The sequence below is a fragment of the Pseudomonas sp. GD04158 genome, from assembly GCF_029834875.1.
In the GTDB taxonomy this organism is placed as follows: Bacteria; Pseudomonadota; Gammaproteobacteria; order Pseudomonadales; family Pseudomonadaceae; genus Aquipseudomonas; species Aquipseudomonas hydrolytica.
This window is the reverse complement of sequence record NZ_JAODYT010000040.1, coordinates 1-42,247: the sequence shown is the minus strand read 5'-3', so window position 1 is coordinate 42,247 and position 42,247 is coordinate 1. Positions and strand designations below refer to the sequence as shown.

At 64.6% G+C, this 42,247-nt stretch carries 45 protein-coding genes and 1 pseudogene; 20 read left to right on the top strand and 26 right to left on the bottom strand.

All coding sequences use genetic code 11. From position 1 onward, the window contains the following. Both N7333_RS15620 and N7333_RS15615 read right to left on the bottom strand, forming a co-directional pair. Positions 1-1,382, bottom strand: a 1,382-nt coding sequence (locus N7333_RS15620) for a glycerol-3-phosphate dehydrogenase/oxidase (RefSeq protein WP_279859060.1), incomplete at its 3' end; no start/stop codon positions are given. A gap of 2 nt (positions 1,383-1,384) precedes the next feature. After that, entirely contained in the window at positions 1,385-2,980 is a 1,596-nt protein-coding gene (locus N7333_RS15615; RefSeq protein ID WP_129481464.1) for an FAD-binding oxidoreductase, read from the bottom strand. Positions 2,981-3,105: 125 nt separating this feature from the next. Here N7333_RS15615 and N7333_RS15610 point away from each other — a divergent pair, with 125 nt between their 5' ends. Then, positions 3,106-4,140, top strand: a complete 1,035-nt coding sequence (locus tag N7333_RS15610; RefSeq protein ID WP_129481465.1) for an AraC family transcriptional regulator — start codon at positions 3,106-3,108, stop codon at positions 4,138-4,140. 187 nt (positions 4,141-4,327) lie between these two features. Here the strand turns inward: N7333_RS15610 and N7333_RS15605 are convergent, their stop codons facing one another. The 4 genes from N7333_RS15605 to N7333_RS15590 are packed head-to-tail and all read right to left on the bottom strand — an operon-like array spanning position 4,328 to position 6,796. Then, positions 4,328-4,927, bottom strand: coding sequence for a DoxX family protein (locus N7333_RS15605; RefSeq protein WP_279859059.1), 600 nt, complete (start codon positions 4,925-4,927; stop codon positions 4,328-4,330). A gap of 5 nt (positions 4,928-4,932) precedes the next feature. Beyond that, positions 4,933-5,643, bottom strand: a complete 711-nt coding sequence (locus N7333_RS15600; RefSeq protein WP_129481467.1) for a putative DNA-binding domain-containing protein — start codon at positions 5,641-5,643, stop codon at positions 4,933-4,935. Continuing rightward, positions 5,640-6,482 carry a DUF692 domain-containing protein gene (locus N7333_RS15595; RefSeq protein ID WP_129481468.1) on the bottom strand — a complete coding sequence of 281 codons (843 nt, stop codon included), beginning with the start codon at positions 6,480-6,482 and terminating at the stop codon, positions 5,640-5,642. The genes N7333_RS15600 and N7333_RS15595 overlap by 4 nt, the downstream gene beginning before the upstream one ends. Positions 6,483-6,502: 20 nt before the next feature. Further along, on the bottom strand, positions 6,503-6,796 hold the full coding sequence (locus tag N7333_RS15590) for a hypothetical protein (RefSeq protein ID WP_129481469.1): 294 nt from the start codon (positions 6,794-6,796) through the stop codon (positions 6,503-6,505). Positions 6,797-7,403: 607 nt separating this feature from the next. Between N7333_RS15590 and N7333_RS15585 the strand changes: the two genes are divergently transcribed. Beyond that, positions 7,404-8,204: a hypothetical protein gene (locus tag N7333_RS15585; protein ID WP_279859058.1), complete on the top strand. Its 801-nt coding sequence runs from the start codon at positions 7,404-7,406 to the stop codon at positions 8,202-8,204. A gap of 657 nt (positions 8,205-8,861) precedes the next feature. On the opposite strand, the gene N7333_RS15580 is transcribed toward N7333_RS15585, so the two are convergent. From N7333_RS15580 to N7333_RS15570, 3 genes are all read right to left on the bottom strand, one after another. Continuing rightward, positions 8,862-9,095, bottom strand: coding sequence for a zf-HC2 domain-containing protein (locus N7333_RS15580; protein ID WP_279859057.1), 234 nt, complete (start codon positions 9,093-9,095; stop codon positions 8,862-8,864). Then, positions 9,089-9,691: an RNA polymerase sigma factor gene (locus tag N7333_RS15575; RefSeq protein WP_129481473.1), complete on the bottom strand. Its 603-nt coding sequence runs from the start codon at positions 9,689-9,691 to the stop codon at positions 9,089-9,091. The genes N7333_RS15580 and N7333_RS15575 overlap by 7 nt, the downstream gene beginning before the upstream one ends. A gap of 71 nt (positions 9,692-9,762) precedes the next feature. After that, positions 9,763-10,884: a beta-ketoacyl-ACP synthase III gene (locus tag N7333_RS15570; protein WP_129481474.1), complete on the bottom strand. Its 1,122-nt coding sequence runs from the start codon at positions 10,882-10,884 to the stop codon at positions 9,763-9,765. Positions 10,885-11,120: 236 nt separating this feature from the next. On the opposite strand from N7333_RS15570, the gene N7333_RS15565 reads away from it, so the two are divergent. After that, complete coding sequence (locus tag N7333_RS15565; protein ID WP_129481475.1) at positions 11,121-12,731, top strand: FMN-binding glutamate synthase family protein; 1,611 nt, start codon at positions 11,121-11,123, stop codon at positions 12,729-12,731. Further along, positions 12,731-13,468 carry a transporter substrate-binding domain-containing protein gene (locus N7333_RS15560; protein ID WP_012018099.1) on the top strand — a complete coding sequence of 246 codons (738 nt, stop codon included), beginning with the start codon at positions 12,731-12,733 and terminating at the stop codon, positions 13,466-13,468. Before N7333_RS15565 ends, N7333_RS15560 begins: the two co-directional genes overlap by 1 nt. Before the next feature lie 9 nt (positions 13,469-13,477). Here the strand turns inward: N7333_RS15560 and N7333_RS15555 are convergent, their stop codons facing one another. Both N7333_RS15555 and pnuC read right to left on the bottom strand, forming a co-directional pair. Then, a complete protein-coding gene (locus N7333_RS15555; protein WP_129481477.1) occupies positions 13,478-14,518 on the bottom strand; it encodes an AAA family ATPase in 1,041 nt (346 codons plus the stop codon). Between the two features lies 1 nt (position 14,519). Beyond that, positions 14,520-15,086, bottom strand: coding sequence for a nicotinamide riboside transporter PnuC (gene pnuC / locus N7333_RS15550; RefSeq protein ID WP_129481478.1), 567 nt, complete (start codon positions 15,084-15,086; stop codon positions 14,520-14,522). Positions 15,087-15,228: 142 nt separating this feature from the next. Between pnuC and N7333_RS15545 the strand changes: the two genes are divergently transcribed. The 6 genes from N7333_RS15545 to N7333_RS15515 all read left to right on the top strand — a co-directional run bounded on the left by N7333_RS15545 (position 15,229) and on the right by N7333_RS15515 (position 19,144). Continuing rightward, the gene (locus N7333_RS15545) at positions 15,229-15,981 is read left to right on the top strand and encodes a tetratricopeptide repeat protein (RefSeq protein WP_003245337.1); all 753 of its coding nucleotides are present in this window, start codon (positions 15,229-15,231) and stop codon (positions 15,979-15,981) included. Between the two features lie 150 nt (positions 15,982-16,131). Continuing rightward, entirely contained in the window at positions 16,132-16,482 is a 351-nt protein-coding gene (locus N7333_RS15540) for a hypothetical protein (RefSeq protein ID WP_252576675.1), read from the top strand. A gap of 34 nt (positions 16,483-16,516) precedes the next feature. Next, complete coding sequence (locus tag N7333_RS15535; protein ID WP_252576677.1) at positions 16,517-16,972, top strand: hypothetical protein; 456 nt, start codon at positions 16,517-16,519, stop codon at positions 16,970-16,972. A gap of 520 nt (positions 16,973-17,492) precedes the next feature. Then, the gene (locus N7333_RS15525) at positions 17,493-17,945 is read left to right on the top strand and encodes a hypothetical protein (protein ID WP_003245341.1); all 453 of its coding nucleotides are present in this window, start codon (positions 17,493-17,495) and stop codon (positions 17,943-17,945) included. A 192-nt stretch (positions 17,946-18,137) separates the two neighbouring features. Then, positions 18,138-18,611 carry a hypothetical protein gene (locus tag N7333_RS15520; protein WP_129481479.1) on the top strand — a complete coding sequence of 158 codons (474 nt, stop codon included), beginning with the start codon at positions 18,138-18,140 and terminating at the stop codon, positions 18,609-18,611. A gap of 53 nt (positions 18,612-18,664) precedes the next feature. Beyond that, entirely contained in the window at positions 18,665-19,144 is a 480-nt protein-coding gene (locus N7333_RS15515) for a DUF2247 family protein (protein WP_129481480.1), read from the top strand. 1 nt (position 19,145) lies between these two features. Here N7333_RS15515 and N7333_RS15510 read toward each other — a convergent pair whose 3' ends face one another. Beyond that, the gene (locus N7333_RS15510) at positions 19,146-20,390 is read right to left on the bottom strand and encodes an NAD(P)/FAD-dependent oxidoreductase (protein WP_252576678.1); all 1,245 of its coding nucleotides are present in this window, start codon (positions 20,388-20,390) and stop codon (positions 19,146-19,148) included. Positions 20,391-20,494: 104 nt separating this feature from the next. Further along, positions 20,495-20,920 carry a hypothetical protein gene (locus tag N7333_RS15505; protein ID WP_003245349.1) on the bottom strand — a complete coding sequence of 142 codons (426 nt, stop codon included), beginning with the start codon at positions 20,918-20,920 and terminating at the stop codon, positions 20,495-20,497. Positions 20,921-21,104: 184 nt separating this feature from the next. Here N7333_RS15505 and N7333_RS15500 point away from each other — a divergent pair, with 184 nt between their 5' ends. After that, positions 21,105-21,371, top strand: coding sequence for a DUF2790 domain-containing protein (locus N7333_RS15500; protein ID WP_003245351.1), 267 nt, complete (start codon positions 21,105-21,107; stop codon positions 21,369-21,371). Between the two features lie 53 nt (positions 21,372-21,424). Here N7333_RS15500 and N7333_RS15495 read toward each other — a convergent pair whose 3' ends face one another. Then, positions 21,425-21,862: an HIT family protein gene (locus tag N7333_RS15495; RefSeq protein ID WP_003245352.1), complete on the bottom strand. Its 438-nt coding sequence runs from the start codon at positions 21,860-21,862 to the stop codon at positions 21,425-21,427. 175 nt (positions 21,863-22,037) lie between these two features. On the opposite strand from N7333_RS15495, the gene N7333_RS15490 reads away from it, so the two are divergent. Continuing rightward, a complete protein-coding gene (locus N7333_RS15490; RefSeq protein WP_012018088.1) occupies positions 22,038-22,739 on the top strand; it encodes a glutathione S-transferase N-terminal domain-containing protein in 702 nt (233 codons plus the stop codon). A gap of 56 nt (positions 22,740-22,795) precedes the next feature. Here N7333_RS15490 and N7333_RS15485 read toward each other — a convergent pair whose 3' ends face one another. Next, positions 22,796-24,112 carry an MFS transporter gene (locus tag N7333_RS15485; RefSeq protein ID WP_129481482.1) on the bottom strand — a complete coding sequence of 439 codons (1,317 nt, stop codon included), beginning with the start codon at positions 24,110-24,112 and terminating at the stop codon, positions 22,796-22,798. 46 nt (positions 24,113-24,158) lie between these two features. Next, positions 24,159-25,208 (bottom strand): SDR family oxidoreductase, encoded by a 1,050-nt coding sequence (locus N7333_RS15480; protein ID WP_129481483.1) that lies wholly within the window; start codon positions 25,206-25,208, stop codon positions 24,159-24,161. Between the two features lie 287 nt (positions 25,209-25,495). Here N7333_RS15480 and N7333_RS15475 point away from each other — a divergent pair, with 287 nt between their 5' ends. The 4 genes from N7333_RS15475 (at position 25,496) to N7333_RS15460 (ending at position 28,996) form a co-directional block, all read left to right on the top strand. Next, a complete protein-coding gene (locus N7333_RS15475) occupies positions 25,496-26,419 on the top strand; it encodes a LysR family transcriptional regulator (protein WP_129481817.1) in 924 nt (307 codons plus the stop codon). Positions 26,420-26,494: 75 nt separating this feature from the next. Beyond that, positions 26,495-27,694, top strand: a complete 1,200-nt coding sequence (locus N7333_RS15470) for an MFS transporter (RefSeq protein WP_096826069.1) — start codon at positions 26,495-26,497, stop codon at positions 27,692-27,694. Positions 27,695-27,759: 65 nt separating this feature from the next. Further along, positions 27,760-28,317 (top strand): hypothetical protein, encoded by a 558-nt coding sequence (locus N7333_RS15465; protein WP_129481484.1) that lies wholly within the window; start codon positions 27,760-27,762, stop codon positions 28,315-28,317. Positions 28,318-28,537: 220 nt separating this feature from the next. Then, entirely contained in the window at positions 28,538-28,996 is a 459-nt protein-coding gene (locus N7333_RS15460; RefSeq protein ID WP_129481485.1) for a DUF2846 domain-containing protein, read from the top strand. Between the two features lie 109 nt (positions 28,997-29,105). On the opposite strand, the gene N7333_RS15455 is transcribed toward N7333_RS15460, so the two are convergent. The 7 genes from N7333_RS15455 to N7333_RS15425 form a co-directional block, all read right to left on the bottom strand. After that, positions 29,106-30,416, bottom strand: a complete 1,311-nt coding sequence (locus N7333_RS15455; RefSeq protein WP_003245367.1) for a citrate:proton symporter — start codon at positions 30,414-30,416, stop codon at positions 29,106-29,108. Between the two features lie 206 nt (positions 30,417-30,622). Next, positions 30,623-31,102 (bottom strand): hypothetical protein, encoded by a 480-nt coding sequence (locus N7333_RS15450; protein ID WP_129481486.1) that lies wholly within the window; start codon positions 31,100-31,102, stop codon positions 30,623-30,625. A gap of 172 nt (positions 31,103-31,274) precedes the next feature. Continuing rightward, positions 31,275-32,501, bottom strand: a complete 1,227-nt coding sequence (arsJ, locus tag N7333_RS15445; protein WP_129481487.1) for an organoarsenical effux MFS transporter ArsJ — start codon at positions 32,499-32,501, stop codon at positions 31,275-31,277. 195 nt (positions 32,502-32,696) lie between these two features. After that, a complete protein-coding gene (locus N7333_RS15440) occupies positions 32,697-33,701 on the bottom strand; it encodes an ArsJ-associated glyceraldehyde-3-phosphate dehydrogenase (protein ID WP_129481488.1) in 1,005 nt (334 codons plus the stop codon). Between the two features lie 13 nt (positions 33,702-33,714). Next, a complete protein-coding gene (locus N7333_RS15435; protein WP_129481489.1) occupies positions 33,715-34,215 on the bottom strand; it encodes a cyclin-dependent kinase inhibitor 3 family protein in 501 nt (166 codons plus the stop codon). A gap of 18 nt (positions 34,216-34,233) precedes the next feature. Further along, positions 34,234-34,947 carry an arsenical resistance protein ArsH gene (arsH, locus tag N7333_RS15430; protein ID WP_129481490.1) on the bottom strand — a complete coding sequence of 238 codons (714 nt, stop codon included), beginning with the start codon at positions 34,945-34,947 and terminating at the stop codon, positions 34,234-34,236. A 100-nt stretch (positions 34,948-35,047) separates the two neighbouring features. Then, positions 35,048-35,824 carry a metalloregulator ArsR/SmtB family transcription factor gene (locus tag N7333_RS15425; protein WP_129481491.1) on the bottom strand — a complete coding sequence of 259 codons (777 nt, stop codon included), beginning with the start codon at positions 35,822-35,824 and terminating at the stop codon, positions 35,048-35,050. A gap of 106 nt (positions 35,825-35,930) precedes the next feature. Between N7333_RS15425 and arsB the strand changes: the two genes are divergently transcribed. After that, a complete protein-coding gene (arsB, locus tag N7333_RS15420; RefSeq protein WP_129481492.1) occupies positions 35,931-37,004 on the top strand; it encodes an ACR3 family arsenite efflux transporter in 1,074 nt (357 codons plus the stop codon). Between the two features lie 63 nt (positions 37,005-37,067). Next, complete coding sequence (locus tag N7333_RS15415) at positions 37,068-38,267, top strand: MFS transporter (protein WP_129481493.1); 1,200 nt, start codon at positions 37,068-37,070, stop codon at positions 38,265-38,267. Positions 38,268-38,321: 54 nt separating this feature from the next. On the opposite strand, the gene N7333_RS15410 is transcribed toward N7333_RS15415, so the two are convergent. Further along, positions 38,322-38,849 carry a DUF3087 domain-containing protein gene (locus N7333_RS15410; RefSeq protein WP_129481494.1) on the bottom strand — a complete coding sequence of 176 codons (528 nt, stop codon included), beginning with the start codon at positions 38,847-38,849 and terminating at the stop codon, positions 38,322-38,324. A 65-nt stretch (positions 38,850-38,914) separates the two neighbouring features. Continuing rightward, positions 38,915-39,529 carry a DJ-1/PfpI family protein gene (locus N7333_RS15405; RefSeq protein WP_129481495.1) on the bottom strand — a complete coding sequence of 205 codons (615 nt, stop codon included), beginning with the start codon at positions 39,527-39,529 and terminating at the stop codon, positions 38,915-38,917. Positions 39,530-39,612: 83 nt separating this feature from the next. On the opposite strand from N7333_RS15405, the gene N7333_RS15400 reads away from it, so the two are divergent. Together N7333_RS15400 and N7333_RS15395 are read left to right on the top strand one after the other, a co-directional pair. Further along, positions 39,613-40,947 carry a PLP-dependent aminotransferase family protein gene (locus tag N7333_RS15400; RefSeq protein ID WP_129481496.1) on the top strand — a complete coding sequence of 445 codons (1,335 nt, stop codon included), beginning with the start codon at positions 39,613-39,615 and terminating at the stop codon, positions 40,945-40,947. Between the two features lie 59 nt (positions 40,948-41,006). Then, on the top strand, positions 41,007-41,300 hold the full coding sequence (locus N7333_RS15395; RefSeq protein WP_252576681.1) for a hemolysin activation protein: 294 nt from the start codon (positions 41,007-41,009) through the stop codon (positions 41,298-41,300). 80 nt (positions 41,301-41,380) lie between these two features. On the opposite strand, the pseudogene N7333_RS15390 reads toward N7333_RS15395, so the two are convergent. Beyond that, positions 41,381-42,247: pseudogene (locus N7333_RS15390) on the bottom strand (alpha/beta hydrolase); the annotation flags it as partial.

Below are 42,247 nucleotides of genomic sequence, written 5' to 3'. Positions count from 1 at the left end.
AGCTCGCCCTCGGCGGCCCAGGCCAGTTCGGCCCACAGGGTGTTCGTACCCGCGACGCAATCGCCGCCCACCTCGTCGATCAGGCGCAATACCTCGCCCAGCTGGCGGCCATGGCGGCCGGCCAGACGGCGTTGCTGCGCCGGGTTCAATGCCGGCATCGGCGTCGGCGTACTCGAAGCGAAGACCGCGCCGCCCTGATCGTCCACCGCTTTGCCGACGAAGCCCGCACAGGCGCGCAGTACCTCCAGCGCCAGCAGGCGAAAAGTGGTCAGCTTGCCGCCGGCCAGGGTCACGCTGCACGGCTCGATCCATAGCGCGTGTTCGCGCTTCTCGTCCGAGGGTTTCAGCCCGGCGCTGCCATCGCCCACCACCGGGCGCACGCCGGCCCAGGTCGACAGCACATCGCCGCGTGTCACTTCGGCGCACGGAAATTGCTGGGCACAGGCGGCCAGCAGATAGTCGACCTCCTCGTTACTGATCACCGCCTCGGTGTCCAGATCGTCCGCATGATCCAGATCGGTGGTGCCGATCACCGTCGCGCCCTCCCAGGGGAAGACGAATACCGGCCGGCCATCGGCCGCATGCATAAAGCTGAAGGCATGCGCCACCGGCAGGCGCCAGCCCGGCAGCAGCAGGTGGCTGCCGCGCAGCGGGCGGATGCGGCCATTGCCGGGCTGGCGCAGGCGATCGGCCCAGGCGCCGGTGGCCTGGGCCACGGCGCGGCTGCGCAGGCGGTAGCGGTTGCCCGTCTCGATATCCTCGGCCAGCACGCCGACCACCTGCCCTGCCTCGCGCAGCAGCTCGACCACGCGCATGCCATTGAGCGCCTCTGCACCTTCGGCGCGCGCTTCGCCCAGCACGCGCTGCACCAGGCGGGCATCGTCGGTCACCGCGTCGAAGAAGCGCGTGCCACCGAGCAGACCATCTTCACTAATGCCCGGCGCCAGGTAACGCAGCTGCTGCAGCGGGTAGAACAGATGGTTGCGCTTGCCGGCCAGGGCGTCGTACAGGCTCAGCAGGCCGCCGAATACCTTGGGCCCAGGGAAGCCGCCGCGGTAATGCGGCATGACGAAACTCAGCGGCTCCACCAGCCCCGGCGCCTCACCGAGCAGGCGCTGGCGCTCGCGCACCGAGTCGCGAGTCAGCCCCAGCTGGCCCTTGGCGACGTAGCGTAGGCCACCGTGGACCATCTTCGACGAGCGACTGGAGGTACCCCAGGCAAAGTCGCGCTGCTCCAGCAGCAGGCAGCGCCAGCCGCGTCGCGCCGCCTCCCGCAGGATGCCGGCGCCGCAGATGCCGCCGCCGATCACCAGCAAGTCCCAGTCATGCGCGGCCAGCTCGGGCAGCGCACGCTCGCGCCAGCGGGCGTTCCACAGTTCCATGCTCAGTCCTGCAACAGCACGCCCGGAGCCAGGCGCTGCTCCGGGTCGAAATGCGTGGCCAGGCTGCGCAGCGTGGCCATGCCCAGCTCGCCCTTCTCTGCCGCCAGATAAGGCGCGTGGTCGCGACCGACGCCGTGCTGATGGCTGATGGTGCCGCGATTCTCGGCGATGGTGCGGCTGGCCGCTGTCTTGAGCCGCTGCCAGCGCGCCATGGCGGTGGCGTAGTCGCTGCCGGGGCGGAACACGTAGGTGGTGTAGATGCTCGAACCCTCGCCGTAGACGTGCGACAGGTGGGTAAACACGTGTACCCGCTCGCCCTCGCCGGCCAGCTCGTCACGCAGGCTGGCCTCGACCTTGTTCAACAGGTTGTCGACGTTGGACCAGTCGGTGGCGGTTTCCAGGGTGTCCACCAGGTAGCCGCGCTCCCACAGGCCGTGGCGCAGATAAGGGAAGCGGAAGCGGTTGTGCTCCCATTTCTTGCCCAGCAGGGTGCCGGTGAACACGCCGCCAAAACCTTTCAGCAGGCGCCGCGCCTGTTTCAGCGAGGCGGCGTTCTGCACCCGGCTGCCGGTGACGCCGAAGGTCAGCATGCATTTCTCGTCACGGGCGCCGCGCAGCGCCAGGTACTTCTCCAGCAGCGCGATCTGCTGCGGGTGGCCGGCCAGGGCCAGCTGGGTACGGGTTTCGATGGCGTTGGACAGGCGCAGCATGGACAGCGGCACACGCGCCTGAGCCAGACTGCGAATGGCGCTCAGCGCCTGTTGCCAGTTGGGCAGGAATACCGCATAGAAGCGCTCCTGCTCGGCCAGGCGACTGATGCGCACGCGCACCTCGGAGATCACCCCGAAGCGCCCTTCCGAACCCAGCACCAGCTCGCGCAGATCGGGGCCGGCGGCCGACGCCGGGAAGGTGGGAATCTCCAGAGTGCCGGCGAAGGTTTCCAGCTTGCCGCCGGCGAACAGTTGCTCGATGCGCCCGTAGCGCAGCGACTGCTGACCGCTGGAGCGGCTGGCGACCCAGCCGCCGAGGGTCGACAGTTCCCAGGATTGCGGGAAGTGGCCCAGCGTATAGCCGCGCGCACGCAGCTGGCTTTCCACCTGCGGGCCGTTGGCGCCAGGGCCGAAGGTGGCGATCAGGCTGTCCTCGTCGATATCCAGCAGGCGCGTCATGCGCTCCAGCGACAGGGTCAGCACCGGGCGCTGGCCGGCCTGCGGGTTGATGTGGCCGGCCACCGAGGTGCCGCCGCCATAGGGGATCAGGGTGACGTCATGCTTCTGCGCCCAGACCAGCAGCTCGCGGATCTGCTCGGCGCTTTCCGGGCAGGCGACGCCATCGGGAAACAGGCCGAACTCGCCGGAGCGCATGGCCAGCCAGTCCGGCAGGCTCTGACCGCGGGCATGGCGCACGCGCACCTCGGCATCAACGCAGATCAGCGGGTTGGGGGCCAGACGCGAGGCCGGCACACGCGCCAGCACGTCCTGCAGGCTGGCGTCGGCCAGGCGCTGCCCCGGCCCGATCAGCTCGGCGAGAAAGGCCTCGCCATGGGCCGGCAGTTCCACCTCGGTCGCTTCGTCTCCCCATCCGTTCCAGCGTCGCATCGCATCCCCCATTCCGATCAGCACTTATGGCTGCCTATACTAGCCAGCCGCCGATTTCCGTCACTGTCGAATCGGGACAGGCCATATCGCCAATCAAGACAGGCCTCGCAGAACAAGAAGAATCCATGGAAAACCTCGGCTACACCTCGGTTCCCGCCCTGCTCAAGTACCTGCGCCAGGCCGAACAGCTCGGTCTGGATATCGACCGTGCGCTGGCGGCCGCCGGCGTTCAGGCGCAGGATCTGGCCGACAACGGCAAGCGGATTCCCAGCGAGGTGCACGAACGCCTGCTGGCGCATCTGCTGGAGGTGTCCGGCGACCCGCTGTTCGGCCTGCACTCAGCACGTTTCGTGCAGCCCGGTTCGTGGAGCGTGCTCGGTTACATCGCCATGAACTGCGCCACCTTGGGTGAGGCCATGGGCCGCATCGTGCCGTACGAGAAACTGGTGGGCGACATGGGCACCAGCCGTCTCGAAGCCGCCGAGGATCACGTGCGGCTGATCTGGAGTTGTCGCCATCAGGCGCCGCAGGTGCGCCGGCACATGGTGGAGAACGTGCTCGCCTCCTGGCTGCTGTACGCACGCTGGATCGCCGACTCCGAGCATTCGCCGCGCGAAGTCTGGTTCGAGCACGCGCAACCGGCCGGCACCGAGCTGGAGGAATACCAGGCGCTGTTCGGCTGCCCGGTACTGTTCGAGCAACCCTGCAACGCCCTGCTGGTGCCGCTGGACTATCTCGGCGTGCCGCTGCGCCAGGCCGATGCCAACCTGCTGCGCACCCTGGAGGAACATGCGCTGGCGCTGATGGCCGGGCTGGACGAGGACGAGCCGCTGCCGCGACGGGTGAAGAACGCCCTGCGCCTGCTGCTCAAGGACGGCCTGCCGCGCAAGGAACGGGTGGCGGAGAAGTTCGACATGACCGTGCGCACCCTGCAGCGCCACCTGCAGCAGGCCGGCACCAGCTACCAGCAGATACTCGACGAGCTGCGCCAGGAGCTGGCCGAGCATTACCTGCTGCGCAGCGACCTGGCGATCCAGGACATCGCCTGCTACCTCGGCTTCACCGAGGCGCGCTCCTTCCACCGCAGCTTCAAGGGCTGGACCGGGCAGACGCCGGGCGAATTTCGCGAAAGCCGGCGCCGCGACAATCCGCTGGGTTAGCAGGCCGCTGAAAAACGTAGGCGAGGCAGGCAAGACAATACCGATGGCGGCCCCGCAAAAACGACCGAAAAAAGCACTGGGCCCGCACTCGGGTTTACGTGCTGTAAATGAGCATTTTGACTGGGCTCGCACGCGAGGTCGTTTTTAACGCAGTATTGCCAACGCAGGTAGTTTTTCAGTGGCCTGCTTAGCGCGGAGTTCGGAAACGTCGCGCCAGCCAGTAATCGATGCTCAACCAGCGCCCTGCCCCGCTGAAGAACAACGCCACCAGCATCACCAGGTAGGTGGCGGCGAACTCGATGCCATTGTTCAGCACCACGAACTTGCCGCTGGCGGTCAGCCAGTCGTAATTGCCGTGCTCACGCAGAATCGCCCGCGCCCGTTCGAGTTTCTCCGCCGCCGCCAGCACGCGCTCGTTGGCAAACGGCGCGGACGGGTCGGCAATCGCCTGCCAGCCATAGGGCCAGTGCACGGCGAAGATCGCCACCAGCATGGTGACGATCAGCGGGATGCTGATCCAGCGCACCGCCAGGCCGAACAGCAGCAGAATGGCGCCACCGGCCTCGGTCAGCGCCGCCGCCCAGGCCAGCAGCTCGGGAAACGGCAGGCCGAGCCCCCAATCCGGATTGCCGAACCAGGCGGCAGTGGCGTCGATGTCCTTGAGCTTCTGCGTGCCGGCCATCCAGAACACCGGCACCAGATACAGGCGCAGCAGCAGCGGGCCGAGCAAATCCAGGCGCCGGGTAGCCTCCAGCGCGTCCTGGAAGCGATTGAGCAGAGCGGTCATGGCGGTCAGTCCTCGGAATGGGGAAACCAGATATCGCGCGCCTGCCAGTCATCCAGCAGCGCGCGGGCGTTGGTGAAGTAATGCTGGTCGGCAGCCAGGCCGTGCTCGGTGGCCAGCGCCTGTAGCGCCTGCCCAGGCGGCTCGCCGGCCTGCAGACGCAACGCCAGCTGATAGGCGAACGGCGCCAGCTGCATGAAGCGCACCTGATCTTGGCGATCACGCCAGACCAGCAGGCAGGTCGGCTCGTCTGGCGCCTGAGTGGGGCAGTGATCGGCACCGACCCTCTGCACCGGCCAGCGATAGGCCAGCGGCCAGGCCAATGGCGACCAGCCGCGCTCGGGCAACTGCGCATCGCTGACATCCAGCGCCAGCTCGACCCACTCGTAATGGGCCAGCTCCAGCATGAACGCAGGGTCGTCAGGCTCGGCGCGATAGCCCTGCTGCAGCCAGGCAATGAACTCCTGACTGATCTCGAGAAAGTACGGCGTGCTCGCCCGATGCTCGGCGAAGAACGCGCGCAGCAACCCCTGCCAGCGCTCGACGCCGAGAACCCCGCGCAGCACCGGAAAGGCGCCGCCCACCAAGCTCGCGACATTGTTGAAAAACAGCTCCTCGTAGACCGCCATACGCTCGGCGGTGATGCCCGGCAGCAAAGACTGCGCCTCAGGCTGGCGAATACGTGCAGCGAAGTCGCGCTGTTGCTGAACGCCGCTCATGTGCCGTACCTGCTCAGCGGTCGCACGGCCTGTTGCAGGCCGCGGATATGCGCCAGCTCGGCATACAGCTCGGCCAGCGGCGGGAAGTTGAAGTCGCGCTCCAGTAGCGTCGGGCGCACGCCATGCTGCGCGTAGGCGCTGCTCAGCAGTGCCCACACCGGGTCGATCACCGGCGCACCGTGGGTGTCGATCTTCAGGTCTGCCGCCTGGTCGTAATGACCGGCGACATGCAGATAGGCGATGCGCTCACTCGGCATCGCAGCGATGTAGGCTTCGGCATCGAAGCCGAAGTTCAGGCTGTTGACGTAGACGTTGTTGACGTCCAGCAACAACTGGCAGTCGGCACGTTCCAGCACCGCTCGAACAAAATCCGCTTCGTCCAGCTCACCGGGCAGGCGCGCATAGGCCGAGACGTTCTCGATGATCAGCGGCCGCTCCAGCACGTCCTGCGCGATGCGCACGCGTTCGGCGATGCGCGCCACCGATTCCTCGGAAAACGGTAGCGGCATCAGGTCATATAGCTGGCCATCGTCGGCGCAGGCCGACAAATGTTCGCTGTACGCCAGCACGCCGTGCTCGTCGAGAAAGCCCTTGATGGCGTGCAGTAGTTCCAGATTCAGCGGCGCGAAGCCGCCGAGGTTGAGGGACAGACCATGGCACAGCAACGGCCGGCGCTCGCTCAGGGCGCGCAACTGCTTGCCCAGCCGCCCCCCGACACCGATCCAGTTCTCCGGCGCCACTTCGAGAAAGTCGGCGCCGCTGGCGTCATCGCCGATCAGCTCGGCGAGCAGCCCGCGACGCAGGCCGAGACCGGCGCCGGTGAGGTGTGCGAGGTGCATGATCCGTCCTCCCCTTGCCCTTACTCGCTCTTCTCGCCGCCGCACTTGCCTTCGCCGCATTTACCCTCGGCGTCGGCCTTCTTCTCGCCGCCACACTTGCCCTCGCCGCACTTGCCCTCTGCGTCGCCTTTCATCTCGCCACCGCATTTGCCTTCGCCACAGGAACCTTCCTGCGCCTTCTCGGCAGCGGCCAGGCTGTAGCCGCTGGCCAGCTCCTGCGCAGCGAAGGGGTTGCTGGCGGCGTGGGCAGTGAAGGCCACGGAAGTCAGCAGCGCAGCGCCCAGGGTGGCAGTCAGGGTATTGAGTTGTTTCATGGCATCTCTCCATCGGTTTCGAATGCGGGGCCGGATTGGCGCCCTCGCAGCAATGGACGAGGCAGAGATGCGGGCGTTACAGGGCAGGTTGGAATTTTTCGTAGCCCGGATGAAATCCGGGGGCGCTTTGCCCGCTACCAGTCGCGGCTACGACTGCATGGATGCAGGAGGTAGAGCGAAGCAGGATGCCAGAGCCGAAAGCCCCTCCCACAGGCACAGGAACATTCACCGCGCCGTGGGAGGCGCTTCAGCGGCGAGGCTTTTGATAGCTAGGAGCCCGAACGGCAATCGAAAGCGGTGAATGAAAAAAGCGCCATCCACACTACGCGATGCAGCTCAGCGTCGACCGTTGATTTCGGCACACTCTCTGGCGTGACTTGCACCTTCCGAGTGCCTTTGTGTATACCTATCCAGTAGTAATGAAAGCGTGAAATGTGGAGGTCAAGCGAATACGCGCTGGCGCATGCTTCACACTCTAAGTCTTTGAAAGTTTTAAGTTTCTCTTAAATTAAAGCTACCATTTTTTCGGAGTTATACCACCTTCCATGCTATTGGATTAGTACGGAAGACTATCTAATCACTGTTAACCCTCTCAGAGATTCGAAATATGAATCGAGCAGTAGCGTTCATTGATGTTCTAGGCTTTAAGCAGATGATTGGAGAGCACTCTGCTCTAGAACTCGGCGAGAAATATAAGAAAGCCATTAGATATGCTCTAGAGAAATATTCTGTAAATGTCGACTTTTCGAAAGAGCCTGCTATTTTTCCCGAAATGAATGGCGACGATGAATATTGCATTAGTTATGTTTTCTCAGACTCTATTATTCTCGCCTCATTCGATGACACTGAGGAAAGCTGTCTTAAACTTTTGATTTTCGTCTATAAGCTAGCAAGGACTATGATCGCTCAAGGCTTCCTTGTGCGCGGCGGTGTTTCTTATGGAGATATGTTCATTGATTTAGAGGATAGCGTGTTTGTAGGTACGGCTCTCACTCAAGCGTATGAACTAGAAATGGCACAAGAATGGGCTGGCATAACCATCCATGACAACCTTTCAAAAGCGTTCCCAAATATATTTAACGGCACGCGCGAGTTTGCGGGCTATTTGAATTGTTTGTTTGTTAAGTATCCTGTCCCCATGAAACGTGGTGAAGTTAAGGAGCTATATACAGTCAATTGGCGCTGGAATTTGGTGGTTCAGAAAGGAACGAAGTCATTGCTGGGCTCCCCAAAAGAGTGGGGAGCTAAAACAAAGATCGACAATACTTTACAGTACGCAAAGTTTATACGAACAGCCCCATTGGCCTATCCAGTTGATGGAGCTAGCTGTCCAATAGAAATTAGAGCCATGTATGTTGCTGAAGGGCCTCCAGGAGAGAAAATGCCAGGGCATGGCGATGAATTCTAGGGTTAACAAGCAGCTGCAGCGGACCAATTTACGCTGCGTTTCAATTGCCCACTGAGCTGGGCGTTATGCCTCAAGGGAAATTTGCAAAAAATGGGGACAGATTTATTTACGGCACAGCGCCACTAGCCTAAAAATAAATCTGCCCCCCTTTCAAGCATTGCCGCTTAGCAGAGTCTGTACGAAAATCCGCACAGACCACGTTAGAGACCAAACATGGACAGGCGTCAGTCCTTAAACACAAGACATGACAGTGACAATCAGCGTAGAAGATGGTGAGTCAATTGAGGTTGCATTACGCAAGCTCAAGAAGAAGGTAGAGCACGAGACAGATCGGCGCTGGCACAAGCGAAGATTTGGTTATTACGAAAAACCATCCATATTGAAGCGCAAGGCAAAAAAGATGAAAGCGCTTTCAATACAGTCAGGTGGTAATTTGTAGTTGAAAATTGGCCTTAAGGAACAATTTTCTAAAAGCGGTAAATTAGCGGCGGGGCGCTAGCAAGTGGCCCGGAAAGCCACCGCAAACGGTGGATGAAAAAGCGTCGGCTACGCGCCCCGATCCACCCTCGGCAGTGCCCACCTGGGTGGGCGACGCCATAGCTTTCAACAAAACGCGGCACCCGGAATAAACATCCGAAAAACCAACAACGCTCTCGCTCACCCCTGATTACGCCGATCCCGCGCCAGGCGCTCGGCCAGGGCGTCGAGTTCGGGTAACTCCTCCTCCGGCATCTGCCGGATCACCGCCTGGGTCAGTTTCATCTGGCGGATGAAACGCCGGCAGTTGCCGCACATGGCCAGGTGGGCGCGTACGGCCAGACGTTGACGCAGCGTCAGTTGGCCGTCGAGATAATCGCTGGAGTGAGCGACCAGTTCCTTGCAGGTCAGCATTGGCCTGTCTCCTCGAAATGTTCCAGGGTGGCGAAGACTTTCAGGCGTGCACGGTGCAGCAGCACACGGGCATTGGAGAGGGAGATGTCGAGAAGATTACAGATCGCCTCCAACTCCAGCCCCTGACGCTCACGCAGCACCAGCACGCTGGCCTGCAACTCGGACAGGCTGGCCAGGGTGTGTTCAAGGCACTGGCGCAGTTCGTCCTCGGTGAGCAGGGCTTCGGGGCTGTCCTGATGCCAGGCATGTGGCGCCAACAGCCAGTGACCGTCATCGGCGAAACGCTCGTCGCCGACCGTCCCATGCGGCGCAGCCAGGTCGTCGAGCAGTACCTCGCGGCGGTTGTGCTTGAGTCGGGTCTTGGCGGTGTTGGCGGTGATGGTCAGCAGCCAGGTCTTGAGGCTGGCGCGGCCTTGAAAACCTGCCAGGTTGCGCACCACGGCGAACCAGGCATCCTGCACCACCTCATCGGCATGGCGGCTGCCGACGATGGCGTAGGCCACCGCCCGCATCGCACCCTGATAGCGAGCCACCAGCTCGCGATAGGCCTTCTGCTCGCCGGCGAGCAGGCGCCCCAAGAGATCGGAATCGGACATGGAACTCCCGTAGGTCAGGCCTGCGCACGAAGCCGAACGCCCCGTGCACGTCAGGCATTCCTACAGAGAGTTCAACGCTTGCGCAAAATTACACTGCCGATGGAATAACCGGCACCGAAGGAGCTTAGAACACCCAGGCTGCCGGCGGGCAGGTCGTCCTGATGCTTGTGCAGGGCGATCACCGAGCCGGCCGAACTGGTGTTGGCGTAGGTGTCGAGAATCACCGGCGCCTCGTGCGGCTCGGCGTCGCGACCGAGCAGTTTGCGGGCGATCAGCAGGTTCATGTTGAGGTTGGCCTGGTGCAGCCAGAAGCGCTTCACATCTGCCACGTTGAGCTGGTTTTCCGCCAGGTGCGCGGCGATCAGCTCGGCGACCATCGGGCAGACGTCCTTGAACACCTTGCGGCCTTCCTGCACGAACAGCTTGTCGCGCGCGCCAATGCCCTCTTCCGCGGCGCGGTTGAGGAAGCCGAAGTTGTTGCGGATGTTGTTGGAGAACTGGGTCAGCAGCTTGGTGCCGACCACGTCGAACTGGTGCTTGGAGCTAGCCAGGTCGGCACGCTCGATGATCACTGCGGTGGCGGCGTCGCCGAAGATGAAGTGGCTGTCGCGGTCGCGGAAGTTGAGGTGGCCGGTGCAGATTTCCGGGTTGACCATGAGGATGGCGCGGGCCTGCCCGGTGGCGATGGCGTTGGCCGCGGCCTGGATGCCGAAGGTGGCCGAGGAGCAGGCCACGTTCATGTCGTAGCCCCAGCCGTCGATGCCCAGTGCGGCCTGCACTTCGATGGCCACCGCCGGATAGGCGCGCTGCAGGTTCGAGCAGGCGACGATCACCCCATCGATGTCGGCGACGGTCTTGCCGGCGCGCTGCAGCGCTTCCTTGGCGGCGCCCACGGCCATTTCACAGAGGATGCCCCACTCGTCGTTGGAACGCTCGGGGATACGCGGCACCATGCGCTGCGGGTCGAGAATGCCGTCCTTGTCGATGACGAAGCGGCTCTTGATGCCCGACGCCTTTTCGATGAAGCCCGTGCTGGATTCGCTCAGCGCCTCGACCTCGCCGCGGGCGATGGCCTCGGCGTTGTCGGCGTTGAACTGCTGCACGTAGGCATTGAAGGACGCCACCAGCTCGTCGTTGGAAATGCTGTTGGCCGGAGTGTAGAGGCCGGTACCACTGATCACGACGTTATGCACGCTCATTCCTCTTCTTGGCCGCTGGCGGCCTCAGGCAGTAGGCCGGCGACAATCGCGCAGGCCGAAAATCGGGGGACTTGGGCCAAGCTCTTACGATGGTTGGCTCCGGGCCACTGAGTGTGCCACAGGGCGCAGCGGTTCGTCCTCAGCCCTTAATAGTGTCTGACTGGACATAACCTGACCACATATAGCCGTTTGGTCTAAAGTGCTATTCTGATCCGCATTCAGGAGCCCGTATGAACCTCTCGCTACTCAGCCGCTACGCGTTCTTCGTCTTCTGTGTGCTGTTCACCCTGGTCAGCCTGCCCTTTCTCCATCATCAATGGCTGTGGCCGTTCGCCTTGCTCACTGGCGCGCTCAGCCTGATCGGTATCGGCGACCTGCTGCAGAAACGTCAGGCGGTCAGGCGCAACTACCCGATCCTGGGCAATATCCGTTACCTGGTCGAAGGCATCCGCCCGGAGATTCGCCAGTATCTGCTCGAAGGCGACGCCGAGCAGCTGCCCTTCTCCCGCGCCCAGCGCTCGCTGGTCTACGCCCGCGCCAAGAACGAGGGCGCCGACAAGCCCTTCGGCACCCTCAGCGACGTGTACCAGAACGGCTTCGAATTCATCAGCCACTCCATGCGTCCGGCGCCGCTGAGCGACCCGTGCAGCTTTCGCGTGGAGATCGGCGGGCCGCAGTGCAGCCAGCCGTACTCGGCATCGCTGTTCAACATTTCGGCGATGAGCTTCGGCTCGCTCAGCGCCAACGCCATCCGCGCCCTGAACCAGGGCGCCAAGCTAGGCGAGTTCTATCACGACACCGGCGAGGGCAGCATCAGCCCCTACCACCGCGAGCACGGCGGCGATCTGGTGTGGGAACTGGGCAGCGGCTATTTCGGCTGCCGCGCCTCGGACGGCCGCTTCGACCCCGAGCGCTTCGCCGGCCAGGCGGCCAGCCCGCAAGTGAAGATGATCGAGATCAAGCTCAGCCAGGGTGCCAAACCGGGCCATGGCGGCATCCTGCCCAGGCACAAGGTCACCGAGGAAATCGCCAGCACCCGTGGCGTGCCCATGGGTGAGGATTGCATCTCGCCCTCGCGCCATAGCGCCTTCTCCACTCCCATCGAGCTGCTGCAGTTCATCGCCCAGCTGCGCGAGCTGTCCGGCGGCAAGCCGGTGGGCTTCAAGTTCTGCCTGGGCCATCCCTGGGAGTTCATGGGCATCGTCAAGGCCATGCTGGAGACCGGCATCCTGCCCGACTTCATCGTCGTCGACGGCAAGGAGGGCGGCACCGGTGCAGCGCCGCTGGAATTCACCGATCACCTCGGCGTGCCGCTGCGCGAAGGTTTGCTGTTCGTGCACAACACCCTGGTCGGCAGCAACCTGCGCGACAAGATCAAGCTCGGCGCCAGCGGCAAGATCGTCAGCGCCTTCGACATCGCCCGCGTGCTGGCCATCGGCGCCGACTGGGCCAACTCGGCACGCGGCTTCATGTTCGCCATCGGCTGCATCCAGAGCCAAAGCTGCCACACCAACAAGTGCCCCACCGGCGTGGCGACACAGGACCCATTGCGCCAGCGCGCTCTGGTGGTCGAGGACAAGGCCCAGCGCGTCTACAACTTCCACCGCAACACACTCAAGGCGCTGGCCGAGATGCTCGCCGCTGCCGGCTTGGACCACCCCTCGCAGATCGATGCCAAGCACCTGGTGCAGCGCCTGTCGGCCACCGAGATCAAGCTGTTCGCCCAGCAGCACGTGTTCCTCGCACCGGGCGAACTGCTCGGCGGCCAGATCGAGGGCGAGTTCTACGAGCGCATGTGGCGCATGGCCCGCGCCGACAGTTTCGAGCCGGCGCCGGCCTGATGCGCATGCGCCTGCTGCCGTTCGCGGTACTGTGCTTGCTCAGCCTGGCGGCCACCGCGCAGGAACAACGCCCGCTGCGCTTCTCGGTAACCGAGGGCTGGGCCATGCCGATGATCCGCATCGAAGATGGCCGCGCCACGTCCGGCATTCTCTACGACCTGCAGACGCGTCTGGCGGAAAAGGTCGGCCGCCGCGCCGAACTGCTGGTGATGCCGCGCCTGCGCGTACAGCGTCTGCTGGCCAGGGGCGAAATCGACGTGCGCTGCTACGTCAACCCGAGCTGGCTCAGCGAACCGCACCATCAGTACACCTGGAGCCAGCCGTTCATGGTGCAGCGCGACCTGATCGTCGGGCGCCACGACGAAGCCGACATCAGCCTGGCGCAGCTGCCCGGCGAGCGCCTGGGTACCGTGCTGGGGTTCAGCTACCCGCACCTGGACGCCCTGTTCGCCAGCGGCCAGGTGCAGCGCGAAGATGCCCGCACGCAGGAGCTGGTACTGGAGAAGCTGGAGGCCGGGCGCTATCGCTACGCGGTCAGCAACGAGCTGACCCTGGCCTGGTTCAACCGCGACCTGCCGGAGGAAAAACGCCTGCGTGCACTGGCCGAGCTCAGCGCCGATGCGCTTTCCTGCCTCGTGCGCGATGCGCCGGACGTGCCCACCCAGGCGCTGCTGCGAGCCCTGGTACAGATGAAGGAGGATGGCGAGCTCGACGCCATTCTCTCCCGTTATCGCTGAAACACGGGACTAGCTCGCCGGGCTCCTGCCCAGGTGCCGCAGCACCTGTTCGAGGCGCTGCATCGGCGACCCCGTCAGGCGCGTGAAAGGCCATCCGCGCCGCTGCAGCTCCTGTTCGTACCACTGGTTCTGCCGACGGCGGAACGTCTCGTCGCGCCGCGTACCGTCCTGCACGAAGGGAAAGTCGTCGGCGCACAGGAACAGATGCTGGTAATGCCGCTCGGCCAGGCGCTCCAGCTCGGGCTCGGCACGGCCGAACAGCTCGCGGCAGTAGAACAGCGTGGTCAGCGGCGTGGTGTCGCATACCAGATAACGCCGGCACTGCCCGGCCAGGCTCTGCTCCCGGTTGACCTGGGTGCGGCCGATGCGCAGCAGATCCTCATAGGCCAGCACACCGCCCTGCTCTTCCCACAGTTCTCGGCCATATTCGGCGGCATGCCGCGTCCCCAGCGTCTCGGCCAACGCCAGGGCGAGGCTGCTCTTGCCAGTGGACTCACCACCAAGCAGAGCGATGCGCTCGACGAAATCGCCGTAGACCTGCGGTGCCAGATACTGGCGCAGGCCGTGGATGTCGGCGCGCAGTCGCGTACCGGACACCGGCACCTGAATGCGCGCGCGGTCGATCTCGACATGCTGCACCGGCCGCCCGAAACAGCGCGCCAAATGCGCAGCGAAACCATCGCCATAGGCCTCGCTGGTAAAGACTGCATCCACCGGCTGGCCCAACTCGGCCAGGCAGAACGCGGCGACGAACTGGCGCTGTACGGCGTCGGGCTCCTGCTCATCAGGTAGGTCCGGTAACTGCAGGCCCTGAGCGCGCCGCTGCTCGACCCATTCAGGCGTGACCACCCAACTGGCCAGTTCGGGAAAACGCAGCCGCAACCAGGCTGCACGTCGCTCGGGTTCGCAGCCCGGCAGCTCCGGCCGCGCCCAGCTGAGCAGAAACAGCTGCTCGCACTGCGCCTGCGCCTGGCGGATCAGCCATTCGTGCCCCAGATGCAGCGGCGCGAACTTGCCCACCACCAGCCCACGGGCGAATCGCTTGCTCATCTCAGGCCGCCTGCGCGTTCAGTTCACGGCGCCAGCGATACAGGCCGTACCAGGCATTGCACCAGAACAGCAGGTAGATGAAGGCGGTCAGGTACAGCTCACGCGAGGCGAACAATGGCACTGCCAGGGTGTTGACCAGTAGCCAGCCGTACCAGGTCTCCAGCTTGCGGCGCATCAGCAGCAATTGCGCCAGCACGCTGAAGGTCAGCACCAGGGAATCGATAAAGGGCGCGTAGGCGTCGGTGAAATGAAGCAGCAAGGCCCCGTAGGCCAGCGCCACCAGCACCGCCAAACCAAGCGCCAGGGCCAGCCCCCGCCAGGCCGTACGGCTGATCGGCATGGGGTCACCGTCGCGTCCACGCAACCAGCTCCACCAGCCCAGCAGACTGGTGGCGATGAAAAAGCCCTGCAAGGTCACGTCCGCATACAGCTGCACGCTGAAAAACAGCCAGCCGAACAGCGCACAACCGACCAGCCCGACCGCCCAGGTATGCACGGAGTTGCGCGCCGCCAGCAGCACCGAAACCAGGTAGAAGAGGTTGGCGAAAATCTCCAGCGACGACGGCATGCACGCATCCTTATGAACATGGAATCCGCCGCGCAGCCTATCACGTGATGTGCGCCACAGCCGTGCACGCATCACCTGACAAGGGCGCGCGCTCCATGCTCTGATAGGTGCCCCATTGCACTCCAAAGGACTGGACCGCACCATGCCCCTGCTCGCCCTGCTGGTCATCGCCTGCCAAGTCACCTGTGGCCTCCACGTGGTGCGCAGTGGTCAGGAACGCTACTGGCTATACCTGATCATCGCACTGCCTGGTCTCGGTTGCCTGATCTACTTCCTCGGCATCATGCTGCCCGACCTGCTTGGCAGCCGGCGCGGCCGAAAGGCATTGAACCGACTGCACGACAGCATCGACCCCGAGCGTCATCTGCGCGCCCTGCGCGACGAACTGGAAATCCGCGACACACGCGATACCCGCGTCAACCTGGCCGATGAGCTGCTGCGCATGGGCCAGGCCGAAGAGGCCGCCAAGCACTATCAAATCGCCCTGCGCGGAATTCACAGCGACGCACCCGACATCCTCCTCGGCCTGGCCCGAGCACGCTTCGCCCTGGGCGATTTTGCCGGCTGTCAGGCGAGCCTCGATCAACTGATCGCCCACAACCCCGACTTCCGCTCCAGCGACGGCCACCTGCTGTATGCCCGCGCGCTAGAAGGCCAGGGCAACGAGCTCAAGGCCGAAGAGGAATACCGCGCCCTCGGCAGCTACTGCGCCAGCCCCGAGGCCAATTACCGCTATGCCCTGCTGCTGCGCCGGATGGGACGCCAGCGCGAGGCCGTGGATCTGCTGCAGCAGATCCACACCCACGCCCGCCGCTCCGCCCGGCACTATCGAGTTCTACACAAGGAGTGGCTGGACCTCAGCCAGAAAGCGCTGCTCGAGCTGCAGCGCGGCTGAACCGCCACGCCATTTTTTGCGTGCATGTATCACAAAAAGCAAAGCCGGCCCGCCACTGCGCAAGACTTTGCGCATGGGTCCTTGGTTAGCATCGGCCGTTGACGATCGACCCTGCCGGCATATCGCTGGCTGCAGCATGGATGCACGACGATGAGCGGCTACGTCCCCAACAATCGCAACGAACGCCCCGCACCGACGCCGGCGCCCTACAACGGCGACTTCCACAGACAAGCACCGCGCCCGCTGGAAGGCACCGCCGCCCAGAGCAGCAGTTGCCTGGTCGGGCTGCGCTTCGTCTGGGACAACGGCGAATGCCTTGGCGCCAACCTGCCCTACAGCCTCACCCCGGCCGGCGGCAGCCCCGTGCGCGGCAGCCTGGACGCCCGAAGCAGCCTGATTCAGACCATTCAGGGCAGAGAATACGAGGCGCAACTACTCGCCGATACCGATGTGAACAGCGACATCGCCAGCGCGCGCCGAACTGCAGGCAGCGCTGGATGAAATCCTTGCCGCGGAACGCGCAGAAGCAGCTCGGTTGCAGGCCATTCAGGATCAGCGCAGCGCCCTCTCCAATTACCTGCATCGACAACTGGCCGTAGGCAATGGCTTCTTACTCGGCGCCTGGGGTCTGCTCAGGACCGCCAAGGAATTCTCCGATCTGGTCAATCCCTTCACCACCTTCTCCAATGCCCTGCGCAGCGCCTGGCAGGCGCGCGCCAGCGAGGGAGAAACCTGGCTGGCCGCGTACAATCGCCAGTTCAGCGCCGAGCAACATCGGGAGCTGGTGGAGGCACTGGGCTTCGACCCGAGCAGCATCACCCGTGAGCAACTGGCCGAAACCTACGAACTGGCCTGTTTCACTACGAAGACGGCCCCAGCAAGGCCATGCTCGGCCGCTTCGCCGTCGACTATGCCAAGGCACAGAACGTCGAGGAGGTCGCCGAGTTCAGCGGCGGCGCACTGTTCGAAATCGTGCTTGCCGCCCTGCTGATCGTCTTTACCGGCGGCATCGGCCTGGCCGCGCGTGGTGCGGCATCGGTAAGCTATCTGGACAAGCTTGCACGTCTGGGCAATGCCTTCAGACGCCTGGGCGCGGCGCTGAAACGGGCAAGGATCAGACGAGGTGGCAGGGCGAGAGGTAGCGGGACTGGGGCACGAACGGTTGAGGTGGAAAGGCCGAGGGACGTGCTACCGGGCACGCTTGCCCCTATGGATGGCTCCGACATTAGAGGCTCCCCGAGGAAGGGCAGGAACAAGCCTCCCGAGCCACTACCCGAAGCTGAAGGAAGGCCGCATTCGATCATTGAGAGACCGGGCAGGGACGGCCAATACACGACTCATAACGGTGATGGAACCTGGAAGCAATACCGTGGATCTGGACAGGACCACGGTGGAATACCCCGCCCCAACGTAAAGGAGGCCGGGAAAAACACGACGCCGGACGGGCGCGAAATAATCGACAAGGGCAGAGTGCGCCCTGCTCGCCCAGATGAAATCCCACGAGGTTAGCCATGCATGACCACAAGCCTTTCAGCCTTGCAGACTTTCAACGGGCCAATGGCAATAAGAAGCTCTCCGAAATGGATTACGTGCAAGCTGTTTACGCAACGACCCCCTTGCACTTCGACTTTCTGATCAGCTACGCGCGGCTATTCTCGCCCGAGATAAAGGTGGTCGACGGCAGGGCGTTCATCCTTGAGCTCTTCGACAGTGAACGCCATCAGGAACTCATGGCAGCCACTCAGGATGCTGATCATGCCCAGTACTGGATGAACCTTTTGGAAATAACGGGCCTGTTCGATGAGTTGACGACCGAGCAAGCGACAGAACTGGCCAAGATTATTGCAGCATGCTGGAACAGAACCCTGCTTGCCGGACATGAAAGCTCATGCGGAGAGGCCCGATATATTGCCGATCCGGATAGCGGCGAAGTATTCATCACTATCACGAAGCAATCCCTCTAGAACGCAAATTGGATGATGAGCTCGCTCGGGCTCTCGCTTCAGTGCGCCCACCTATATCCAACCGTTGCGCGCCGCCAAAATTGCTGACCGCATGCTGGCAGCCGAAATGGTTGAAAAACCTCAAAGAGGGCGGAATTCAGATAAACAATAGCAAGCCGCTAAAGCTTAAATTCTCAAAACTGGAAATGCTTAATGAGCACAGCTGAACACCCTGAGCTTAAAGTTCAAGACTGGCTACGCGTGTTCTGCTACGACAGTTATTGCGCGGATGCCATGACCAGCGGGCTGACAAGCAGCAAGGGCACTACTTTGCGTTGGCAGCTAGCCGTAGACACCCTCTATCGCCTCCTCGCCAGCGACCTCCTCTATATCCCTGCGTTGAAAGCTGACGACTCATCAACGCAAAAATCCGCTGCACTCGATTACATAAAATCACTTGCCCGCCATGACCCTTTCAGCTCGGACATCGAGGAAACCTCACATTGGTACCTCTGGGATATCAGTGCCACTGACAGATGCCATAGCCTTATCGAGAAGTATGGAGTTCGTGATCTCCCTCAAGGGGAGCTAAGTCAGGGGCTTGCCGCAGCGCTCCACGGCCTGTTTGCTGAAAACCAGGTTGCCTGGAGTGACCAGCCGCTGATCGCCATAAACACGGGTCAATGATATCTGCGCACGCTCTTCACAGCTGATAGAGCAACACCGGTGCAAATCTAGTAATGAACGATTATTTTCCCGAGCTTGCTAAGCGCAACCTGGTTGACTGGCCGACCCTGGCGATCGGTTTGAATAACGGCTGGATAAACAAGGACGCCGTCTCCGAGCATGCCTTCAGGCTACTGTCTGCCGGTCAGCAGGACAGTGATATTTCCGTTCTGGCCGGCAGCGATGCCCTGAGCGATGATGAAGTAGTCGCCGTGCTGGCAACCCTGTGCAAGAAAGAGGGTATCGATCTTCAGGAAAAACGGTCGCATGTTCTGGAGAAATGGCGGCTAGCCATGCTCTCGGATCTGCAACATGCCTCGCTTGCCGATGAGGACAAGATCGAACGGTTGCAGGAGCTCTATGCAGAGTTCGGCTACCCGGACGATATGGCCTCATGCAGCATCTACGGGCAAAACGATGTCGATCCGATCGATGCGCTACCTCAAGTCGTCGCTGCTCTGGAACAGCGCTTTGCCAGCGACAGCGGCAGGTAGGCTACTCCCACGCCTCCCGCTCCCCCTTCCAGGCATGCAGCTCGCGCTGCTGCGCACCCGGCCACAACCAGCCGCTGCGCGCGCCAACCAGGGTGCTGACCGCATGCTGGCGGCCGAAGCGGTTGTGGCGGGCAAGTGTCAGGGCGATATCGCGTAGCACCGCCAGGGTGTTGCTGTGGGATTGGAACAGCGGCGTCAACAAACGGCTGGCCTGGCGGTAGTACCGCAGGTGATCGCGGCGGGCATCGCCGTAGCGGGTGAAGGTGGCGTTCCAGTCCAGTGTCTGCTGCGTGGCGTCAGCGGCCTCGCCCAGGGCATCGGCCAGCGCGGCGGCATCCACCAGGGCCATGTTGGCACCCTGCCCCAGTTGCGGGCTCATGGCGTGGGCGCAATCGCCGATGGCCAACACACGGCCAGCGTGCCAGCGCTGCATGCGCACATCGGCATAGGCCGCCAGGGTCAGCTGTTGCGGGTCATCGATGCGCTGCAGATAGGCCTCCGCCGCCTCGCCAGCCAGACGGCGCACGCGGGTTTTCCAGGCATCCAGGCCGGCCTGGCGCCAGGCCTCGTGCTCGCTCAAGGGCAGGCTCCAGAACAGACTGGTCAGAGGCAGGTCGCGAGCCTGGTGGGTACTGCCGGTGGGCATCAGCCCGAACATTTCCCGGCAGCCGCGGTACCACTGGCGCAATTCGCCGGTCTCGGTGGATGCCGCGGTCGGCAGCATGCTCCAGAGCGCGCCCCAGGGATAGGGCCGCGACCACTGGCGTACCGGCATCTGCGCGCGCAATGCCGAACGCGTGCCATCGGCCAGGATCAATGCGGCGAAATCCCCCAGGGGTTGGTCCTGACTCAGCAGGCGGATATGACTGCTGGCCTGCTCGAAGCGGCTGACGTTGACGCCGGTTTCCACCTGCACACCGGCACGCTGCGCGGCATTGAGCAGCGCCGTCATCAGCACGCCGCGGTGAATGCCCAGGCCGAAACTGCCCGGCTGCCAGTCGTGATAACGGGTATCGAGGATCACCCGTCCCTGGCAGCTGGTGCCATACAGGCGGCTGACCGGCGCGCCCAGGGCAGTGCATTCGGCGAGCAGCCCCAGCCGTTGCAGCACGGCCAGACCGGAGGGTTGCAGGAGAATGCCGGCGCCCACCGGCTGCAGCCGTTCGACGCGCTCCAGCAGGCGCACCGCATGGCCCTGGCGGGCGAGGAAAATCGCAGCGGCCAGGCCGGCGGTTCCGGCTCCCACTATGGCTATCGGCAATCCGTTCAAAACTGCTCTCCCTGACTCGAGGCGGCAGATACTACCCGCATCGCCTGCGAGACTGCTTGATGCGCCGCGCAAGTCAGCCGTCAGCGCCCATCCGGCAGGATGTCGAAGCCCCCACGATTCTGGCTGACGATACGCAGGTGATGGGTTTCCCCGGCCTTCACCGGCACCGCCACTTCGCGCAGCAGGCGGCCCATGCCGCAGAGGGTGTCGTCCATGCGGTCCGGGGTGATGCCCACCACGCGGGTGCCAGGCGGTACCTGGAAGGTTGCGACCTCACCGACGCCGATACGCGCGGCGACCTTGCGATCCACTTCGATGGCCACGTAGCAGCCGCCGCCCATCATGCCGAAGTCGCGATTGACCACGATCTGCGCGCCGTTGGCCTGGGTTTGCTGAAACGCCAGCAGGCGCTCTTGCGGGACGGGACGAATGTTCTCCGGATCACCTCGAAAGGAGGAGCAACCGGCCAACAGCAACAACGGCAACGCGATGAGGATCGAACGCATGAAGCCCTCCATGGGCGGGTGAATGCCGCCTGAGTATTGGTGCAGCCAGGCGTTCGGGCAAGGTATCGATGACAGCGATCTTCGGTAACACAAGCATCGATTTCTACGGCGAAGCGACGAATGTTTTCATCTCTCTCGACCCCAGCGCCAACCTTCCAGGCGCCCCAGATCGGAGATTATCAAGATGAAATTCGCAGCCCTCAACGCCACCGTTCTCGCCGTATTCGCCCCCCTGGCCTTCGCCAGCGAAAAGGCGCCTGCCCACTCCAAGGTGGAAGTTCAGGAATACCAGTACGGCATGCAGCTGGACATCGACCAGGTCCTGCAGCGCACCGACAACAGCCGCAAGAGCGGCGTGGTGCCCAGCGTCATGGTCTACCGTGACAGCCAGGGCGAAGTGCACGCCGTACGCTTCATGGAATGGGGCGGGCTGAGCAGCCAGAACGGTTGAGCCGCACGCTGAGCAATGCCCCGGCCGCATCATGCGACCGGGGCATTGTCGTTTCAGCCTTGCAGACGCTTGACCAGACGCGCCTGCAGCGCCTCCAGCTCGGCCGGGTCGGCCTTGTTGGCGGCATGAATGCCCAGCTGCTCGCCGGGAAAGCGCGGGATCACGTGCATGTGGATATGGAAGACCGTCTGCCCCGCAGGCGCGCCGTTGAACTGCGCGACCTGTACACCCGCCGGCTGCAGCTCGTCGACCAGGGCGCGCGTGAGCTTCTGCACCACCGCCATGACCTTGGCCAGGCTGGCTTCGTCGATTTCCAGGATGTTGCGCGCCGCGGCGCGCTTGGGGATCACCAGGCTGTGGCCGTGGGACTGCGGAAAAAGATCGAGGAAGGCCAAGACATCGTCGTCCTCGTACAGCTTGTAGCAAGGCGCTTCGCCACGAATGATCTGAGCGAAGATGTTCTGGGGATCGTAGGTACCGTGCAGGCTCATGCCGATGGGCTCCGTGCCGGGTGGAGGAAACCTGCACCATACCGACTCGCTGGCGCGCAGGGAACCGGGCAGGATCGTTCAAGTCGATGACTAATAGCAGCTGGATCGATTTTCCACGCGGCGAACGCTCGTGTTCTGATCGCCCTTTCTCAGGCCCATTCGATATGGAACCCACATGACCGACCTCAGCTCGTTCGACATCACCCGCAAATGGCCCGCCCAGCATCCCGAGCACCTGCAGCTCTACTCGCTGCCCACGCCCAACGGCGTCAAGGTCTCGATCATGCTGGAGGAAATCGGCCTGCCCTACGAGGCGCATCTGGTCAGCTTCGACAGCAACGATCAGTTCAGCCCGGAGTTTCTCTCCCTGAGCCCCAACAACAAGATTCCCGCCATCCTCGACCCCAATGGCCCCGAGGGACAGCCGCTGGCGCTGTTCGAGTCCGGCGCGATTCTGCTCTACCTCGCGGAAAAGACCGGCAAGTTGCTGTCGCAGTCGCCTGCGGTGCGCTACCAGACCATCCAGTGGCTGATGTGGCAGATGGGCGGTGTCGGCCCGATGTTCGGCCAGCTCGGTTTCTTCCACAAGTTCGCCGGCAGCGAGTACGAAGACAAGCGTCCGCGCGACCGTTACGTGGCCGAATCGGCGCGCCTGCTCGGCGTGCTCGACCAGCACCTGCAGGGCCGCGACTGGATCGCCGGCGAGTACAGCATCGCCGACATCGCCGTGTTCCCCTGGATTCGCAACCTGGTGGGCTTCTACGAAGCCGCCGAGCTGGTGCAGTTCGAGCGCTTCGCCAACGTGCGCCGCGTGCTCGACGCCTTCCTCGCCCGCCCGGCGGTACAGCGCGGCCTGACCATTCCGGCACGCGGCTGATCGTGTCACGGGAGTCGGCATGCCGGCTCCCGCAGCGCCCTTCCCGCCGGGTCGAGCTAGGCCTGGCTGGCCCTGGCCACCTGCTGCTCGGCACCGCGCTGATCGGCCTGCCCGCCCAGATACCAGCCGAGCAACCCCCACAGCGCTGCGCTGGCCGCACCCACCAGCGCCACCAGCCAGGCGCCCTGGGCGAGCATGTCCAGCAGGCTCTTGAGCCAGCCACTCATCGCATCGCCGGCGCGGTAGACCACGGTGTCGATGAAGTTCTTCGCCTTGTACTTGCTCTCGGCATCCAGCGGCGCGAAGAGCATCTCCCGCCCCGGCCGCACGAAGGCGTATTCACCGATGCGCCGCACGATCATCAGCGCTGCCAGCATGGCGAAGGTCGGCATCAAGGCCAGGCCGATGAAGCCGACACACACCAGCAGCGGCACGCAGGCCAGCAGCACGCGCACACCCAGGCGTCGCGCAATGCGCCCGGTGATGAACAGCTGGGCGATCAGCGCGCCGGCCTGCACCACGAAGTCGATCACCCCGAACACCCGCACCTGCGCGGCGCGATCCGGAAACAGCTCGGCCACCAGGCGAGCCTGCTCGAAGTAGAGAAAGGTGCTGGCCGTGGCCAGCAGGATGACGAAACCGGCGATACCAAACAGGTAGGGCGAAGACAGCACGCGCATCAGACCGCTGAACGGGTTGCCCGGTACCGGGCGCCGCGGGCTCTCCGCCTGCACCGCGCCTGCCCGTCCCGCGCCACCCTGCTCGCGCCAGCGCATCAACACCTGTTTCAGCGACAGCGCTACGGCCAGCAACACCGCGGCCAGCAGGATCAAGCCACTCTGCCCCAGCGTGCTCACCAGCAAGGCACTCAGCGCCGGGCCGACCAGGCCGCCGACACTGGCACCGGCGGCGATGAAGGCAAACAGGCGCTTGGCCTGCTCGCTGTCAAACACGTCGGCCATCAGGCTCCAGGCCACCGAGACGACGAACAGGTTGTAGACCGAAATCCACACGTAGAAGCTGCGCGCCAGCCACACGCTTTCATCCGCACCGAAGAACAACAGGGCGAACAACGCCAGGTTCAGGGTGAAGAAGCCATACACCCAGTCGATGAAGTGGAGCCGCGGCACCCGCGAACTCAGCCAGGCGAACAGCGGCACCGCGATCAGCATCACCACGAAGGTGGCGGTGAACAGCCACTGCAGGTTCTCCACGCCGGAGACGATGCCCATGGCCTCGCGGATCGGCCGCAGCATGAAGTAGCCCGAGAACAGGCAGAAGAACAGGGCGAAACCGGCCAGCGCCGGCCACAGCTCGTTGCGCTGCGCGTTGATGGCCACGGCCACGCGCTGCGACATGCTTAACGATGACATGGCAAATTCCTCGAAGGGGCGCGCCTGCACGGCGCGCCGAGATGATTCAGCCGTACTTCACGCCCGTTAGGCGCTCGGCCACCGACCACAGGCGCGCCGCATCAGCGGCATCCGCCGCAGCAGCCGGTACCTTGGCCAGCCCCAGGGGGCCGCGCTTTTCCTCTTCGCCGGTCGGCCCGTAGTAACGGCCACCCTCGGCCTCGGCCGCCGTCGCCGCAAACAGTGACGACAGCGCGCCCTGCGCCGCCGAGTGATAGACCTCGCGATCCTTCGCCCACTGGCGGGCGAACTCGCTGTCCAGTCCCGGCCCGCGCTCGACCAGCTCGGTGACGGCCACGCCAGGATGCGCGGCGATGCTGCGCACGCCCCAGTTGTTGGCCAGACTGCGCCGCTGCAGCTCGAAAGCCATCATCAGACAGGCCAGCTTCGACTGGGCGTAAGCCGCATAGGGGTCGTAGCTGCGCTCGGACTGCAGGTCGTCGAAATCGATCCGGCCACGATTGACGGCGATGCTCGCCAGCGTCACCACGCGCGGATCGGATGACTTGCGCAGCGACGACAGGAGCAAACCGGTCAGGGCGAAATGGCCGAGGAAGTTGGTCGCCAGCTGCATCTCGAAACCGTCGCGAGACACGCCGCGCTGCGGCGGCGCCATGATCGCGGCATTGTTGATCAGCACGTCCAGTGCCTCACCCTCGGCATTCAGGCGCTGAGCCAGGCTGCGTACCGAGGCCAGGTCGGCCAGGTCCAGCTGTTCGAAACGCAACTGGGCCTGCGGCACCTGGGCACGAATGCGTTCGATGCTCTCGGCGCCACGCTGCGAGTTGCGCGCGGCGATGATCACCTGCGCGCCAGCGCGGCTGAGCGCCAGAGCATCCTCGAAGCCCATGCCGCTGCTGCCGCCGGTGACCAGCATGCGCTTGCCGGTCAAAGGCGGCATGTCCGTCGCCTGCCAGCCCGTTGCGGTGTCGGCCCAGGCGAACCTCGGTATGCCGCCCAGCACCCCCTGCAAGGCAAGACTGCCGCCCACCATGCCGAACAGCTTCAGTGCATCACGGCGCGTATGGCCCAGCCCCGCTTCGTTTCTCTTGCTCATTGCAGCTTCCTCCTATCCGTTAGCTCGATGCGCCAAACCAGGCAACGGCGCAGGACATAGGGTGCGAGTAGAAACACTGTTCGATAAGCCGGTCACGAGCGAACACGGTATACGGCCAGGCGTACAGTTACCGGGTATTGCCAGCATCGATCAGCTGCGTAGCCCAGGTGCAATCCGGGGCGGTTGGTAGGCATTCCCGGATTTCATCCGGGCTACAGCGCCCAGGATTGGCAAAGCGGGCGCTGCGCCGCATCATCGGACGCTTCGTCATTGCCCAGTCGACGCCCATGCGCCAGCCGAACCTCTCCGACATCGCTCTGTTCGCCGCCGTGGTCGAGGCAGGCGGTTTTCGTGCGGCGGCGCAGCGCCGCGGCACCTCAGCCTCGTCGCTCAGCGACTGCGTACGCCGCCTGGAACAGGAACTGGGCGTGCGCCTGCTCAACCGCACCACCCGCGGCCTGACGCCGACGGAAATCGGTGCGCGTCTGCTGGAGCGCCTGCGCCCGGCGCTGGACGAGATCAACGCCGCGCTGAACGACCTGCAGGAAGACCCGCAGCATCCGGTCGGCTCGCTGCGCCTGCATGTACCGGGCGTGATCGCGCGGCACATCCTGCCGCCGCTGCTGGACGGTTTTCTCGCGCGTTACCCCGGCATCGCGCTGGAGGTGAACATGGACAACACCTTCATCGACGTGATCGGCGCCGGTTACGACGCCGGCATCCGCTACGAGGAAAGCCTGGCCAAGGACATGATCGCCATCCCCATCGGGCCGCGCCGGCAGTGTTTCATGGCGGTTGCCGCGCCCAGCTATCTGCAGCGCCACGGCACGCCGCAGCATCCCGGCGAACTGAGCGAGCACCGCCTGCTCGGCTACCGCTTCGCCAGCGGCAAGCTGGGTGTGTGGGAGTTCGAGCAGGATGGACGCACCTTGCGCATCGCCCCGGAGGGCAGGTTGGTCAGCTCATCGCAGGACCTGCTGATCGCCGCGGCCTGCACAGGCCACGGCATCCTCTACACCTTCGAGGAATACATCGCCGCGCACCTCGCCAGCGGTCAGCTGCAACCCATCCTGCATGACTGGTGGCAGCACTTCGAAGGGCCCTATCTGTACTACCACAGCAGGCGCCATGTGCCGGCGCCGCTGCGCGCCTTCGTCGACTACGTGAAGGCCCTGAATACACCCGACCATTCGTCTCAAAGCCCGAAATAGAGCGGCCGCGAATATCCAGGCAATGCGCTCGGAGATTATAATCGCGCGCTTGCTTTTACCTGCCAGGTCCTCCCGATGAACAACCCTGCCGCCACTGCCGCGACCTCGCTGTCGCCTGGCGCGATTCTCCTCATTCAGCTCGCCCTGGCCCTCGGCGGCTTCGCCATCGGCACCGGCGAGTTCGCCATCATGGGCCTGATGCCCAACGTCGCCGCCGACCTTGGCGTCAGCGAACCGCAGGTCGGCCATGTGATCAGCGCCTACGCCCTGGGCGTGGTGGTCGGCGCACCGACCCTCGCCCTGCTCGGCGCACGCCTGCCCAGGCGCGTCCTGCTTCTGCTGCTGATGGGCTGCTTCGCCCTTGGCAACTTCGCCAGCGCCCTGGCGCCGGGCTACGAGCCGCTGCTGATCTTCCGCTTCATCGCCGGCCTGCCCCACGGCGCCTACTTCGGCATCGCCATGCTGGTGGCCGCGTCCATGGCGCCGCCGCACAAACGCGCCAAGGCGGTGAGCCGGGTGCTGGCCGGCCTGACCGTGGCCATCCTGATCGGCAACCCGCTGGCCACCTGGCTCGGCCAGTTCATGAGCTGGCGCTACGCCTTCGCCCTGGTCGGCATCATCGCCATCACCACCATCGCCATGGTGGCGATCTTCCTGCCGGCCGATCCCAACGAGCAGCGCAGCAGCCCCAAGGGCGAGCTGCGCGCCTTCAACCGTGCGCCGATCTGGCTGGCCCTGGGCATCGGCGCCATCGGTTTCGCCGGCATGTTCTGCGTGTTCAGCTACATGGCGCCCACACTGCTGCACGTCACCCAGGTCGGCCCCGGCTGGATTCCCCTGGCCATGGGCGTGTTCGGTGCCGGCTGCATCGTCGGCAACAGCGCCGGCGGCTGGCTGTTCGATCGCCTGCGCCTGCGTGCCGTGGCCTGGATCCTGGCGTGGAGCACCCTGGTGCTGCTGGTCTTCCCCTTCGCCGCGCACAGCCTCTGGACCATCCTGCCGGCGATCTTCGCCATCGGCACCATGATCGCCCTCGGCCCCGCATTGCAGACCCACCTGATGGACGTCGCCACCGGCGCGCAGACGCTGGCGGCCGCCTCCAACCACGCCGCGTTCAACCTCGCCAATGCCCTCGGTCCCTGGCTCGGCGGCCTGGCCATCAGCGCCGGTATGAGCTGGACCGTCACCGGCTATATCGGCGCCATCACCGCCATCGCTGGCCTGGCGCTGTTCGCCTGGGCCTGGAAGGTGCAGCAGCGCAACGTGCGGAACTGAGGGATGCATGACGGTGCTGCGACAGGTATCTTCTGCCTCCCGAGCCACCGTCATGAACCCATTCGATGATTGCCCAGCTTCTGCGCTTCGCCCTGATCGGCACTGCCCTGCTCGCCCCGCTCCATGCCCAGGCCAGGGTTGAGGTCGAGTTTCACGACGGCCTGCTGGCGGCGAAGATTTCCGAAGAGATAGTGCCCGGCGACTACGAAAAGTTGCTGCAGGGCCTGCGCGCCCATCCCGGCAAGCACAAGCGCAAGATCGTGCTGCTCGACAGCATCGGCGGCAGCGCGCCGGAGGCCATTCGCATGGGCCGCCTGCTGCGGGAAACCGGCTTCGAGGCGCTGGTGCCTTCCGGTGGCATCTGCCAGGGCAGCTGCATCTACCTGCTGGCCGCCGGCACCAAGCGCACCGTCAACGGCCACGTGGCCCTGCGCCGCCCGCCCTTCCCTGCCGGCGACTCGGCCCAGGCGCAGGCCGCCCACGGCCGCGAGCATTTCAGCCCGGCCAAGTACTTTCGCGACATGGGCGTCGATATCTCCCTGGCCGAGGACATCTACAAGGTGGCGCCTGGCCGCCTGCAGCTGCTGACCCGGGACGACCTGGCGCGCTATCGGCTGAAATGACAAGGCATCCTTGCCCGAAGCGAAACAAATGGATATTGTCTCGGCCGGCATAGCAATACGCCATCAAAGAAACGGAATTCGATCATGCGCAGCGATGCATGCGGGCAAGCCCCTCTCCTCGTGCCACTCCTCTTCCGTGACCGGAATCTCGACGCCCAACAACCCATGCCGTCGAGCCTTCCTGCTGTGCCGTTCTCATTCCACAGACTCCGGAGTCATCATGTTGAAGAAACTGGCCTTTGCTGCCTTCGCATCCTCGCTGCTCGTCGGCTGTGCATCGGTCCCCATGGAAGACAAGAACGCTTCTGCCGCAGCCAAGCAGTACCCCACGCCACCGGCCGGTAGCGCCGGACTCTATATCTACCGCACCTCGGGTGCAGGCACTGCGCTGAAGAAGGACATTTGGCTCAACGATAAATGCATCGGCGAATCAGCACCCAACGTGTTCTTCTACGAACAGGTCAAGGGTGATGTCGAACACAAGATTTCTACCGAATCCGAGTTCTCTCCGAACGATCTGCTGGTCAAGACCGAAAGCGGCAAGAATTACTTCGTCAAGCAGTACATCAAAATGGGAGTGTTCGTCGGCGGTGCCAATCTGGAACTGGTCAACGAGCAAGAAGGCAAGCAAGCCGTATCGAAACTGGAGATGGCCAGCAAGGGCAATTGCTCCAAGTAACGCCCACCCCCAACCGAGGCCGGGGCCAGCCCTCTCCGGCAGTGCTCCCTCATAAAAAACGCCGCGCCCCTCGAAAGGAGCGCGGCGTGTTTATTCGCGCGCATGCAGGTTAGAACAAACCCAGCCCCCAGGCCGCGCCGAACAGCACCAGCGAGAAGCCCCACATCCACCACAGCGAGTAGCGGATGTGCCGACCCAGGTCCAGCCCGGCCAGGCCCAGCGCCAGCCATAGCGCCGGCGAGAAGGGGCTGATGAAGGTACCGATGATGTTGCCGATGGTCAGCGCATAGACCACGCTGGCCGGCTCCACGCCCTGGCCACCGACCACTTCCAGCGTCACCGGCAGCAGGCCGAAGTAGTAGGCGTCGGTGCTCAGCATCAGCTCCATCGGCAGGCCGAACAGGCCGAGCACGATATGCATCTGCCCCACCAGCGGCGCGGGCAGCACACCGGCCAGGTCCTTGGCGATGGAGGTGAGCATGCCGGTGCCGGTAAAGATGCCGAGCATCGAGCCCGCCGCCAGGATGATCATGCCCATGCTCAAGGCAGCCGGTGCATGGGCCGAGATGCGCTGCATCTGTGCCTTGCCGCCCGGATAGTTGATCAGCAGCGCCAGGCACAGGCCGATCATGAAGATGTAGCCGGCCGGCAGCACGCCGGAGAACAGCGACACCAGCACCGCGAGGAACAACGCGGCATTGGCCCAGAGCAAACGCGGACGCTCCAGCTCGCGCTCCTCGGCGCTCGGCTCGTGCAGGTCGCTGGTGGTTTCCACCAGCACGCCTTCGTCGCCGGCCTTGCCTGCGGCGATACGGCGCTGCTCGCGCCACCCCAGCAGCGCCGCCAGGGCGATCAGCAGCACCACGCCGACGCCCTGGATGGTGATCAGCGGCCGCCACAGTTCGGTGACTTCGATGCCGGTCACCGCCGAAGCACGGCCCAAGGGCCCGGCCCAGGGCAACATGTTGAAGATGCCGGCACCGAGCGCCAGCAGCAGAAGCATCAGGTAGGGGCTCATGCGCAGCTGCTTGTACAGCGGCAGCAGCGCAGGAATGGTCAGCAGGAAGGTGGTGGCGCCGGCACCGTCGAGATGCGCCAGCATGCCGATGATGGCCGTGGCCACGGTCACGGCGATGACGTTGCCGCGGGTCAGGCGCACCATGCCGCCGATCAGCGGGCGGAACAGTCCGGTGTCCTGCAACACGCCGAAGAAGGTGATGGCGAAGACGAACATGGTGGCGATCGCGGTTACCCGGCCGATGCCATCGGTGAAGAATCCGGAAATCGCCTCCGGGCCGAAACCCGCGGCCAGGGCGCCGAGCAGCGGCACCACGATCAACGGCAGAACAGGCGACATGCGCCCGATGAGCAGCAGCACCACCAGGCTGCAAATGGTCAGCAGGCCGATCAGAGTCAACAAACCGATTTCTCCTCTTTTTTCTTGTAGATCGCACGAAAGGCGCGCGCGGAGGCTAAGCCGCCAACCTTTCAATAACCTTTAAGCGGGGTGCGGCAGCTACAGGAAATGTCAGGGGATATGTCGTTCGATCGGGAGCCTGCCCAGACGTTCAAGGGCATGCAGCATCAGGCTTGCAAACCGCCCGGCGCACGTCGGGCGGAAAAACGCTAAGCGCGGGCGTTCTTCTTCTGCAGGATGACCGACGCCTCGTTGTAGGCCTGCTGGAAGGCGTCGCTGCCCACCCAGGCCACGGCCGCTTCCTCGTCCTCATCGTGGTAGATCGAGCGATAGACGATCAGCAGGCCCATCATGAAATCGGTGGCGGCGTCCTCCGACTCCTCGGAGACCACCAGCTCCAGCACCGGGTACTGCAGGAACACCACGCACAGCGCCAGCAGACTGATGCCTTCCGCGAACTTCATGGTCTGGAACAGATCGTCGAAATCCGCCGGGTCGAAACCGTTCTCGGCGATGTCCTGGAAATCGAAGGTGCTGAGGTCGATGGCCACATCGTCGAAGGGCTCGTCGATCAGCGGGTTGGCCAGAACCGGATGCACGGCATGGGCCTTGGGTTTGCCCATGCGGTTCTGCCTGGCCTTGGTCTTGGCCCGTTGAGCGCGCTTTTTCTGTTTATCCAGTGAGGCCATGGAGGCGAATCCCTTGTCTGCTGCAGCCATCGGGTGGCGTGGAAAATCGAGCCACCATTGTATGCGGCCCGCTGGGTAAAGGGGCGAAGCCGCCGGTTCGCCGGAGCGCTTTCGCTCAAAGCGCTCTGAGTTCGACGGCGCTGGCACGCCGTCAATCTCGTGAAAGCCCGGGTCAGCGCGCCGGCTGCATGCCGTGCCTGGGCAAGGCGATGGAGATCAGCGCGGCGGCGAGCACGAAGGCGCTGGAGACCCACAAGCAGGCCGCCAGCCCATAGGCCTGGAACACCCAGCCCGAGAGCAGCGTGCCGATCAGCCGCCCCAGCGCGTTGGACATGTAGTAGAAGCCTACGTCCAGCGATACGCCGTCTTCCTTGGCGTAGCTGACGATCAGGTAGCTGTGCAGCGAGGAATTCACCGCGAACAGCACGCCGAACAGCAGCAGGCCGCCTAGCAATACCACCTGCGCCGACCAGCCGGCGCCCAGCCCCAGGGCGATCAGCGCCGGCAGCCCCGCCAGCGATGCCGCCCAGAGGAACGCGGCGCGGCCGTCCGGCACATGTCCGCTTCGCTTGCCGGTGATACGCGGGGCAACCGATTGCACGATGCCGTAACCGATCACCCAGCTGGCGAGAAAGCCGCCGACCAGCCAGAAGTCCCAGCCGAATACGGAGCTCAGGTACACCGGCAGCGCCACCACGAACCAGACGTCGCGCGCACCGAAGAGAAACAGCCGGGCAGCCGAGAGGATGTTGATCGCCCGGCTTTTGGAGAGCATGTCGCGAAACTTCGGCTTGGCCTTGGCTTTGCCCAGATCCTTCTTCAGCAGCACCAGGCTGGCCAGCCAGATCAGCGCCAGCGCGGCGGCCATGGCCAGCACCGCACCGGTAAAGCCAAGCACGGCGAGCAGCGCGCCACCGAGGAAGAAGCCCACGCCCTTGAGCGCATTCTTCGAGCCGGTGAGGATGGCCACCCACTTGTACAGCGTGCCCTGCTGAGTGTCCGGCACCAGGAGCTTGATCGAGCTCTTGGCGCTCATCTTGTTCAGATCCTTGGCGATACCGGACAGCGCCTGCGCCCCCATGACCCAGGGCACCGTCAACCAGGCGGCCGGCACGGTGAGCATCAGCAGCGCCAGCACCTGCATGCCCAGGCCGATGTTCATGGTGCGATTGAGCCCCAGCCGCGCGCCCAGGTAACCGCCCACCAGGTTGGTGACCACGCCGAATATCTCGTAGAACAGAAACAGCGCGGCAATCTGCAGCGGCGTGTAGCCGAGGCTGTGAAAGTGCAGCACCACCAGCATGCGCAGGGCGCCGTCGGTAAGAGTAAAGGCCCAGTAGTTGCCGGTTACCAAGAGGTACTGACGGATCTCCGGAGAGAGTCGTGCGAGGGCGTGCATGGCGTAATTTCCTGATCGGGCGTTATAGCGGCCGGAGGGCTGGCCTCAAGCGTAGGGTGCGCCGCGCGCACCATGGCGCTTCCTAACGAGCATGCGGGCAAGCCGATGATTCATCCCAGGCAGCAGGAAGGACGCCTCACAAGCCTGTCCTTCCCATGCGCTGCGCTGGCTGGTGCGCACGGCGTACCCTACGAATCAGCCGGCCTGGCCGACCAGGCGCGCCAGCTCCACCGCGCGGTTGGCATAGCCCCACTCGTTGTCGTACCAGGCGTAGATCTTCACCTGGGTGCCGGCCACCACCAGGGTCGACAGGGCATCGACGATGGACGAGCGCGGATCGGTGCGGTAGTCGATGGACACCAGCGGGCGCTCTTCATAACCCAGGATGCCGTGCAGCGGCCCTTCGGCGGCCGCCCTGAGCAGCGCGTTGACCTCCTCGGCGGTGGTGGCACGCTCGACCTCGAACACGCAGTCGGTCAGCGAGGCGTTGGCCAGCGGCACGCGCACGGCATGGCCGTTGAGCTTGCCGCGCAGCTCCGGGAAGATCTCGGCAATAGCCGTGGCAGAACCGGTGGTGGTGGGAATCAGGCTCATACCCGAGGCGCGGGCGCGGCGCAGATCCTTGTGCGGCGTATCGAGGATGCTCTGGGTGTTGGTCAGGTCGTGGATGGTGGTGATCGAGCCGTGACGAATGCCCAACGCCTCGTGGATCACCTTGACCACCGGTGCCAGGCAGTTGGTGGTGCAGGACGCGGCGGTGACGATGCGGTGCTGCGCCGGGTCGAACAGGTGCTGGTTGACGCCCATCACCACGTTCAGCGCGCCCTGCTCCTTGACCGGCGCGCAGACCACCACGCGCCCCACGCCCTGCTGCAGATAGTCCTGCAGCACGGCGACCGTCTTCATCTTGCCGCTGGCCTCGAGCACCAGGTCGCAGCCGCTCCAGTCGGTGTCGGCGATGGCCTTGTTGGCGGTCACCTTGATGCGCTTGCCATCGATCACCAGGCAATCGCCCTCGCTGCCCGCCTCATGCTGCCAGCGGCCGTGCACCGAGTCGAAATTGAGCAGGTGCGCATGGGTGGCGGCGTCGCCAGCCGGGTCGTTGATCTGCACGAACTCCAGCTCGGGCCAGTTCCAGGCGGCGCGCAGGGCCAGACGGCCGATGCGGCCAAAACCGTTGATGCCTACTTTGATGCTCATGTCGATGCCTCTATCAGTGGGTCGCGTCGAACTGGTTGATCCAGTTGAGATGCGCGGGATGCTGGATGGCCTTGGGTCGCAATGCCTGCACCAGGGCAATGGCCTGGCTGCGCGCGATGCCGGCCTCGATGAGGATGCGTGCGGCGATCAGGCCGGTGCGCCCGGAGCCGCCCTTGCAGTGGATGGCCAGCGCGCGGCCGCCACGCAGGTGTTCGAGAATCGCCTGGCGCGATGCCCGCCAGCCCTCGCCGAAATCCTCCAGCGGCACCTGTTCGTCGGCCACCGGCAGGTGATACCAGGCCAGGTCCAGGGCCTGGCACTGCTGGGCGATACGTTCGGCACCATTGGCGGCCAGCTCGCTGCGCGGCATCAGGGTGATCAGCCCTTCCGCACCGGCCTGCTTGAGCGCCAGCAGCGCCTGTTCCAGCGAGGTTTCCCGGGTGCCGGGGCAAGGCGTGAAAATCAGCGCGCCGGCCAGGCCGGGCACGTGCAGTACATCGTAGGGATGAGTCATGGCGGGCAGTTCCTTCGCTCAGAGGGCGCGCTGATTGACGCGCTTGGACAGTTCTTCGGCCGACTCCTTGCGCTCGGAGTAGCGATCGACCAGGTAGTCGGAGCGGTCGCGCAGCAGCAGGGTGAACTTGACCAGTTCCTCCATCACGTCCACCAGGCGGTCGTAGAACGAGGACGGTTTCATCCGGCCCTCCGCGTCGAACTCCATGAAGGCCTTGGGCACCGAGGACTGGTTGGGGATGGTGAACATGCGCATCCAGCGCCCCAGCACGCGCAGCTGATTGACCACGTTGAACGACTGCGAGCCGCCGCAGACCTGCATCACCGCCAGGGTCTTGCCCTGGGTCGGGCGGACCGCGCCCATGGCCAGCGGCACCCAGTCGATCTGCGCCTTGAACACGGCAGTCATCGCGCCGTGGCGTTCGGGCGAGCACCACACCTGGCCCTCCGACCACTGCATCAGCTCGCGCAGCTCCTGCACCTTGGCATGGCTGTCCGGCGCATCGTCCGGCAGCGGCAGGCCGCGCGGGTCGTAGATGCGCGTCTCGGCGCCGAAGCGCTGCAACAGGCGCGCGGCCTCCTCGGTCAGCAGGCGGCTGAAGGACTTCTCGCGGGTGGAGCCGTACAGCAGCAGGATGCGCGGCGCATGGGTCGAGGCCGACTCGACGCTGAGCTTGTCCGAATTCGGTAGATCGAGTAGTTGCCGGTCGATGTTGGGCAGGTCGTCGTGCATGGTTTCCATCCGCTGCAAGGGGTTAAACGGGCGGCAGTGTCGGCATCACGCCCGGGGCGGGTCGAGGCGCACTGGCGCTGGCCATGAGGTGCCGCATGGCTCAATCGCAGAGCGGCTTGCGCCCCGGTCGGTCACGCATCTGCCACAGACGCTGCACGTCCGGGCGCAGCCATTCGGCATTGCTGTCGAGGGTGCGCTTGAGCACCTCCCTGACCCACTCGGGCAACTGCGGATGCAGGCGGTAGTAGACCCATTGGCCGTTGCGCCGGTCCTCCAGCAGCCCGCAGCTGCGCAGCAGGGCCAGGTGTCGGGAGATCTTCGGTTGCGCCAGCTGCAGCGCCGCGGTCAGCTCGCAGACGCACAGTTCCTGCTCCAGGGTAACCAGCAGGGCGATGCGCGTACGCGTCTCGTCGGCCAGGCACTTGAACACGTCGGTGGGGGTCATGGCCTCGGGGTCGGCACTGGCCGGCTTGCTCTTGATCAGCACGAACATCTTTATCCGTTCGTGGATCTCGTGCAGCGTCTTGCGGTAGGCATCCTTTTGCGCGCTGGTGGCCGGGTCCTCGAAGTTCCAGGCGATGTATTCACCGGTGCCGGGCAGCGCCAGGCACTCCAGCGCGGACTTGTCGCACAGGGTGATCACATAGTCGAACGGCTCGCCGGCGACCTGCTCGACCGACTTGCTGAACAGCCCTTCGGTGGATACTCCGAGGTGCTCCAGCGCATGACGGGTGCGCGGGTCAACCTCGGTGGGCGCGGTGCCTGCGCTGAATGCCTCGAAGTGTTCCGGGTCGGTGTGGCGCAGCAACGCCTCGGCCATCTGCGAACGCGACGAGTTGGCCACGCAGAGGAACAGGACACGCTTTTTCTGGCTCATGCGGTTATCCGTCGAAGATGCACACGAGCGAATATATTGATTTCCATATATTCAGTAAAGCGAATATGCTGAGGCCGTTCGCCAACGACGAGAATGGACAGCGAAGATGACAAATGCGTGTGACAACACCCCAGCAGGTTCCACGGGCGCGCCCCTGGGCTTCTTCGAGCGTTACCTGAGCCTGTGGGTCTTTCTCTGCATCGCCGCGGGTACCGCGCTGGGTCTCGTCGCCCCGCAAGCCGCACAGGCGGTCGGCGCGCTGGAAGTGGCGCAGGTGAACATCCCGGTCGGCGTGCTGATCTGGGTGATGATCATCCCCATGCTGATGAAGATCGATTTCGCCTCGCTGCATGAAGTGCGCGGGCAGAAAGCCGGTATCGGCGTCACCCTGTTCGTCAACTGGGTGGTCAAGCCCTTCTCCATGGCCCTGATCGGCTGGCTGTTCATCAAGATCCTGTTCGCCGACTGGCTGCCGGCCGATCAGCTCGACAGCTACATGGCCGGGCTGATCCTGCTCGGTGCCGCACCCTGTACGGCGATGGTGTTCGTGTGGAGCAACCTGTGTGGCGGCAACGCCAACTTCACCCTCAGCCAGGTGGCCCTCAACGACCTGGTGATGGTGTTCGCCTTCGCCCCCATCGTCGCCTTGCTGCTCGGCGTGTCGTCGATCCCGGTGCCATGGGACACCCTGCTGCTGTCGGTGGTGATGTACATCGTCATCCCCCTGGCCATCGCCCAGGCGGTGCGCGCGCAGTTGCTCAAGCGCGGCAAGCATGTCTTCGAGGCGGCCCTGGCCAGGATCGCCCCCTTCTCCATCCTCGCCCTGCTCGGCACCTTGGTACTGCTGTTCTCCTTTCAGGGCCAGGCCATCGTCGCGCAACCGCTGGTCATCGGCATCCTCGCCCTGCCGATCCTGCTGCAGACGCTGTTCATCGCAGCCCTGGGTTACGCCCTAAATCGCTCGCTGAAAGTACGTCATGACGTGGCAGGCCCGTCGACCATGATTGGCGCCTCCAACTTCTTCGAGCTGGCCGTGGCGGTGGCCATCGTGCTTTATGGTTTCGATTCCGGCGCGGCGCTGGCCACGGTCGTCGGCGTGCTGATCGAGGTGCCGGTGATGCTCTGGCTGGTGCGCCTGGTCAACAAGAGCCGGCATTGGTATGAACGGGCGTTGCCGTAGCGCACCACTCCCCCTGCTGCGCTTTGCGCCCTGCCGAACCACCGCTAACGGGATGCCGCGACCATGCCACAGACCGCTCCAATGCCTTCGGTCAGCCGCTTTCGCCTGGTCGGCGCCATGGGGATTGGCCAGATACTGGCCTGGAGTTCGACCTATTACCTGCCTGCCGTGCTGGCCAGCCCCATTACGCAGGCAACGGGCTGGTCGATCACCCGAGTGGTGATGGGGCTTTCCCTCGGCCTGCTGGTTGCCGGAGCCTGTTCGCCCCGGGTCGGCCGCATGATCGACCGTCACGGCGGCCGCTCGACGCTGGCGGCAAGCTCGATTCTCATGGCTCTGGGTCTCGCCCTCATGGGCGCGGCCCAGCATCTGCCGGTGTACTACCTGGCCTGGACCATCATCGGTCTGGCCATGGCGGCGGGCCTGTACGACGCCGCCTTCGCCACGCTGGGCAGCCTGCTGGGCAGCGCGGCACGCTCCTCCATCAGTGGCCTGACGCTGCTGGGCGGGTTCGCCAGCACCCTGGGGTGGCCCTTGCTCGCCTATCTGGAACATCAACTGGGCTGGCGAGACGCATGCTTCGTGCTGGCCGGTGCCCATTTGGCAGTGGGCCTGCCGATTTACCTGCTTTTCGTGCCGAAGGCTCCAACCGCCCCTGCCCCAGCCAGCAGCCGCACGCAGGCGAACGCAGAAGCCGGCCAACCGCTCGCCTACCGCCAGCTATTCCTCCTGCTCGCGCTGCTGCTGACCCTGCAATCATTGGTGGCGTCGACCGTGTCGGTGCATCTGCTGGATATGCTCAAGTTGCTCGGCATGGCCACTGCTTCAGCCCTGGCCATCGGAATGATCATGGGGCCGGCGCAGGTTGCCGGGCGCATCGCGGAATTCACCTGGGGTCAGGGCCTTCACCCAACCTGGGCCACGCGCCTGGGTGTTCTGCTCTGCCTGGTTGGCATCCTGCTGCTGGTACCGGCTCAGGCCTGGCTGGCGTTCGTCGCCATCGCCCTGTATGGCGCAGGCAACGGCATCCTGACCATCACGCGCGGGACCTTGCCGCTGGTGCTGTTCGGCCCCACCGGTTATGGCGCGCGCATGGGCCTGCTCGCCAGGCCCATGCTCGTTGCGCAGGCAGCGGGACCGATAGGCGCAGCGATGATCCTGGATGCCTTCAGCGCCGAGGCCTTGCTGATGGTACTGGCCAGCCTTGCCCTGGCAGGGCTGCTGGCCAGCAGTCGGCTGCCTACGCGCGAAGCAGGCCCCTGAGCGGCCCGATCAGTTGCAGGGCGGGCTGATCAGACCACAGCGCCCGCCCACGGCTTATGCCTTGAACGCCTTGACCCGCTCCAGCCACTGCAGATCGAGACGCGTCTGCTCCAGCTCCAGCCCCTGCTGCTGCATGACATCGCGGTGCGCGTCGATCTCGCGCACCATCTGGCTCAGCTCGCTGGAGTTGCCGTCGAGCTGATGCATCTGGGTCACCCCCAGGTGGTAGAAGCGCAGCAGCTTCATCGCCGTTTCATCGCCCTGAGCCACGCCCGCCTTGACGTGATGCATCACGTTGGTCACGCGCATCAGGCTGCGCTTGAGGCGCCAGCCGTAGACGGCCGGCGCCATGAACGGCCGCGGCCATAGCTGCAGGCGCACCAGGGCGATGGTCAACGCCAGGCCGGCCAGCACACCCAGCAGATTCCACTTGAAGTTGTCGCCACCCGGCGTGCCGAACACCTGCGTGCTCGCCGTGGCGCAGAGCATGGCCAGCGCCACGAAGATGGCGGCAATCACCGCCGTGCTGCGGCGCGTCTGCTGGCGATAGAAAGCGGGGTCGATGGGCTGGATTTCGAACATGCGCGAAGGCTCGTGGCGGAGTCAGTCGGCGATGGTACGACAGCTTGCCGCGATGCACGAACCCGTCACGCCTCTGTACGGCCCTGAAGATAAGGACCGATCGCCGCCATCGCCGCCGCCAGGTACTGCGCCTTCTCACCCACTGGCGCCACGTAGTGCAGCGCCTGGCGCGCCTCGTCGAGGCCGACCAGACGGGCAATGACCCAGGCGGCGAGATAGATCGACGCCAGGCAGCCGCCTGCCGTGGCGACATTGCCACGGGCGAACAGTGGCTGATCGAGCACTGCCACGCCCGCTGCCTCCACCCAGGGTTTGCTGGTCAGATCGGTGCAGGCGGCGACGCCGTCGAGCAGGCCGAGCCGGGCCAGCACCAGCGTGCCGGAACACTGCGCCGCCAGCAGTTGCCGCGCCGGGTCGAGGCGCAGCTGCGCCATCAGCGCTGCATCCGCCACCACCTCACGGGTGCGCATGCCACTGCCGACGATCACCGCATCGGCCGCGCAGGCCTGCTGCAGGTCGATCTGGCTATCGATCACCAACCCGTTCATGGATGTCACGCGCGCAGCTGGGCTGGCGATGCTGACGCGCCAGTCGGGCCGGCGAATGCGGCTGAGAATGGCGAAGGCGATCAGCGAGTCGAGCTCGTTGAACCCCTCGAAGGTCAGAATGGCGATGTGCATGGCAGCTCCTGTGATGAAACGGGTTGCCACGCAGCTTCGGGGCAATGATCATGACAATCAAATAATTGTCATGGATACAACCCATGCCCCGTGCGCGCTACAAGCAACTGGTCGATCAGTTGGCCGCCGACATCCGCTGCGGCGCGCTCGCGCCCGGCACACGCCTGCCCACGCACCGCGAACTGGCCGCGCAGCGCGGCATCGCCCTGGTCACCGCATCACGGGTCTACGCCGAGCTGCACGCCATGGGCCTGGTCAGTGGCGAAACCGGGCGCGGCACCTTCGTGCGCGAGACCAGCCTGGCGCCTGGCCACGGTATCGACCAGCCGGCGACAGAGGGCGGCATGCTCGACCTCAACTTCAACTACCCCACGTTGCCGGGCCAGGCCGACCTGCTGCGCCAGGCCCTGCGCCAGCTGGCATTGTCCGGTGATCTGGAGGCGCTGCTGCGCTACCAGCCCCATGCCGGGCGCCCCCATGAGCGGGCATTGCTGGCCAGGCACCTGACGGATCAGGGACTCCCGGTCACGGCGCAACAGGTGCTGATCGTCAATGGCGCCCAGCACGGCCTGGCGCTGACCCTGCAGACCCTGCTCAAGCCCGGTGACGTGGTCGCGGTCGACACCCTCACCTACCCCGGCTTCAAGGCGGCCGCCGCCGCGCGCGGCGTGGAATTGCTGGCAATACCTTGCGATGCCAGCGGTCCCGATTTCGCTGCCCTGGCAGCACTGTGCAGAACGCGCCGGGTACGGGCGATCTACAGCATGCCGACCCTGCACAACCCGCTGGGCTGGGTACTCGATCAGCGACAGCGCGAGCGCCTGGTCGACATCGCCCGCGAGCACGACCTGCTGATCATCGAGGATGCCGCCTACGCCTTCCTGGCCAGCTCGGCACCAGCGCCACTGGCCGCCCTGGCGCCCGAACGCACGGTGCATGTGTCGGGCTTCTCGAAGAACATCGCCACCGGCTTGCGGGTTGGCTACCTGACTGCGCCTGCCGTCTGGGTCGCCGCACTGGAGCGCAGCATCCGCGCCAGCACCTGGAACACCCCGGGCATCATGACGGCGCTGGTCTGCGCCTGGATCGAAGACGGCACACTGGCACGCCTGCAAGCGCAGAAGCGCGAGGACGCCCGCTGTCGGCAAGCGCTGGCTCGGCGCGTGCTGGCCGGCCTGCAACCGATCGGCCATGAGGCCGGCTACTTCCTCTGGCTGCCATTACCGGCCGAGGTGCGCGCCGATCAGGTCGTGGCGCGCCTGCTGCGCGAGCAGGTGGCGGTCTCCACCGCTGAGCCGTTCAGCACTTCGGAGCAGGTGCCCCATGCGCTGCGCCTGGCCCTTGGCTCGGTCACCCTGGCGCAACTGGAAGATGGGCTGGACAAGGTCAGGCAAGCCATCGCCCATTTCGCCTATTGAGCGATCTGACGCAGCCATTCGCTGGGGCTAGCTCCACCTTGCGGCGAAATGCGCGGGCCATGGCCAAGGAGCAACGGCAAAGCGCGCTGGTGGTGGAGTACGTCGGCAAGGCCTCAGCCGCGCTGGAGCAGATCAACGGCCATATCGGCCAGATCAGCGATCAGAACATTCAGATCGCCACCGCCACCGAGGAGCAGTCCAGCGTGGTCGAGGACATCAACCGCAATATCGTCGACATCAACGAACTGACCGTCGGTACCACCCATATCGCCGATCAGCTGAACCAGGCCAGCAGCGACCTGCAGGCGCTCTCGACGCAGCTCGATGGACTGGTGGGGCGTTTCCGGTTGTAACCTGAAATTCCCACCAGGCTGGTGCGCACGGCGCACCCTACACAAGGCAACCGTGGGGTGCGCCGTGCGCACCGAGCCACCTACAGGTCTTCGTCGATGCGCTCACGCAGGTAGTCGTAGAAGGGATTGGACGTCACCCGCTGCAGGCTGCCCAGCCCCACCACCAGCACGCCGTGCTCACCGCGCGGCGCCAGGGTGCCCAGCGCCACGCCGTAGTCTTCGCCAGGCGCCGGATCGCTGCCGTACAAGGGATCGCTGGGCGGAAACGGCAGTGCTACGTGCGACAGCGAGAACAGCTGGCTCGGGTAGTCCACGCCCAGAGGCTGGCTGATCGCCTGCAAGCTGCCCGCCGCGGTACGCCGGGCCTCGACCGCACGCCCCCGTTCGGGTGCCACGCCCACCACGGTCAGGTCGTAGTCGCGCTCGGCCGGCGGCAGCAACTGTTCCAGCAAGCTGCTCATGTCGGCCCGCAGCAGCGAGCTGACCGCCTGCGAACGATTGATGTCGAAGACCACCAGTTCGCTGCCGTTGGCCGGCAGGCGTTCGAACAGGTCGCGCACCACTGCCGGCGTGCTTACCGTGCTGTCGGCCAGCGACTGGAAGGCCAGCACCGGCGGCAGCCGCTGCAAACGTCCATCGGCCTCGGCGGCATCGAAGGCGCGCTGCACCTCATGCGTCAGCTCGTAGGTCTGCCGCGCGGCATGCACCGGAAAGGAGTTGTACTTGAACGGATTGAATTCCGGCAGCACGTTCATCCAGGCCGATTTGGCGAACGCCGGCAACACTGCCGGCAAGGCTGCCAAGCCGGCATAACGGGCATAGCGGGTGACCCCGACCATCGGCGAAATCAGCACCAGACGCTGCGGCATGGCCAGGCGCTCGTCCTCCAGCGCGGCCAGGCTGTAGCGCAGCGCCAGGGCGCCGCCGTTGGAATAGCCGATCAGGTA

Bases quoted from the DNA above. Each gene is read 5' to 3' on its own strand.
- N7333_RS15615 (WP_129481464.1), bottom strand. From the start codon at position 2,980: ATGCGACGCTGGAACGGATGGGGAGACGAAGCGACCGAGGTGGAACTG.
- N7333_RS15610 (WP_129481465.1), top strand. From the start codon at position 3,106: ATGGAAAACCTCGGCTACACCTCGGTTCCCGCCCTGCTCAAGTACCTG.
- N7333_RS15425 (WP_129481491.1), bottom strand. From the start codon at position 35,824: ATGAGCCAGAAAAAGCGTGTCCTGTTCCTCTGCGTGGCCAACTCGTCG.
- arsJ (WP_129481487.1), bottom strand. From the start codon at position 32,501: ATGCACGCCCTCGCACGACTCTCTCCGGAGATCCGTCAGTACCTCTTG.
- N7333_RS15580 (WP_279859057.1), bottom strand. From the start codon at position 9,095: ATGCTGACCTGCAAGGAACTGGTCGCTCACTCCAGCGATTATCTCGAC.
- N7333_RS15475 (WP_129481817.1), top strand. From the start codon at position 25,496: ATGCGCCAGCCGAACCTCTCCGACATCGCTCTGTTCGCCGCCGTGGTC.
- arsH (WP_129481490.1), bottom strand. From the start codon at position 34,947: ATGCACGACGACCTGCCCAACATCGACCGGCAACTACTCGATCTACCG.
- N7333_RS15575 (WP_129481473.1), bottom strand. From the start codon at position 9,691: ATGTCCGATTCCGATCTCTTGGGGCGCCTGCTCGCCGGCGAGCAGAAG.
- pnuC (WP_129481478.1), bottom strand. From the start codon at position 15,086: ATGCCGTCGTCGCTGGAGATTTTCGCCAACCTCTTCTACCTGGTTTCG.
- N7333_RS15605 (WP_279859059.1), bottom strand. From the start codon at position 4,927: ATGACCGCTCTGCTCAATCGCTTCCAGGACGCGCTGGAGGCTACCCGG.
- N7333_RS15470 (WP_096826069.1), top strand. From the start codon at position 26,495: ATGAACAACCCTGCCGCCACTGCCGCGACCTCGCTGTCGCCTGGCGCG.
- N7333_RS15540 (WP_252576675.1), top strand. From the start codon at position 16,132: ATGAGCGGCTACGTCCCCAACAATCGCAACGAACGCCCCGCACCGACG.
- N7333_RS15440 (WP_129481488.1), bottom strand. From the start codon at position 33,701: ATGAGCATCAAAGTAGGCATCAACGGTTTTGGCCGCATCGGCCGTCTG.
- N7333_RS15525 (WP_003245341.1), top strand. From the start codon at position 17,493: ATGCATGACCACAAGCCTTTCAGCCTTGCAGACTTTCAACGGGCCAAT.
- N7333_RS15400 (WP_129481496.1), top strand. From the start codon at position 39,613: ATGCCCCGTGCGCGCTACAAGCAACTGGTCGATCAGTTGGCCGCCGAC.
- N7333_RS15520 (WP_129481479.1), top strand. From the start codon at position 18,138: ATGAGCACAGCTGAACACCCTGAGCTTAAAGTTCAAGACTGGCTACGC.
- N7333_RS15405 (WP_129481495.1), bottom strand. From the start codon at position 39,529: ATGCACATCGCCATTCTGACCTTCGAGGGGTTCAACGAGCTCGACTCG.
- N7333_RS15485 (WP_129481482.1), bottom strand. From the start codon at position 24,112: ATGTCATCGTTAAGCATGTCGCAGCGCGTGGCCGTGGCCATCAACGCG.
- N7333_RS15465 (WP_129481484.1), top strand. From the start codon at position 27,760: ATGATTGCCCAGCTTCTGCGCTTCGCCCTGATCGGCACTGCCCTGCTC.
- N7333_RS15415 (WP_129481493.1), top strand. From the start codon at position 37,068: ATGCCACAGACCGCTCCAATGCCTTCGGTCAGCCGCTTTCGCCTGGTC.
- N7333_RS15565 (WP_129481475.1), top strand. From the start codon at position 11,121: ATGAACCTCTCGCTACTCAGCCGCTACGCGTTCTTCGTCTTCTGTGTG.
- N7333_RS15480 (WP_129481483.1), bottom strand. From the start codon at position 25,208: ATGAGCAAGAGAAACGAAGCGGGGCTGGGCCATACGCGCCGTGATGCA.
- N7333_RS15595 (WP_129481468.1), bottom strand. From the start codon at position 6,482: ATGCACCTCGCACACCTCACCGGCGCCGGTCTCGGCCTGCGTCGCGGG.
- N7333_RS15560 (WP_012018099.1), top strand. From the start codon at position 12,731: ATGCGCATGCGCCTGCTGCCGTTCGCGGTACTGTGCTTGCTCAGCCTG.
- N7333_RS15435 (WP_129481489.1), bottom strand. From the start codon at position 34,215: ATGACTCATCCCTACGATGTACTGCACGTGCCCGGCCTGGCCGGCGCG.
- N7333_RS15395 (WP_252576681.1), top strand. From the start codon at position 41,007: ATGGCCAAGGAGCAACGGCAAAGCGCGCTGGTGGTGGAGTACGTCGGC.
- N7333_RS15505 (WP_003245349.1), bottom strand. From the start codon at position 20,920: ATGCGTTCGATCCTCATCGCGTTGCCGTTGTTGCTGTTGGCCGGTTGC.
- N7333_RS15450 (WP_129481486.1), bottom strand. From the start codon at position 31,102: ATGGCCTCACTGGATAAACAGAAAAAGCGCGCTCAACGGGCCAAGACC.
- N7333_RS15555 (WP_129481477.1), bottom strand. From the start codon at position 14,518: ATGAGCAAGCGATTCGCCCGTGGGCTGGTGGTGGGCAAGTTCGCGCCG.
- N7333_RS15590 (WP_129481469.1), bottom strand. From the start codon at position 6,796: ATGAAACAACTCAATACCCTGACTGCCACCCTGGGCGCTGCGCTGCTG.
- N7333_RS15410 (WP_129481494.1), bottom strand. From the start codon at position 38,849: ATGTTCGAAATCCAGCCCATCGACCCCGCTTTCTATCGCCAGCAGACG.
- arsB (WP_129481492.1), top strand. From the start codon at position 35,931: ATGACAAATGCGTGTGACAACACCCCAGCAGGTTCCACGGGCGCGCCC.
- N7333_RS15500 (WP_003245351.1), top strand. From the start codon at position 21,105: ATGAAATTCGCAGCCCTCAACGCCACCGTTCTCGCCGTATTCGCCCCC.
- N7333_RS15495 (WP_003245352.1), bottom strand. From the start codon at position 21,862: ATGAGCCTGCACGGTACCTACGATCCCCAGAACATCTTCGCTCAGATC.
- N7333_RS15515 (WP_129481480.1), top strand. From the start codon at position 18,665: ATGAACGATTATTTTCCCGAGCTTGCTAAGCGCAACCTGGTTGACTGG.
- N7333_RS15600 (WP_129481467.1), bottom strand. From the start codon at position 5,643: ATGAGCGGCGTTCAGCAACAGCGCGACTTCGCTGCACGTATTCGCCAG.
- N7333_RS15460 (WP_129481485.1), top strand. From the start codon at position 28,538: ATGTTGAAGAAACTGGCCTTTGCTGCCTTCGCATCCTCGCTGCTCGTC.
- N7333_RS15490 (WP_012018088.1), top strand. From the start codon at position 22,038: ATGACCGACCTCAGCTCGTTCGACATCACCCGCAAATGGCCCGCCCAG.
- N7333_RS15545 (WP_003245337.1), top strand. From the start codon at position 15,229: ATGCCCCTGCTCGCCCTGCTGGTCATCGCCTGCCAAGTCACCTGTGGC.
- N7333_RS15585 (WP_279859058.1), top strand. From the start codon at position 7,404: ATGAATCGAGCAGTAGCGTTCATTGATGTTCTAGGCTTTAAGCAGATG.